The following is a 55,709-nucleotide window of genomic DNA, read 5'->3' on the forward strand; positions in this document are numbered from 1 at the left end:
GTGTAGAGCACCTCGAGCGGCAGGTTGTACCGGACCTGCCTGGGAGCCTCGTCGTTGCGCTTGTACCGCGCCGCCGGCCCGGATCGGCACGCCCGCACCGAGTCAACGGATCCGGTTCGTCCCGACCCAGGTCGTGCTGCCGGGTGGTGCGCAGGCTCCGGTGCTGCCCGCCAGCACGGTTTCCGGGCAGTTGATGGTGCCCGAAGGGGCACGAAACGTCGGCTGGTGGGACGGCGGTGCCGAGGCCGGAGACCCGTTCGGCTCGGTGGTCGTGGCCGGCCACGTCGACACCAAGACCGAGGGACTTGGCTTCTTCTCCCGGCTGCGGCACATCCAGCCGGGTGAGACCGTCGTACTCCGCGGTGCCGGCCACACGGCGTCGTACCGGGTCAGCTCGATCGTGTCGGTGCCGAAGAACGCGCTCGCGACCAAGAGCGGCGCGTTCGACCAGAAGGTCGACCACCGTCTGGTCCTGATCACCTGCACCGGTCCGTACAACGCCTCTCGCGGTGGGTACGCCGACAACCTGGTCGTCACGGCCACCGCGATCGGCCTGGCCAGGTAGCGCTAGGGGCAGAGTTTGAGCACGGACGGCATCTCACTCACCCACCGTCTGCCGGTCGGGCGCCGAGAACGAGATGACGAAGATCGCCTCGTCGGTGCCGATGTTGCGGGCGTTGTGCAGCGCCCCCGACGGGATGCTGATCGTGTCGCCCGGACCCATCGTGACCCGCTCGTCGTCGACACTGTGCTCGATAGTGCCCTGCAGGATGTGCAGCACCTCGTCGCAGTTCGGGTGGTAGTGCCGTGGGTTCTGCTCACCGGGCCGGATGTAGCACCGGCCGACGGTCATCGTGCTGGAGTTGCCCAGGGCACCGGAGACCATCCACTCCAGTCGCCCCCACGGCTGGTCCTCGACCAGCACCTCGTCGGCCGGCGTCATCTGTCCCATCCGTCAGCTCCTTGGTTCGATCGTGGCCGGCTCCCCGGCCGGCAGTCGGCGGTACAGCTCGTACAGCTTGAGGATCTCCCGGACGTCGGCGAGTGTGCCCTTCTCCGGTGGCCTCCCGGCGAGCACGCTCTCGCAGAAGTGCACCACCTCGGGCACGTAGCCGAGGTAGAACAGGTTCTTGTTGTAGAGCTGGCCGAGGGAGAACTCGGGCTCCCAGTGCAGCGGCGCCACGTCGTCCCCGGTGATGAACGAGGCCGATCGGCCGTAGGGCAGCTCGGCCCCGGCTCGGTAGTACGTCATCCGTACGCCGTTGTCGACGACCACGTTGGCCCCGCTGCCGATCACTTCGACGCGTTCGAGTGGTGCACCGGTCGCGGAGCCGGCCGCGAGGTGCAGCGTCCCGACGGCTCCCGACTCGAACTGCAGGCTCGAAACGCTTGACCCTGTCCGCGGCTCCCATTCGTAGCTGAGGCGGCGTACCGGTCCCATCAGATACGTGAGGATCGCGCCCGGATGGAAGATGTGGTCCGGGAACCCGATCATCGTGACGTCGTCGGACCGGGCGTCCGGTGCGGGCAGCGACTGCGGGTACCGCACCGAGATCGAGCTCGCCGTCCCGAACTCCGGCGTACTCAGGATCGCCTTCACCTTCTCCATCGCCGGCGTGAAGATCTTCTTCAGCCCGGTCATCACCGTCAGCCCGGTCTCATCGGCCACCGCCTGCAGGCGATCGAGTTGCGCGATCCCGGCAGCCGTCGGCTTCTCCATCCAGACATGGGCTCCGGCCCGCAGGCAGTCCTCCGCGAGAGCAGTCGCCTGTACGTCGCCCTCCGCGGTGTAGGAGGTGACGATGAAGACGGCGTCAGGCCGCTCACGAGCGAGCATCTCCCGGTGATCGTCGTACGCCGCCGGTGCGCCGAAGCCTCGGGCGTACGTCTGGGCCCGTTCGAGCTGGACGTCGCAGACGGCGACCAGTTCGACCGGCGCGTACTGGAAGGTGGGATAGACGTTGCGGTACGAGTGCCCGCCCGCACCGATGAAGGCGCAGCGCAGCCGCTCGGGGTACTCGAACTGATAGGTCACGGTCATCGGAAGGCTCCAGCCACGAGGCCACGGGTCGGCGGTCACCTGATCGCGTGGAAGCTTCGCATGTGATCGACCATGGCGACCTCGGTCGGAAGGCGTTCCATGCTGGATGCGCCGAGGAAGCCGACCACGCCGTCGACCTTCGACAGGATGTGCTTGGCGTCCTCGGGGGTGGCGATCGGTCCGCCGTGGCAGATCACCAGCGCGTCGGGGTCGACGGCGAAGATCGCGTCGCGGAGCCGGGACACCAGGTCGACCGAGTCGTCCAGGCTCAGGCTCGTCTGCGCGCCGATCATCCCGGACGTGGTCAGCCCCATGTGCGGGACCAGCACATCCGCGCCGGCCTCGGTCATCGCGGCCGCCTCGTCCTCACTGTGGACATAGGCCAGCGTCACCAGGTCGCGCTCCCGGGCGGCCCGGACCAGGTCGACCTCGCGGTAGAAGCCGAGCCCCGTCTCCTCCAGGTTGGCCCGGATGATCCCGTCGAACAGGCACACGGTCGGGTAGTTCTGGATCCCCGCGAACCCGGCCGCCTTTACCTGGTCGAGGAACCGTGGGATGTCGCGGAACGGGTCGGTCCCGCACACTCCGGCCATCACCGGCAGCTTGTCGGTCACCGGCAGTACCTCGGTGCCCATCTCCATCACGATCGCGTTCGCGTCGCCGTACGGCATCAGGCCCGCCATCGAGGAACGGCCGGCCATCCGGTACCGCCCGGAGTTGTAGATCACCACGAAGTCGAGGCCGGCGGCCTCGGCGCACTTGGCCGAGAGCCCGGTGCCGGCGCCACCGCCGATGATCGGGCGGCCCTCGGCGACCTTGCGGCGGAAGCCGGCCAGCAGTTCGGCGCGGGTCAAAGTGTTCACGGTGTCTCCTTCTCCAGCCAGGTGGCCAGCAGATCCACGGCGGTGGCAGACACCACCGGGTCATTGATGTCGGTGTCGAAGTCGTGCAGGTCGATGCCGGGCCGCAGCCCGTCCCGCAGGGCCTGGTACAGCGCGTCGTCCGCGGCCGGGTCGTGGAAGACCCCTCCCGGCGTGGACAGCTGGGACAACCCGCGGTGCGGGAACAGGACAGCCACGGGTGCGATGGAGGGATTGAGCCGGGCCGCGATCCGACGACCTAGTTCGGCACACTCGGCGGCCGTGGTCCGCATCAGCGTCACGGCCCGGTTGTGCGGGTGGAGCAGCCGTCCGGAGAACTCCGGCGGCACGGTGTCGTAGAAGTTGACCATGTCGAGCGCGCCGACACCGACGACCTGAGGTACGCCGGCCTCCGCCGCGGCCGTGAGGCGGTCGGGACCAGCTGAGCAGACCCCGCCGACCAGGTCGTCGGAGAGCTCAGTAGTGGTCAGGTCGGCGACACCTTGGATCGTGCCGCCCCGGATCAGCGCCTCCAACGTGCGGCCGCCGACTCCGGTGCAGTGGAAGGTCAGTGCCTCGAAACCACGGTCCTCGATGCCGCGGACAACGGACGCCCCGCAGGCCGTCGTCACCCCGAACATGCTCACTCCGACCAGCGGTGCGCCGCCGGCGGGTTCGGCGTACCGGCTCGTTGCCATCCCGACGCAGGCCTGCGCGGCGTTGGCGAGGACGGGCCGGCTGAGCCGGTTCAGGCCGTTGATGTCGACGACCGGATACATCAGCGTCAGGTCGGTCTCGCGGACGTACGACCGGGTGTCGCCGGCCGCGATGGTCGAGACCAGCACCTTCGGGAAACCGAACGGCAATCGCTCGCAGATCTCCGCCATCACGTACGCCGCATTGGACCCGCCGACCGCCAGTACGCCGTCCACATCGCCGGACGCCACGAGATCGGCCAAGAACGACGCGGCACCACGTGCCATCACCGTCATCGCCGCATTCCGGTCCCCGCGATCGCGCAGCTCGGTCAGCGCACCACCGCCGAGCTCCGCGATCAGGTCACGACCGATCCGCGCCGTCAGCGCCGGTACGCCGAGCACCCCGACATCGATCAGGAGCGGCGTGGCACCGAGTGCTGCGACCCGATCGGCCAGGAAGGCGTACTCCGCTCCTTTCGTATCGAGGGCACCGACGAGCGCGATCACAGCCATCAGCGAGCCTCGTAGTCCGGCACCTGGATCTCGGCGCCGCCCTGCAGTGCCGACTGGTGCGCGCAGATCCCGGGTGCGGTCCAGGTCGCCGCGGTCCGGGCGTCGACCCTGGGCTTGCGGTTCTCGATGATGCTGGACACGAACTCGTGGACAAGATGCGGGTGCGATCCGCCGTGCCCGCCGTCGGCGAACCGCTTCAGTGCCGCGGGCAACAGTTCGGGTGCGCCGGGCGGCCGGACGTCGGCCTCGGTCACCGGCCGCCCCCGGCGCCCGTCGGGGAGCTGCTCGAGCGTGAACTCCTTCATCGGACCGCCTTCGAGCTGCGGCCACTCGAGCGCACCCTCGTCGCCGTACACCGAGAAGCCTTCGAGGTAGCTGCGGCCCAGCTGGAAGAACGACATCGTCACGTTCGCGACCAGGTCGTCGCCGGCCAGCTTGAAGAGTGCTGCCTCGGTACCGAACCCCTCGCCTGCGACGCCGATGTGGTCCGGCGTGAGTTGGCTGGAGCCGAGGCAGCGGACGGACTCGACCCTGGTGTTCGCCAGCGCGAGCGCGGGTGAGAGGGCGTGCGTGACGTAGTGCATCGGCGGGTAGCCACGCCAGTAGTCCGGATACCCGTCGAGGTTCTGCAGGTGGTCGCCCTTGAAGTAGGCGAGGCGTCCGAGCTTCCCGGTGTCCAGCAGGTGTTTCGCGTGGAAGAACTCGCGGGAGTAGACCGCGGTCTCCATCATCATGTAGTTGCGCCGGGCATCGTCCTGGGCCGCGATCAGTGCGTCCAGGTCCTCCAGGGTCGTTGCCATCGGCACCGCGGAGGCACAGTGCCGGCCGGACTTCAGCACCTGCTGAACCTGCTCGGCGTGGAAGCGCACCGGCGTCAGCAGATGGACCGCATCCCAGCCGGGCGCGGCCAGGGCCTCGTCGAGGCTCGGGAACCTGTCGCTGATCCCGAGCCGGTCCGCGACCGCCGTCGCACGGGCGGGATCCGCGTCGACGACCGCGACACGGCCGACGTCGGGATGGGCCTGATAGATGGGGGCGAAATCGGCACCGAACCCAAGGCCGACCACGATCACGTCGATGCTCATCGGACCGGCACCTCCCGCTCCTCACCGAACAGGAACACCGCACCACCGGTGGCGAAGTTCGCTACGTCCTCGTTGGCCGCCTTGCCCGCCTGGGAGTCCAGCACGAGCTCGAGGTCCGCGCGATTGTCGGTGTAGAGCTCGGCCTGGTAGTGGAACTGCGGTGGTGTCCCGTCCGGCGCGGGCTCGAAGCGGCACACGGTCCACCGCTTGAGCCCGGTCATTTGCTGGGCGATCGGGATGTGCGTCTCGTCGTAGTACCGGTCGAAGTCCTCGATCGAGTCCGGCGGCCCGTAGAGCACGGTCACCTTGTACATATCAGCCTTTCAGTCCGGTCAGCGCGATGCCCTCGACGAAGTACTTCTGTGCGAAGGCGAACAACAGCACGATCGGCAGCAGCACCACTGCGGCCGCGGCCATCAGGTACCCCCACTGTGCTGTGTAGGTGCCCTGGAACGACGCCAGCCCCATTGCCAGCGTGTACTTGTCCGAGTCGTTCAAGTAGATCAGGGGGCCGAGATAGTCGTTCCAGACCCCGAGGAACGTGAACACACTCACCACGGCCAGGGCCGGCTTCGACAGCGGCAGGATGATCCGCCAGTACACCTGCAGCGGCGTCGCCCCGTCGATGTACGCCGACTCGTCCAGCTCGTACGGGATCGACAGGAAGAACTGGCGGAGCAGGAAGATGTTGAACACCCCGGTGCCGAACCAGTGCGGCAGGATCAGCGGTACGTAGGTGTTCACTAGGCCGAGCTTCTGCCAGAACAGGAACGTCGGGATCAGCGTCACGGCGTACGGCAGCATCACCCCGGACATCAGGACGCCGAAGACGAGGTTCTTGTGTTTCCAGCGCAGCCGGGCGAACGAGAACGCCGCCAGCGAGCAGGACAGCACGGTCCCGATCAGTACGCCGGCCTCGATGATCAGAGTGTTCAGGAAGTACCGCGCGAACGGCACCTGCGTGAGCGCGCCGGAGAAGTTGTCCCAGGCAAAGGGTTTCGGGATCCACTGCGGTGGCGAGACGAAGATCTGGCCCGAGTCCATCAACGCGCTGCGGACCAGCCAGATCAACGGCAGCAGTGTCGGGATGGCGCCGGCGATCAGTAGCAGGTAGACGAGGAGCTTCTTCCCTACCCCCCGCGGCGCCAGCGGCCGCGACGCCGGTGGTGCGGCCGCCACCACCTCGGGTTTCTCCAGTACGGCGGTCATCGGGTGCTCCCGGCCTCGTAGTAGACCCAGCGGCTGGAGTTGCGGAACAGCACCACGGTGACCGCCATGATCACCAGGAACAGCACCCAGGCCAGCGCGCTGGCGTATCCCATCTCGTTGTTCGTGAACGCGGTCCGGTACAGGTAGTAGATGTAGAACAGGGTCGAGTCGTTCGGCCCGCCCTCGGTCATCACCGCGGCCTGCACGAAGACCTGCAACGCCCCGATGACACTCGTCACCAGGCTGTAGAAGATCGTCGGCGTCATCATCGGCAGGGTGATGTGCCGGAACTTCCGCCACGCACCGCCGCCGTCCACCGCGATCGCCTCGTAGAGCTGTCGTGGCACGCCCTGCAGTCCCGCCAGGAAGATGACAGCGACGTTGCCGAAGCCCCACACCGACATCAGGATCAGCGACGGGATCGCCGTACTCTCGTCGAAGATCCACTGCGACCGGGGCAGCCCGGCCTTCTCCGTCAGCGTGTTCAGCAGACCGAAGTCGGGGTTGAACAGCCAGATCCACAGCATCGAGTTGGCCACGATCGGCACGATCGCGGGCAGGTAGTAGATCACCCGGAACACGGCCTGCCCGCGGACCGGCTGGTTCAGCAGCAGTGCGACAGCGAACGCGACGATCAGCAGCAGCGGTACGGCGCCCAGCGTGTAGTAGAGCGTGGCCCACAGCGACTTGAAGAAGCTGTCGTCGGCCGTGAACATCCTTCTGTAGTTGGCGAAACCGACGAACTTCGGTGCCGCGCCGATGGTCCAGTCGGTCAGGCTGATCACCGCCGAGGCGATCATCGGCAGGAAGGTGAACGCGACGAAGCCGATGATCGCGGGCAGCGCCAGCAGCACGCCCCAGCGGGCCTCCTGCTTCATCGGAGAAGAAGCCATCACAGCTCCTGGAGGGGCCACTTGCCCTGCAGCAGCGCCTGCATCTTCGGCTTCAGCGCCTTGACGATGTCGACCGGCGCGCCCTTGTTCAGGCTGATCTGCTCGATCGCCGGGTCGAGCACCTGGTGGATCCGGTCCGCGTTCTTGATCTGCTGGCCCCAGTCGGTGACGCCGTTCTTCAACGTCGTGTCGACCACCGCGGTCTGGAAGTTGGCCGGATACTTGTCCTTCAGCACCCATCTGTCGATCTCGGGCTGGTCCGTGTAGTACTTCTTCTGCAGCGGTGCCCAGAGCCCGTCCTTGAACAGATCGACGTGTTCGGGGTCGTTGTAGTAGAGGTAGAGCTCGATCGCCTCCTCCGGGTGCTTGGTCTTGGCGAAGATCGCGCCGGCCGCACCGCCGGTCATCGTCAACGGCTCCTTGAACTTCGGCAGTACGGCGACGCCGAACGGCACCTTGCTCTCCATCAGGTCGAGCAGCGTCCAGTTGCCGTCGATGATCATCCCGACCCGCTTGGTCTGCAGCTGCACCGTTGTGGTGGGCGCGTTCTTGCCCAGCTGGGCGGGACTCGGCGCCACCCGGTGCACGTAGATGAGGTCCTGGATCTTCTTCAGTACGTCGATCGCCGCGGCCGAGTCGAGGGCGAACTTCGTACCGTCCTCGTTCACCATGTCGCCGCCGTTGGAGCGCAGCAGGCTGTAGAGCGGAGCACCGCCGATCGGCGCGATCGTGCCGAACTGCTTCACCTTGCCGGAGTCGAAACCGTCCTCTGACGGGTGCTTGCCGTTCTGGTCGACGGTCAACTTGTCCGCCGCCTGGACGAAGTCGTCCCAGCTCCAGGCGGTGTCGGCCGTGAACGGCGCCGGGTCGAGACCGGCCGCCTTGAACGCGTCGGTGTTGTAGTAGAGGATCTGCACGCCCATCGCCAACTGGTTCGCGGCGAGCTTGTCCTTGCCGTACCAGAAGTAGCTGCTCGGCAGCCGGTCCTTGAGCTCGGGGTACTTGTCCAGGTACGGGAACAGGTTGAGGATCAGGTCCTTCTGGGCCAGGTCGTACATCTGCCCGGTGCCCAGGTAGGCCAGGTCGGGCGGGGTGTTCGCGGCGACCAGGCTGGACACCTTGGTCGGATAGTTCGACACCGGCACGTACATCGGGTCGACCTTCGCGCCGTCGTGCTCCTTGCCGTACTTCTTCAGCATCTCGTCGATCGCCTTCTTCTCGAAGGCCGATCCCCAGTACATGAAGCTGAGCGGGCCGCCGGACCCGCCGGCGTCGTCCGAGCCGCCGCACCCGGCCAGCGTGGCCGGCCCCAGTCCGGCGGCGGCGACGGCCACCCCGCCGGTCCGGAGCAGCTGTCTCCGGGTCAGTCCTGAACTGGTCATGCGAACTCCTTGGTCCCGGGAGGCTTTTCGGCGAGCGTATGGTCTTTAATGTCGACCGTCAACAGAAAGATGTCGAACGAAGTTCTAATTGATACTGTGTGAGCAGCGTCGGACCACGAGGGGGACCAGGATGACCACCGCGCCACTACGCTCCCGCCGCCGTACGGCGTCCCAGTCCCGGATCGCCCGGTCCGGCGAGATCCTCGAGCTGGTCCGGCACGGCCGGGCGAACACAACCGGCCAGCTGGCCGACGAGCTCGGCATCGCCCGGTCCACCGTGAACGACCGGGTCGACGTACTGCTGGCTGCTGGGCTGCTGTCCCTGGACGGACCGTCCGCCGACGGATCCCGCGGGCGGCCGGCGGCGACGCTCAGCTTCAGCCCGCGGGCCGGACTGACCCTGGCCGCGCAGCTGGGCATCTCGGGCATCCGGCTGGCCGCGACCGACCTGGCCGGCGAGATCCTCACCAGCACGATGATCGACATCGACCTGGCCGACGGCCCGGAGGCGGTGCTGTCAGAGGTCACCCGCACGTACGACGGGATGCTCGAGCAACTGGACGCGGACCCGGCCCGGGTGCACGGCATCGGCTTCGGGATGCCGGCCCGGGTGGAGCTGGCATCGCAGGGTGGCGGCGCGGACTGGACGGCCGAGTCGGTGTGCGAGGTACTCAATCGCTGGATGGACGTGCCGATCTTCGTCGACCATGACGTCAACCTGCTCGCGTTCGGCGAGCACTGCGCCCGCACCGACGAGCCCGAGGTGCTGGTCTGCGTGAAGGTCGGCACGGTCATCGGCTGCGGGGTCGTTGTCAACGGCAAGGTGATCCAAGGTGTCTCGGGCCTCGCCGGGGAGATCGGTCACACCCGCGTCGGTGCGTCCGAAGTGCCCTGCAGTTGCGGCAATCTCGGCTGCCTCAACGCCGTCGCAAGTGGTGGCGCCCTCGCCCGTCGCCTGCGGGCCGAGGGTGTGGATGCGCCGAACGCTCGTGCGGTCGCGACTCTGGCCCGGTCCGCGCACGTCGAGGCGGGACACGCGGTGCGGATCGCCGGTCGCGACATCGGCGAAGTTCTGGCCGGCGTGGTCAATCTGCTCAACCCCGGCGTCATCAGCCTGTGGGGATACCTCGCCGAGGCCGAGGAGCAGCTGATCGCCGGCATTCGCGAGAGCATCGCCAAGTCGGCACAGTCCGGCCCGGCGGGCGACGTACGGATCGAGCCCGCGACCATGGGACCGGACGCAGGTCTGTACGGCGCGGCCATGATGGTCGTCGAGCACGCCCTCCAACCGGCTGCGGTCGACAGCTACCTGCTTGCTCTTCAGCGCTAGGCTCGGCGGTCATGGCCAGGTATTTCGACGTACATCCGGAGAATCCTCAGCGGCGGGCGGTCGGTCAGGTGGTGGACCTCGTCCGTGAGGGCGGGCTGATCGCGTACCCGACGGACTCCTGCTTCGCGCTCGGTTGCCAGCTGGGGAACCGGGACGGGATCGACCGGATCCGGGCCATCAGGCACCTCGACGACAAGCACCACTTCACCCTGGTCTGCCAGGACTTCGCCCAGCTCGGGCAGTTCGTGCACATCAGCAACGCGGTCTTCCGGTCGATCAAGGCGGCGACCCCGGGCAGCTACACGTTCATCCTGCCGGCCACCAAGGAGGTGCCGCGCCGGCTGCTGCACCCGAAGAAGAAGACGGTCGGTGTACGCATCCCGGACCACGTCGTGGCGCAGGCCCTGGTCACCGAGCTCGGTGAACCACTGGTCTCCAGCACCCTGCTTCTCCCCGACCACGAGGAGCCGATGACGCAGGGCTGGGAGATCAAGGAAGAGCTGGATCACCAGGTGGACGCCGTCGTCGACGGCGAAGCCGGCACCGAACCCACCACAGTCATCGACTTCTCCGAAGACTTTCCCGAAATTGTCCGCGTCGGCGCCGGAGACCCCAAGCTCTTCGAGTAGGAGCTACCACTTGTTCCAGTGCAGGACCTGGTCGCGGGGGACGCGCTTGGCCGGCCGGAAGTCGGTGCCGAGCGTGAAGGCGAGCGGGATGAACGCCGCCAGCATCACCTTGTCGTACGGAACGCCGAGAATCTCGGCGAGCTCACGTTCGAGCGGTGCCTGCGCGGTTGTCCAGACCGTCCCGAGACCGCGCTCGCGGGCGGCGAGCATGAAGCTCCAGACGGCAGGCAGGATCGATCCCCAGACACCGGACTGCACGTCGACCGACGCTCGGTCGGTGCGTCCCTCGACGGCCGGGATGACGAAGGCCGGCACCCGATGGATGTTGTCCACCAGGTAGCGCAGGCTGTCGAAGACCCGCTCGGTCGAGGCTGCGTGGTAGTTCATCCGTGACACGTCGCGGTCGGTCAGCGGGTGGCCGGTCGCCAGTGGCAGTGCACGCCGGAACACGTCGGCCACGGCCTGCCGCTGGGCCGCCTCGGTGACGACCAGGAAGTGCCAGCGCTGCCGGTTGCGGCCGGTCGGGGCCTGGGTGGCCAGATCGACGCACTCCTCGATCAGCTCGCGCGGCACCGGGCGGGTGAGATCGAGGCGTCTGCGCACCGTACGCGTCGTGGACAGCACCTCGTCGGCCGACAGGTTCAGTGACATCAGGGCATGATCCTTCCGGTAGAAGATCATCCGTTTCCGGATTATCTGCAAGCATAGTACCGTCGTAGTTCTTGCGAGCGGGAACCAGGGCCAGATCCCGTACGGCGACGCCGGGTTCGAGCACGGTGGTGACATCCCCGGCCACGGCAGTCACGACGTCGGGCTGGACATCGACATCTGGCCGATCCGGACCTACAGCGCGCAGTGCACCGCGGGCCGCATCACCTGGCAGTCGGCGACGTACGACCGGGCCGCGACCCGCCAACTCATCCAGGCGCTCCACGCCGCCGCTCCGGGGCACGTCCGGATCATCTTCTTCAACGACCCGACCCTGATCAGCGAGGGTCTCACCACCGAGTGGCCGGCCCACGACAACCATCTCCACGTCCGCTTCTGCGAGAAGGTCCACCCCAACTCCCTCTACACCTGCTGACATAGTGGATGAGTGACGACACTCGACCTCTCACCCGACGAACTGCTCACCACGACCCGTACGGTCCGTAAGCGCCTGGACCTGGACAAGCCGGTCCCTCCTGAGCTGATCCGGGAGTGCATCGAGGTCGCGTTGCAGGCGCCGTCGGGGAGTAATCGGCAGACCTGGCACTGGCTGGTGATCACGGACGCCGAGAAGCGGGCGGCGATCGGGGAGTACTACCGGCTCGCGGTCGAGAAGTACCTGGCCGGGTCCGGGGCCGCCGGGAAGTTGTACGCCGACGACCCGGTCCGCGGGCCGATCCAGCGCAGGATCGGGGATGGCGTGGCCTATCTGGGTGAGCGGATGGGGCAGGTTCCTGTCCTCGTCATCCCGTGTCTGGAGGCGAAGAACCTGCCGGCGGGCAACCAGGCCGGGCTGTGGGGTTCGATCCTGCCCTCTGCGTGGAGCTACTGCCTGGCCGCACGCGCCCGCGGACTCGGTACGGCGTGGACCACCCTGCACCTGAACTACGAGCAAGGGGTCGGCGAACTGCTCGGTCTGCCGGAGGACATCCGCCAGACCGCACTGATCCCGACCGCGTACACGATCGGCACCAACTTCAAGCCCGCGCCCCGGCAGCCGCTCGACGGCATCCTGCATGTCGACACCTGGTAACACATTGCTCAGGGCAACGGTCAGGAGGCGGCCATCTCCTCGATGGTCAGACCACTGAGAACCGACCGTGGCTCGGTGACCGTCAGATCGAGGGCGGGATCGGCCGCGGCGTCGCGGACCTTCACCAGCAACCAGTCCCCACCGGTGCGGGTGAAGGCCCAAGCGCCGTTGAGTTTCACGCCGTGCAGTTGAACCTTGAAATGACCGCGTTCGATCGCCTGGGCCGGGTCCACCACCTGGTGCCGGTCGTCGCGGGTCAGGTTGGTGTAGATCCCTGCGTCCCAGACGATCACGGCGCCACTGCCGTACTGCGCGTCGGCATGCACGCCTTCGTAGGAGGCGTACTCGAGGTCGTGGTCGGTGGTGAAGACGGCGAGCCGCTTCACCACCGGATCCAGTGACGGCCCACGCGGGACCGCCCACGACTTGAGTACGCCGTCCACCTCGAGCCGGATGTCGTAGTGCAGCCGCCGGGCGTCGTGCAGCTGCACCACGAAGATCGGCTTGTTGGTCAAGCGGCGGCTGCCGCAGGCGGCTCGATCCGGTCGCGCAGCCGGTCGAGGATGCCGCGGAGCAACCGGGACACCTGCATCTGGCTCACTCCGATCTCGGCACCGATGTCCGCCTGGGTGTGACCCTCGACGAACCGTAGTTCCAGAATCTTACGCTCGCGCGGCGCGAGCGCGCTCAGCACCGGCTCGAGGACGGCGACCGCCTCGGTCCGCTCGAACGCGGTGTCGTCGGAGTCGGCGATCGTGTCGGCCAGGTTCGCGGCCGAGTCGTCGTCGACCGGGCGGTCCAGGGACAGCACCGAGAAGCAGCCGTCGGCGGCGATGGCGTCCTCGATCTCGTTGATCTGGGCCCCTATTTCGTCGGCCAGCTCCTGCTGGGTCGGCTCGCGGTGCAGCTCCTGCACCAGGCGCGGCCGGACCGCGGCGATGGAACCTTGCAGTTCCTGCAGGCGGCGGGGGATCCGGACCGTCCAGGAGCAGTCCCGGAAGTACCGTTTCACCTCGCCCCGGATGGTCGGTACGGCGTACGCCAGGAACGGGGTGTCCGCGCCGGGGTTGTAGCTGCGGGCGGCCTTGACCAGGCCCAGGTACGCGACCTGGTCGAGATCGTCGGCCTCCACGCCGCGCCCGCGGAACCGCGACGCGATGCTGTGCGCGATCCCGAGGTGGAGTTCGATCGCTTGATCGAGGAGGGCCTGCCGGAGACTCTCGTCCGTGCTGGCGGCTCGCCGGCTCAGCAGGGACCTGGTTTCGCTGTCTCTGCGCTGCTTCGGTTCGGTGCGGCGCGGCTCGGCGGTGGTGCTGGCAACGGTGTTCATGATGTCTGACCTCGCGACTCTGAGTCACGGCGCGGCACATGGTCTGGACCGCGGTCAGGAACTTCTGACCACATTCCTACCCCACCGACCCTGGGTTATGCATCCTGGCAGGCAGTAGGTTGCCGCCATGGACTGGAAGCTCGAGCTGGTGTCGGTCCCGGTGTCGGACGTCGACCGGGCCAAGGCGTTCTACACGGACAAGGTCGGCTTCGTCGCCGATCACGACCATCAGGTCAGCGAGGAACTGAGGTTTGTTCAGCTCACGCCGCCCGGGTCGGCCTGCTCGATCGCGATCGGTAGCGGCATGGGCCAGGCCGAGCCCGGCTCCGTGCGCGGGCTGCAGATCGTGGTGTCCGACGCCGACGCGGCCCGCGCCGAGCTGGCGGGTCGCGGGGTGGACGTGTCCGACGTCCAGGAGATGCCGTGGGGCCGGTTCGTCTTCTTCAGCGACCCGGACGGAAACACGTGGGCGCTGCAGCAGATCGTCGGTCGCGCCGACTAGTTCCGCCTGGTTCCGCGGGCTCGCGCCGACTGGTGGTTCGGGGTTCCGGATCAATCCGAATTACCGCTAACGGTGGGTCATCTGTCGGTTGTAGGGTGGCCTTTGGCTGAGCGATCAGCCCCCCAGATGATGGTTGTGTCTCCTTGCGAGGGCGACGATGACCGGTCTTCAGCATCACCCCACAGCAGTACGACGCCACCCCACCGCTTCCGCCCCTGTCCAGAAGTCAGGTGCCATGCCAGTAGCCACTTCCCCGGCCCGGCCCGTGGCTGTCCAGGTCCGCATCGGCGGTCGCTGGATCGCCGGCCAGGAGCTGGGCCGCCGGACCGGAGCGGCCGGGGCTGACGAGGTTCTCGTCAGCCACCACGGCCACTTGGTCTGGGTCGACCAGCAGTCGGTCCGCGGGTCCTGAAAGCCCTTACCCAGCAGGGGTTTCAGGAGAGAGATTTCGCAACCAGGTTGCCGATCTCGATCGCCGGCGCCGACTGCGCCGGGTCGAACAAGGTCCTGGTCAACGCGAACGCCACGCCTGAGCGCGTATCGGCCCAGGCGACGCTGCCACCCATGCCCGGCATCCCGAACGACGTCGGGCTCTCCTCTGCTGTCGAACCGAGCCGGCCGATCGGGTAGCCCAGCGCCCACGTGGCCGGATTCCCGAGCAGTTCGTCCTTCGCGACCAGAGCCGGACCGGTGATCTCCGCGACCGCCTCCGGCCGGACCAGCCGGACCCCGTCGACCTCACCGATCAGAGCGGCGTACAGCTTGGCGATGCCGCGGGCGGTCAGGATGCCGCGAGCCGGCAGCTCGGCGGCCAGATACTCAGGGGTGTTGACGTGTGCCGCGCGAGGCATCACAGCCGGCGGCTCGACCTGGGCGAACATGTCGGCCAGCCGGGCAAAGGTGTCCTCTGCGCCGTCCGGCTCGACCAGTGTGGCGACCCGGTGCTGCTGGTCCCGCGGTACGGCGAAGTACACCTGGTCGGCGATCCCGAGCGGCTCGGCGATCTCCCGTAGAACGTCGGAGATCTTGCGGCCGGTGGAGCGACGGACGATCTCGCCGACCAGGTAGCCGAAGGTCTCGGAGTGGTAGGCCGTCTTCGTGCCCGGCTCCCACCACGGCTCGGCCGCGGCGAGGTACGACGTGATCTTCGTCCAGTCGGCCAGGTCCCCGGCGGTGGCGTCCGGCGGCAGTGCGGGCAGGCCGACCGAGTGCGTGAGGACGTGTCGCAGTGTCGCCTTCTCCTTGCCGTGCGCCGCGAACTCGGGCCAGACGTCCGCGATCGGAGCGTCGTACGCGAGAACGCCACGATCGACCAGCACGTTGGCGACGGTGGCGGACGCGCCCTTGCCGGTCGAGGCACTGAAGAACAGCGTGTCAGCGGTGACCGGGCGCCGAGTCGCGGGGTCGGAGACACCCGCGACGGCATCGACGACCAATTCACCGTTCTGGTACGCCGCCACCTGCAATCCGATCTCGGTCTCGGCCAACTCGTCGAGCCGCTGCTGCACCTGCTCCTGAAGATTCGCCACGTTGCCCATCCTGTCTCCTTCGGTGTTCCGTCACTGCCAGGTCGGAGCGGGCCCCGCGTTCTTGACGTGCGGTGCGGCAGACTTCGGCTGTGGAGTTGCGGCAGCTGGAGTACTTCGTGGCGGTGGCGCACGAGCGCAGTTTCACGCTGGCCGCTCGGCGGCTGCATGTGGTGCAGAGCGCGGTGAGCGCCGCGATCGCCGCACTGGAACGCGATCTCAGGGTCACGCTGTTCGAGCGGAGCGCCCAGCGGGTGGTCCTGACGGAGGCGGGTACGGCGTTCCTGCCGGAAGCGCTGGCGGTGATGGACGCGGTCCAGGGCGCACGTGACGTGGTCGACGAACTCGGTGCGGGCATGCGCGGGTCTGTTCGGGTCGGTTTGCTGCCGGGTCTCGGGCTGATCGACCTGCCCGCCGCGGCCGGTGAGTTCCGCCGGAGGTACCCGAACGTCGAGCTCCAGTTGCGGGTCGACGCCGAAGGATCGGCCGGCGTGATCGTCGCGCTGCGGAACGGCGACATCGACGTGGGGTTCCTCGGGATCGCGGCCGGCAGCGTGCCGCGCGAGCTGACTGCCTGGGAGTTGCTCCGGGTCCCGCAGGTGCTCGCGGTCCCGGTCGGGCACCGGCTCGCGCGCCGGCGTTCGGTGACACTGGCCGACCTTGCCGACGAGGCGTTCGTCGACTTCCCGCCCGGGTTCGGGACCCGGACGATGATCGACCAAACCTTCGAGGCGGCCGGGATCGGGCGGCACGTGGTGGTCGAGGCGCTAGGCATCGAGAACGGCGTCGAGTTCGTCCGGCACGGCGTCGGCCTCGGCATCCTGCCCGGGTACGCCGTGGCGGATCAGAAGGCGATCCGGGTCGTGGCGATCACCGGCGAGTCGTTCCAGTGGTCGCTCTACATGGCCACGCTGAAGAAGCGGAAACCGACCGCCGCACTGCGGGCCCTCCTCGGTCTGGTCAGCACCCATCTCCGGCATCCGTCGGGCACCGAACCAGGCGCCGACGTACATCAACAGAATTGATTCACCCATCGACTTGATTCGTTGGACGTGATCCATCCTGCGGAGCACGATCTAGGTGTCAGCAAGACCAGGCACCGAGATCGAGGAGCAGGACGATGACCGAGAACACCACCACCGAGCGGGTCGCCATCGTGACCGGCGGATCCAGTGGCATCGGCCGCGAGGCGGCGGCCCGGCTGGGCCGCGACGGCTACGCGGTGGTGATCGTGTACAGCGGCAACCAGGCGGCGGGCGAAGAGGCCGTCAAGGAGGTCGAGCAGGCCGGCGGCCGGGGGATCGCGGTCCAGGCCGATGTCGCCGACGAGACCGCGGTGGCCGCGCTGTTCGACCGGACCGAGCAGGAGTTCGGCGGGGTCGACGTGGTCGTACACGCGGCCGGGATCATGCCGCTGTCGCCGCTGGCCGACCTCGACCTGGACGTGTTCGACCGGGTCGTGCGGACCAACCTTCGCGGCACCATCGTGGTCGACCAGCAAGCCGTCCGGCGGGTACGCAACGGCGGCGCGATCGTGAACATCTCCAGCTCGCTGACCAAGCTGGCCCGGCCCGGCTACTCCGCCTACTCCGCCACCAAGGGCGGCGTCGAGGCCATCACCCTGATCCTGGCCCGCGAACTGCGCGGCCGTGACATCACCGTCAACACCGTCGCCCCCGGTCCGACCGCGACCCCGCTGTTCTTCGAGGGCAAGCCGCAGGAACTGATCGACCGGATCGCCGCCGAGCCGCCGCTGGAGCGCCTGGGTGAGCCGACCGACATCGCCGAGATCATCGCCTTCCTGGCCGGACCGGCCCGCTGGATCAACGGCCAGGTCATCTACGCCAACGGCGGCTCGGCCGCGTAACCCCCTGATTTCGAAAGGAAAACCGTCATGAGCAAGACAGTCCTGATCAGTGGCGCGTCGAGCGGCTTCGGTGCACTCACCGCCCGTGCCCTCGCCGACGCCGGCCACATCGTGTACGCCGGAATGCGCGACCTCAACGGCCGGAACGCGGCGGCCGCCTCCGACGCCAAGCAGTACTCGACCGAGCACAACGTCGACCTCCGGCCCGTCGAGCTGGACATCAGCTCGGACGAGTCGAGCCGCCAGGCCGTGAACACCGTGGTGAGCGAGACGGGTCGACTCGACGTACTCGTGCACAATGCCGGCCACATGGTCACCGGCCCGGCCGAAGCGTTCACGCCGGAGCAGTTGGCCGACCTGTACGACACCAACGTGGTCGGCACGCAGCGACTCAACCGCGCGGCACTCCCGCAGATGCGCGGGCAGCAGGACGGGCTGATGGTGTGGGTTGGCAGTTCGAGCACGCGCGGCGGGACCCCGCCGTACCTGGCTCCGTACTTCGCGGCGAAGGCGGCGATGGACGCGCTGGCGCAGAGCTACGCGCTGGAGGTCGCGCGCTTCGGGATCGAGACCACGATCGTCGTACCGGGCGCCTTCACCCACGGGACCAACCACTTCGCCCACAGCGGCAAGCCGGCCGACACGGACATCGTGTCTGCGTACGAGACGAAGTACGCCGGTCTGATGGACCAGGTCAGCCAGAAGCTGGCCGAGCTCGAGCCGGCCTGGGCCGATGTCGCCGAGGTGGCCAAGGAGATCGTCACCGTGGTGGGCACCGAGAAGGGCCGGCGGCCGTTCCGGGTGCACATCGACCCGTCTGACGACGGTGCCGCAGTGGTGAACGGGGTGGCCGACCGGGTCCGCGCCGAACTGCTCCGGCGGATCGGCCTGGATGACCTCCTCCACCCGGTGGCATGAGGGGCCTGATCGACGTCCACTCGCACTTCCTGCTGCCGGAGTACGTGGCAGCAGCGGAACGCGCCGGGCATCTCCGTCCAGACGGGATGCCCGGCTGGCCGGAGTGGAGCGTCCGCAAGCAGCTCGGCCTGATGGACCGCAACGAGATCGCGACCGCTCTGCTGTCCGTGTCGTCGCCTGGGGTGCACTTCGGCGACGACTTCCGGGCGCAGGTGCTGGCCCGGCGGATGAACGAGGCCGCCGCCGAGCTGGGCCGCGACCACCCGGGACGGTTCGGCTCCTTCGCCAGCCTGCCGCTGCCGGATGTCGATTGTGCCCTGGTCGAACTGGATTACGCGTACGACGTCCTGCACGCGGATGGCGTCGTACTGATGAGCAACGCCGGCGGTCAGTATCCGGGTGAGCCGTCGTGGGATCCGTTGTGGCATGCGTTGAACGACAGGTCGGCGCTGGTGTTGCTGCACCCGACCTCGCCGCCGCAGTGGCGCCAGGTCGCCCTGGACCGCCCGCGGCCGATGATCGAGTTCGTCTTCGACAGCGCCCGGGCGGTCACCGACCTCGCGCTCACCGGGGTGTTCGCCCGCTACCCCGACATCCGCTTCATCGTCTCGCCCGCCGGTGCACTCCCGATGATCGCCGAACGCCTCGATCTCTTCCAAACAACGTTCACAACCCCGTCCGGCGGTCTGCCCAGCGTTGCCTCCCAGCTGCAAACCCTCTGGTATGACTCCACCGGCGCGTCTGCACCCGACAGCCCCGACCGTCTCGTCTTCGGTAGTGGCTACTGCTTCACTCCAACGGACGCGGTCCCCCGCCACCTCGCCAGCCTCGACGTCGCCGTACCCGGCTGGCGGGAACACGCGAAGACCAACGCGTCCGAACTCATTTCAGCCCACGCGCATAGTCGTGTGCGAACTTGATCGTCCGGTCCCGCTCCTCATCGGTGCCGACCGGGCAGAGCAGGAACTCGGTCGCTCCGGCCTCCGCGAACCGCTCGATCTCCTTCGCGACGGCCGACTCGTCGCCCAGTACGGCGGTGTCCTCCGGTCCCGCCTTGCCGCCGCGATCCAGAACTGCTCTGTAGGCGGGCATGTCGCCGGCCGGGCCGAAGCGGGCCCGGATCCAGTCGCGGGTCGCGTCCGGATCGTCGGTCAACGCGACGCACGCGCCGGCGATGATCTGCGGCCGCGGGCGACCCGCAGCCGTCGCGGTCTGGTCGATCGTCGGCCGGATGAAGCTCTCGATCACCTCCGGTCCGACCCAGCTGGTCGTCGTACCGGCGGTCAGCTCGCCCGCGATCTTCAGCATCCGCGGGCCCAGCGCGGCCAGGATCAGTTCAGGTGCCTCAGTCCCGGGGATCTCGATGTGCCCGCGCGCGGTGAGCTTCTCGCCCTCGTACGCGACCGGCTCGCCGGACAGCAGTGGCCCGAGGGCTTCGACGTACTCGCGCATGTAGCGGGCCGGCTGCTCCATCGACAGCCCGAACATGCCCTCGATGATCTGCGGATGACTCGACCCGATCCCGAGCGTCAGCCGGTTGCCGATCACCGCCTGCACGCTGAGCGCCTGCGCTGCCAGCGCGAGCGGGTGCCGGGGATAGACCGGCACGATGCCGACCGCGAACTGGATGGTCGAGGTGAACGGCGCCGCCCCGGCGATCAGCGTGAGTGCGTCCCACCCGAGCCGCTGGCTGAACCAGATCCGGTCGATGCCGTGCTCCTCAGCGGCCTTCGCGGCCGCGCCCACCTCGTCGATGCGCAGGTTCTCTTCGTCGATCCACAGTCCGAGTCTCATGTCCATCAGTCAACGAGTCCGGGGAGCGGCGACCAAGCCCCGATTACGCTGGGCAGCGATAACGACTCGTGATCGCTGGAGGTCTCCGATGGAGCTACGGCAGCTGCGGTACTTCGTCACCGTCGCCGAGGAACTCCACTTCGGCAAGGCCGCCGAGCGGCTCAACATCGTCCAGCCCGCGGTCAGCCAGCAGGTGGCCCGGCTGGAACGCGAACTCGGCCTGAAGCTGCTCGACCGGTCCTCCCGCCACGTCCGGCTGACCGGTGACGGCGAGCGGATGCTGCGCGAGGCACGGACGATCCTCGCGGCCGCCGACCGCGCCACCGAGGTCGCGGCGGAGCTGGTTTCCGGACAGAGCGGCGTACTGCGCATCGGGACCGCGCAGGGACTGCGAGATCGGCTCGAGCGTGGGTTGGCCGTGCTGCGGTCGGACACTCCGGGAATCGAGATCAAGCTCAGCTCGGGCTCGGCCGCGGATCACCTCGAGGCGCTGCGCGCGGGTGAGCTCGACGTCGCGTTCGTCCGCGGTGAGGTGGCCGCTGCCGATCTCCAGGTGGTCGAGCTCTGGCAGGATCCGCTGTCCGTCCTGGTGCCATCGGCGTACCGGGCGGATGACGGCGTGAAGCTCGTCGACCTGGCGGGTCTGCCCTTGCGGCTGCCGGCCGATCCTTGGCTGCTCGAGCGGATGGTCGGCGCCTGCCGGGAGGCCGGGTTCGAACCGCTCGTGGGTCGTCCGGTGGACAACCTGGAGGACACGGTCGTCGAGATGTCGGCCGGTGCGCCGGCCTGGACCGTGGTCTACGGCACGTCGTGTGAACCGGCCGAGGGTGCGTTGTGGATGGGGCCGTTCGCACCGACGCTGTCCGCGCCGGGCAACCTCGTGATCGCGACGGGGGATGCGCCGGTCTGCCTGGACGTGCTGGTGATGGCCTTCGGCTGACAACCCCGGCGGGCCCTGACAGCACCGCCGGGGTGACTGTTGATCTCTCAACAGCTCGGATCGTATGCGGAGACCCCTCTCCTGAGGAGTGGTCGTCTCAGGAAAAGACCCGTGCGGATGGTGGCGCCCGGTGACCGGTCGCTGACGGAGCGGGCTTATCGTTGGTTCTTGCAACCATAACCAGGCCTGGGTGAGGACCCGGTGTCCCGACGTGCGCAGGTACGCCGGGACACGTGCCGGCCGTTTCCGCCCCGGAGCAGCGCTGAGCCGCTGCCCCGGCCCCGAAGCGACCCCGCGTACGAACGGAACCCGATGTCTGCCACCCGGACCGAGGCCATCGACTCGGCGACGGCCCATCCCGCCGCCCCCGAGCAACCCCCAGCCCGCTACCGCTCGATGTACGCCGAGGACCGCCCGGCGCCGTCCAGCCCACCACCGGCCGCCGCCACCATGGATCCGGGGCTGACACACCGCGAGATCCTCGAGATCCTGGCCGGTCTGCTCGCGGCGCTGTTCACCGCGGTGCTCAGCTCGACCATCGTCAGCAACGCACTGCCGACGATCATCGCGGACCTGCACGGCACGCAGACGCAGTACACCTGGGTCGTCACCGCCAGCCTGCTCGCGATGACTGTGTCGACGCCGGTCTGGGGCAAGCTGTCCGACCTGATGAGCAAGAAGCTGCTCATCCAGCTCGCGATCATCATGTTCGTGGCCGGCTCCGCGCTGGCCGGCGCCGCGCACAACGTCCCGTTCCTGATCGGTGCACGGGTCCTGCAGGGGCTGGCGATGGGCGGCCTGATGGCGCTCGCGCAGGCGATCGTCGGTGCCGCGATCCCGCCGCGCAGCCGCGGCCGGTACTCCGGCTACATGGGTGCCGTGATGGCGGTCGCCACCGTGTCCGGGCCGTTGGTCGGTGGTGTCATCGTCGACACCTCGTGGCTCGGCTGGCGCTGGTGCTTCTACGTCTGCGTGCCGCTCGCCGTAGTTTCGTTGATCGTCCTGCAGCGGTACCTGCACCTGCCACTGGTCAAGCGCAAGGTGAAGCTGGACTACTTCGGCGCGATCCTGATCGCGGGCGCGGCCAGCCTGCCGCTGATCTGGGTGTCGTTCGCGGGCGAGCACTTCCCGTGGTGGTCCTGGCAGACCGGCGCCTACCTGGGCGGTACGGCGCTGCTCGCCATTCTGGCCGTGATCGTCGAGACCCACGCGCGCGAGCCGCTCGTCCCGGTGCAGGTGGTCCGCGAACGCACCACCGCGCTGGCGATCCTGGCCAGCCTCGCGGTCGGCATCGCGATGTTCGGCAGCGCGGTGTTCCTCGGGCAGTACTTCCAGATCGCCCGCGGCTACAGCCCGACCGAGGCCGGGTTGCTGACGATCCCGATGATGTTCGGCTCGTTCCTCGGATCGGTCGGGTCCGGGCAGCTGATCACCCGGTTCGGCAGGTGGAAGCGGTACCTCGTGATGGGTGGGTTGTTCCTCACCGCGGGGCTCGCGGTGCTCGGGACGATCGACCACACGTCGCCGTACTGGTACGTCGGGTGCGGCATGCTGTCGATGGGCATCGGCATGGGCATGATGATGCAGAACCTGGTGCTCGCCGTACAGAACACCGTCGACGTCAGCCAGGTCGGTGCGTCGAGTGCCACCGTCACGTTCTTCCGCAGCCTCGGTGGTGCTGTCGGTGTCTCGGTGCTCGGTGCGGTGCTGGCGACCCGGGTCACCGATCTGATCGCCGAGAACCTGCGCGCCCTCGGGCCTGAGGCGGCCGCGGCAGCGCAGAGTGGGGGCGGCGGGAGTGTGCTCGACGTCAACTCCCTGCCGGCGCCCGTCGCCGAGATCGTGCGGCACGCCTACGGCGATGCGACCGGGAAGATCTTCGTGATCGCGGCGTGCTCGGCGGTCGTCAGTCTGCTCGCCGTGCTGTTCATCCGCGAGGTGCCGCTGCGGCGGACGGTCGGGATGACCGACGAGGGCGGCGAGCCTGCCGGCATGACTGCTGAGGTGCCGGAGGATCCGGCGGAGCGGGCGGCTGTGGTGGCGCTCGACGTGATCACCTCGGCCGAGCGGACCGCTCGCGAACGTGAGCGCGAGGCCAACGAACGCGTCCAGGCCGCTTCCACGGTGATCCGTCAGATGCGGACCGACGTCGCCGATCTCTTCACCCGGGTCGACCAGCAGATCGCTGCCCTGGAGGACGCCCTCCCCGACGCGGTTCCCCAACCGGCTGCTGCCATTCTCGACTCCCAGCGACCGGCGGGAGAGTTGGTCGACGAACTGCGGCGCTACGAACTGAGCGTCCTCAGCGCGAGCCAGCGCACCGCCGATCACCTCCGCGAAACCGCCAAGACCGAAGCCGACCAGCTCCTGGCCGAGGCCCGAGCGGAGGAGCACGAGGTCCGGGCCCGGATCGCCGAGCTGGAAGCCGTCGAACAACGCCTCCTCGGCACCGTCCGTGACGGCCTCTCCTACACCCCACCACCCCCGCCAACCCCTGGGTCGACCGGCAACGGCTACCCCAGTGAGGATGTCCGGGAGCGCCAGGCGTTTGGGTGAACGTAACGACAGGAGGTAGTGGCTTCCAGCCGGCGATGTGGGTGCAGCTCAGGCGGCGCCGCGGCTTGCTGGGCCGACTACCTCCTGTCCTTAGTGCACACCACCCCCGGTTGATGTCGGGTGCGGATGGCATGCTTCCGGGAGAAGCCTGGGAGCGAGGAGTGCCGTGGGGCCGTGGGACGTGGAGCAGGTGCTGGGACTGGCGCCTGATTCTGCGTCCGCGAAGGCTGGGCAGTCGCAGGCTCGGCCGGAGAAGTGGTCCGGGACCGGGGCGTCCGACCGTGCTGTGTGGGGACTGTGCCAGGGGAGCGGCAAGGCGCCGTACCAGACCACGGTTGATCCGAGTGGCCCGGCGTACAAGTGCTCGTGCCCTAGCCGGAAGTTTCCGTGCAAGCATGCGCTCGGGTTGCTGTTGCTGTGGGCGACCGGGGCGGTCCAGGGCGGTGACGAGCCGGAGTGGGTGAGCTCGTGGGTGGATCAGCGAGCGGCCAGGGCCGAGCGGCCGGAGCGAAAGCCGGGTGAGGTGGCCGACCCCCTGGCTGCGCAACAACGTGCATCGAGGCGGGCCGACCGGGTGTCGGCCGGCATGGCCGAGCTGTCGAGTTGGCTGGATGACCAGGTCCGGCAGGGGCTGGGCGGATTCGACCAGCGTGCGTACACCGAGCTGAGCAGACTCGCCGCGCGGATGGTGGACGCGCAGGCGCCAGGAGTCGCAGGAGCGGTACGGCGAGCCGCCGGGGTCGTCGGCCGTGGTCACGGCTGGCCGGGTGAGCTGCTCGAGGAGCTGTCTCTCATCCACCTGGTCGTCTCGGCCCACGGCCGCCTCGCCGACCTCCCGCCGTCACTGGCCGACACCGTGCAGTCGCGGATCGGCTGGACCGTCGAGACCGCCCGCGTGCTGGCCGAAGGAGAGAAGGTCGTGGACGACTGGCTCGTGCTCGGCCGCGTGGTCGAGCCCGACGACCGGCTCACGGTCCGCCGCGTCTGGTTGCGTGGGGCAACGACTGGACGACTCGGTCTGATCCTGACGTTCGCCGCCGCTGGTCGCCCGCTCGACCCGCTGCCGGCGCGACCGGGTGAATATGTCCCCGGCACCCTGTCCTTCTACCCCGGTGCCCTCCCGATGCGCGCCCTGCTCACCCAGACCGCGCCACGCCTGCCCGCACCGAAGCCGACGGGATTCACGGCCCGCCAGGCCCTGGCGTCGTACGTCGAGTCCGTCGCTGCCGACCCGTGGAACGAACGCTGGCCGCTGGTCCTGCAGGACGTGCGTCCAGCCCAGTACGGCGAGGGATGGGCGCTGGTGGACGACGCGGGGGACGGACTGGAGATCTTGCCCGGCGTGGATCCGTGGAAGCTGCTGGCGGTGTCGGCCGGCGATCCGGTCACCGTCGCCGGCGAATGGAACCGCGCGGGCTTCCGGCCGATGACCTGCTGGCACGGCGATCGGCCGGTGATCCTGTGAAGGGTTGGGACGGGCTGGTCAGCTCGGCGTTGCTCGGTACGGACCGGCGGCCGGTGCACTTCGAGGAGTTGCCGGAGCACATCCAGGAACGGCTGGGCGACGGTGGACTGCTCGACGCGGCCGCGCTCGCGACCGTCTACAAGCGCGCCGGTCGCAAGCCTCTGCAGGAGCTCGAACCGTTGCCTGTGGCCTCCGGTGAGGATCGGCCGTTGCCCCGGCCGGTCGCGATCCGGCGGCTGGCCGCGATGCTTGGTGGATTCCAGACGACCGCGCTCGGCGAGTGGCTGCGTGCCGCCGACGCTCGTGGTTGGGGCGTGCCGCCGGAGCACCTTCCGGCGTTGGCCGACTATGCCCGCAACAGAGCGGAGTACCGGCCGCTCGTGATCGCCGCCGCAGGTCGGCGGGCCGCGTGGCTGGCGGATCTGAATCCGGAGTGGCGCTTCCTGCACGCAGCGGTTGTCGAGAGCAACGATCCGGAGCTGTGGACGCATGGCAACGCGATTCAGCGCCGTAGCTGGCTGCGCGGCCAGCGGCAGCACGATCCGCACGCGGCACGGGAGGCGCTGAGCGAGGTCTGGCCGACCGAGTCCGCCTCGACTCGCGCTGACTTCCTCGGTCTGCTCGCGGATGGATTGTCCGAGCAGGACGAGGACTTCCTCGAGGCCGCGCTCGACGACCGGTCCAGGGAGGTACGTCGGGTGGCGGCCCGTCTCCTCGCGCGAGTTCCGGGCTCGAAGTACGGCGAACGCATGGCCGAGCGGATGTGGTCACACCTGACCGTCAGCCAGGGTGTGATCGCGGTCGACCTGCCACGGCGGCTGAGCGCCTCGATGGAGCGCGACGGGATCACCTCGGAGAACCCCGAGGGGGTCGGCAAGCGCGCGTGGTGGTTCCTGCAGATCGTTGCCAACACCCCCTTGTCCGTCATGGATCTCAGCTGGCTGCAGACGCCGGTGGAGGGCTGTTCACCTGAGGTGCTGCAGGCTGCCTGGACGGAAGCCGCGATCCGGGAGGGTTCGGCCGAATGGGCCCGGAGCTTGTTGCGGTCCGAGGCATCGACCGGCAGCCGGAGTCCGGCGGAGCTGCTGCGGCTGCTGCCGCCGGATGAGTGGGCGCGGGCCGTGGAGGCGCTCCGCACCACCGTGGATGTCGCCGAACTGGTGGGCGGGCTGCCGGTGCCGTGGCCGTCGTCGCTCGCGACCATGATCCTGGACCAACTGGCCAAGGTGGGCACCGCGCGGGCGTGGGCCCGGTTGGCGAGCATCACGGCCCGCGCCGCGCCGCCCGACGTACTGAATCATCCGATCACCCGGGAGCCGACCGGCGAGGAAGACACCTGGCGCCGACGGCTGGTCGAGACCCTGATCTTCCGACGTGAGATGTACGAGGAGCTGGCATGACCACTGAAGTACTGCGGCCGCACGCGGAAGAGGAGTACGCCGACGAGCTCGTCGCACTGGCAGCCGCGGACGATCGCGCCCGCCCGCCGGCCTGGCGGCTGTCGCCGGCGGCGGTGGTCACCTACCTGCTCGGCGGACGCGCGGGTGACACGGAGATCTCACCGAAGTACGTCGGTCCGCGCCGGCTGATCGAGGTCGCGGTGGCCACGCTCGCCACGGACCGTGCGCTGCTGCTGCTCGGCGTACCGGGGACGGCGAAGACGTGGGTCAGCGAGCACCTCGCCGCGGCCATCAGCGGAGACTCGACCCTGCTCGTGCAGGGGACGGCGGGTACGGCGGAGGAGTCGATCCGCTACGGCTGGAACTACGCGCAGTTGATTGCCCAGGGCCCCAGTGAGGCGGCGCTGGTGCCCAGTCCGGTGCAGCGGGCGATGACCGAGGCGAAGATCGCCCGGATCGAGGAGCTGACCCGGATGCCGTCCGACGTCCAGGACGCGCTGATCACGATCCTGTCCGAGAAGACGCTGCCGGTGTCCGAGCTGGGCACGGAAGTCCAGGCCCGCAAGGGTTTCAACGTGATCGCCACCGCCAACGATCGGGACAAGGGCGTCAACGAACTGTCCAGCGCGTTGCGGCGCCGCTTCAACACCGTCGTACTCCCGCTGCCGGACTCCGCCGAGGACGAGGTGGACATCGTCTCCCGCCGGGTCGCCCAACTCGGTTCGGCGCTGGAGTTGCCGCAGCCGGACGACGCGCTGGAGGAGATCCGCCGGGTGGTGACGATCTTCCGCGAGCTGCGGTCGGGCCGGACCGAGGACGGCCGGACCGCGGTCAAGTCCCCGTCGGCCACGCTGTCCACTGCGGAGGCGATCAGCGTCGTCACCGGTGGTCTTGCGCTGGCGGCACACTTCGGGGACGGCGTACTGCGTCCGACCGACGTGGCCGGCGGCATCCTCGGGGCCGTCATCAAGGACCCGTCGGCCGACCGCGTGGTCTGGTCGGAGTACCTCGAGACCGTCGTGCGAGAGCGGGATGACTGGGCCCCGTTCTACCGAGCCTGCCGAGAGATCAACGGATGACCGTTCACCTGCTCGGGATTCGGCATCACGGGCCGGGATCGGCGCGGGCGGCGGCCACCGCTCTCGGCGAGATCCAGCCGGATGTGGTGCTGATCGAGGGACCGCCGGAGGCCGACAAGGTGGTGGAGCTGGCCGCATCGGAGGAGATGGAGCCGCCGGTCGCACTGCTGGCGTATGCGGTCGACGACTCGACCCGGGCGGCGTTCTGGCCGTTCGCGGTGTTCAGTCCCGAGTGGCAGGCGATCAAGTACGCGCTGGGGGCCGGTGTGCCGGTGCGGTTCTGCGACCTGCCCGCCGCGCAGCAGTTCGCGTCGTCCGGTGGTGAGGGGCGGCGGGCGATGTCGATCGATCCGCTGGCCACGTTGGCGAACGCGGGTGGGTACGACGATCCCGAGCGCTGGTGGGACGACGTGATCGAGTCTCGGCGCGAGGGGGCCGAGCCGTTCACGGTGATCGCGGACGCGATGCGCGAGTTGCGGCACGGCGAGGAGGCGACCGGCCGCGAGGCACAGCGCGAGGCGTACATGCGGACCGTGCTGCGCAAGGCCCTGCGCGAGGGGCATGAACGGATCGCCGTCGTCTGCGGCGCCTGGCATGTGCCCGCGCTCGAGATTCCATTGCCTCCGGCAACGCACGACCAGCGGATCCTGAAGGGTCTACCGAAGCGGAAGGTCGCGTGCACCTGGGTGCCATGGACGCATGGCCGGTTGGCGGCGGCGAGCGGATACGGCGCGGGCATCACCTCACCCGGTTGGTACCACCATCTGTTCACCGCGCCTGACCAGATCACCACCCGCTGGCTGTCGAAGGTCGCTCGCGTACTGCGGGACGAGGACCTCCCTGTCTCCAGCGCCCACGTGATCGAGGCTGTCCGGCTCGCTGACACCTTGGCGGCCTTGCGCGGACGTCCGCTGGCCGGGTTGAGCGAGGTCACCGAGGCGACGCGGGCAGTCCTGTGTGGTGGGAACGACGTACTGCTCGATCTGGTCACCCGGGAAGCGGTGGTCGGTGAGCTGTTGGGTTCGGTGCCGGGGGAGACGCCGCAGGCGCCGGTGGCGGCGGACCTTGCCGCGCAGGCGCGGCGGTTGCGGATGAAGCGGGACGCGACCGAACGGGTGATCGAGCTCGACCTGCGGAAGCCGAACGATCTGGACAAGTCGCGACTGCTGCACCGCTTGCGGATTCTCGGCGTGCATTGGGGCGTTCCGGCGACCGATGAGCGGCGCGCGCAGGGCACGTTCCGCGAGATGTGGCGGCTGACCTGGGATCCCGGTCTCGAGGTCGAGTTGGTCGCAGCGGGTGCGCACGGTACGACGGTGATCGGTGCCGCGACCACCGTGATGCTGCGCGTGGCCGGCGATGCGTCGACGCTGGCCGATGTCACCGCGGCCTTGGAGAAGTCTCTGCTGGCCGACCTCGAGGACGCGCTTCCCGAGTTGCTGCGCGGAGTCGACACTCGCGCGGCGGCCGACGCCGATGTCGGTCACCTGATGGCCGCGCTGCCCGCGCTGGCACGTTCTTCGCGGTACGGCGACGTCCGCGGGACCGACACGGCCGGGTTGGCCTCTGTCGCGGGGCGGATGGTGTCCCGGATCTGTGCCGGGCTCGGGCGGACCGTCCATGGTCTTGATCCCGATGCGGCTGCTGCCGTGCAGGAGTTGATCGACGGTGTTCAGGACGCAACCGCCTTGCTGGCCGAGGATGTGCGGTCGGAGTGGCTGAACACTCTGGAGGGGTTGAGCGACCGGACCTCGGTGCCGCCGCTGATCCGTGGGCGGCTGACTCGGCTGATGCTGGACACGTCGCGGCTGGCGGATCAAGAGGTCGCGTTGCGGCTGGGGCGGGCGCTGTCCCCGGGTACGCCGACCGCCGGTGCGGCCGGGTACGTCGAGGGATTCCTGGCGGGTGGCGGTCTACTGCTGGTGCACGACGAACGGTTGCTGGCGTTGGTGGATGCGTGGCTGGGCGCGATCCCGGACGACGCGTTCGTCGAGGTGCTGCCACTGCTTCGCCGTACCTTCGGGACCTTCGCGTCGCCGGAGCGGCGGTCGATCGGGACGCGGGCGCGTGCCCTGGCCGACCCGGCCGCGCTGATTGTTGCTGACGACAATGATCTGGACACCGAGCTGGCCACGTCCGTGCTGCCCGTCGTCGCGCAGTTGCTGGGGGTCTCATGAGCGACGAGAGAATGCGTCGCTGGCGGCTCGTGCTGGGCAGTGACGCCGAGCCCGAGACGGGTACGACGCTGTCCACGCAGGACCGGTCCGTCGATGCGGCGCTCGCCGCGCTGTACGACGCGGAGCCCGGAGAGCAGGGGCCCGGGCGGTCGGCCGGGCTCGGTTCGTCGGCGCCGCGGGTCGCGCGGTGGCTGGGGGACATCCGGCAGTACTTCCCGAGCACCGTCGTACAGGTCATGCAGCGGGACGCGGTCGAGCGGCTCGGCATCACCCGGATGTTGATGGAGCCCGAACTGCTCGGCGCGGTCGAGCCGGACGTGCACCTGGTCAGCACGTTACTGGCGCTCAACGAGGTGATGCCGGAGGAGACCAAGCAGACCGCGCGTGAGGTCGTCGGCCGGGTGGTCGCCGAGTTGGAGGCGCGCCTGGCCGAGCGCACCCGGGCCGCGGTCACCGGTGCCCTGGATCGGGCCGGACGGACCGGCCGGCCGCGGCATTCGGACATCGACTGGGACCGGACCATCCGCGCGAACCTCAAGCACTTCTCGCCCGCGCTCGGCACGATCGTGCCGGACCGGTTGGTCGGGTACGCGAGACGCAACCACAGCGTCCAACGCGACATCGTGCTTGCGATCGACCAGTCGGGCTCGATGGCGGAGTCGGTGGTGTACGCGTCGCTGTTCGGCGCGGTGCTCGGGTCGATCCGCACGCTGCGGACCAGCCTGGTCGTCTTCGACACAGCGGTGGTCGACCTGACCGATCAGCTCGAGGATCCGGTCGACGTACTGTTCGGGACTCAGCTCGGCGGCGGGACGGACATCAACCGCGCGCTCGCCTACTGCGAGGAGCTGGTCACCAAACCGGCCGAGACCGTACTGGTGCTGATCTCGGACCTGTACGAGGGCGGCGTCCGCGAGGAGATGCTCCGTCGCGCCCGCACCCTGACCGAGTCCGGTGTCCAGGTGATCGCCCTGCTGGCGTTGGCCGACTCCGGTACGCCGTCCTACGACCCGGAGAACGCGGCCGCGCTGACGGCCCTCGGCATCCCGACCTTCGCCTGCACCCCGGACCGCTTCCCCGACCTGATGGCCGCAGCCATCCGCCACGAAGACATCACCACGTGGGCCGCCACCAACCTGTCCTGAAAGGAACGCTTTATGACGACAGTCGAGCTGACCCGCTTCCGGGTGCTGCCCGAGAAGACCGCGGAACTGCTCGCGGCCCGCGCCGACATGCTGACGGACTTCACGTCCGATCGCGCGGGGTTCCTCGGCGCTCGCCTCGTGCAACTCCCGGACAACGAGTGGCTCGACATCGTCGAGTGGGCGAGCCCGGAGGACTTCGCCGCGTCGCGGGACAAGGGCGGGAACCTTCCCGGCATCGCCCGGTTCTTCGCCGCGATCGACTCGCTGGTCACGGCCGAGGAGGGCACGCTCGCCGTCGACGAGCCGTAATCCGCCTGACAGTGGGCGGAGCGGGTGCGACCGTGGGCGGCATGGAGATCACGGAGATCCCGCCGCACGAGTACACACGGGCGGCGGAGTTGTGGGAGGCGTCGGTGCGGGCGACGCATGACTTCGTCACCGAGGCGGATCTGGACGTGTTCCGGCCGTTGGTACGGGCGTCGTTCGGGGAGATGCCCCAGCTGGCGGGTCTCCGCGCCGACGAGGGGTTGCTGATCGGCTTCATCGGCGTCGCCGAAGGGAACGTCGAGATGCTGTTCCTGGACCCGGCGTACCGAGGGCAGGGCGGTGGGAGTCTGCTGCTCGCGCATGCCTTCCGCGAGTTCGCCGCTACCGCGGTCGACGTGAACGAGCAGAACCCGCAGGCCGTCGGGTTCTACGAGCATCACGGCTTCCGAACGGTGTCCCGGAGCGAGCACGACACGACGAACAAGCCGTACCCGATCCTGCACATGAAGCTAGCCGGCTAGTTCGAGGATGTCGATCGGGGTGTTCGGGTCGGCCTCGGCGAAGCGGAGAGCCCACTGGACGGCCTCCTGCTTGGAGTCGACGCGGATGATCGAGACCCCGGCGACGAGCTCCTTGGTCTCGGTGAACGGTCCGTCCATGACGCGCGGCTCGCCGGGGCGGGGGAACGTCACCCGGGCGCCGCGGGCGCTCGGCATCAGCCCCTCGGCGACGAGCAGTACGCCGGCCTGGCGCATCTCCTCGAGAACCGCGTCCGCCCGGGCCAGCATCTCCGGGTCCGGCGGGTTCCCGGCCTCGAGGTTGTCGTTGGTCTTGTGAAGCAGCATGTACCTCATACGGCAGACCTTAGTGCCGTCCAGAACGCCGGCGGGATCTCATGGTCCATCCACCCGGCGACCTCGGTGATCTCCCGCGGGCTCCGCGCCCCGACCACGACCGCCGGTACGGCGGGATGCGTGAGTGGGAACTGGACCGCAGCGGCCAGCAACGGTACGTCGTACTCCCGGCACAGCTCACGGAGTCGGGCGATCCGCTCCAGCAACGCAGGTGGCACTCGGGCGTACCCGTGTGGTGCGCCGTCCGCGGTGTCAGCCAGTACGCCGCCCTGGAACACGCCGGCCGCGAGCACACTCACGCCGTACTTCTCGCAGAGCGGTAGTAGCTCGTCGGCCCCGGACTGGTCGAGCAGCGTGTACCGGCCCGCGAGCAGGATGCAATCGGGTCCGTCCGCGCCCGTCTCGCTGAGGAACCGGGCCGCGACGTCCGCGTGGTTCACACCGAGCGAGATCGCGCGGATCGTGCCGCGCCCGCGCAGCTCGGCCAACGCCCGCAGCGCCTCGGTCGACGCGGTCAGGTAGTCGAGGTCGGGGTCGTGGATGTGCAGGACGTCGATCCGGTCGATGCCCATCCGCTTCAGACTCGCCTCGAACGACCGCATCACCGCGCCGTACGAATAGTCCAGCCGGGGACCGAGGCCCGGCGGCGGGTCCGCCCAGATCGGCTGGATGTCCGGCCCGCCGGGCTCGATCAGCCGGCCCACCTTGCTGCAGAGCACGAAGTCGTCCCGCGGCCGCCCGCGCAGCGCGAGCCCGGCCCGCTGCTCCGAGACGCCGTAGCCGTACACAGGTGCGGTGTCGAAGAGCCGGACACCGAGCTTCCAGGCACAGTCGATGGTCGCGATCGCCTGCGACTCCGGAACCGCGGCGAACATCCCGCCGATGGAGGCCAGTCCCAGTCCCAGCCTGCTCACCGTCAACCCTGTCCGCCCCAGCTCCACACTCCGCATGCCGACGACCCTAGGAGTTGCCGCCGACAGAAACCGGGTCTTCCCCCCGGCCGGTCCGCACGGCACCATGCGGAGATGGGTGAGATCGCGGAGCGGTACCGGCGGCGCGCCGAGGCGTTCGAGCGGAAGGTCGCGGCGGTACGGCCGGAACAGTGGGACAACCCGTCGCCGTGCGAGCTCTGGACGGCCAAGGACGTGGTCGACCACATCGTCACGATGCACGGGGTGATGCTGCTACCGGTCGCCCGCAAGCTCGAGGCGTCCGACGACCCGTTGACGGCGTTCCAGGAGGCGCGGGCGGCGGTCGAGGACGTCCTGGAGGACCCGGTGCTCGCGCTGACCGAGACCGACACCCCGAGCGGACGGATGACCGCGGAGCGGCACGTCGACGAGGTGGTCTCCGACGACCTGGTCCTGCACGGCTGGGACCTGGCCCGGGCCACCGGTCAGGACGAGACGATGGATCCCGTCGATGTGGAGCGGATCTGGGCCAGTACGGCGGCCATCCCGGCCGAGGTGATGCAGCAGTTCCGTACGCCCGGCGCCTTCGGGGAGGGGATCGAGGTGTTCGGTCCGGAGGTCGAGGTCTCTGTTGACGCGCCGCTCCAGGACCGTCTACTGGGTCTGATCGGCCGTCAGCCGTAGCAGGTCGCTCGGGGCGTAGTAGACCTCTGGTGTGGCGCACAGCGGCGCGCTGAGGAGCTGTCTGGGGTGCGACATGAGCAGTGCGTGTCCTTGCGCGACAGCCGGCTCGAGATACTCGTGCCCCGGCAGGTCCGCCACGGCAGTCCGGCAGCCGAGCGCCATACCCTCGAACAGCGCCGTCGTCGACACGCCGACCTGGTACGTCGCGGAGGCCAGCAGGTCCAAGGTGCTCCCGCCGGTCGACAACTGCACGCCGGCCGGAACGGTGTAGTCCGACGCGTGCTCACTGGGGTGCGGCCGGAACAGCACCTCCAGCTCCGGATGCTCCTTCGCGACGGACTCGGCCACATGCAGCAGCTCGGCACCGACCGTGCCCTGCGACAGGAACACGACCCGGTGCGGATTCTTCTCCGTCGCACGCGGCAGGTACGACGTCCCGACGATCTCCGTCGTCATGCCGGCCGGGAGGTCGGCGACGGTGGTCCAGTACGACCCGAAGCACCAGAGCTCGTCCGGCTGATCGGCGACCACCGGCCGGCCGGGGTAGCTGTAGCCGAGGTGGAACGGGCTGATCGCCCCGTGCTGCAGCTCGACCACCCGGATTCCGAGATCCCGCGCGGCGCCGACGATGTGCTGGTGGAAGTAGGCGACCACGACGTACACGGTCTTGATCCGGTGCCGCCGCAGCAGGGCGCGGTAGAGGGCCCGCAGTCGCAGATGTTTGGGCACCTCCCGGGCCACGAGAGCGCCGATCGGAACTGAGATCCCGGTCAGGTCGCGGAGCGCTTCGCTGACTCCGCGGTCGTCGGCGGATCGCTCGTGCAGCGCTCCCGCCGCGGAGGTGAAGAAGTCGAGGTTCCGGCTGCCGGGCAGGGGTGTCCCGTTGATGCCGGAGTCGAGGATCAGCGCCGACGGGCCGAGCGCGGCTCGGAGCTCGTCGGTGTAGATCTCGACACCGTTCGGTTTCCGCGGGTGCGGGACGACGAGCGAGTCGTAATGCCCGACGAACGGGCTGCGCGTGACCAGTCCGGTGACGTGCCTGCCGACCAGGCTTGCCTTGTCGTACGACGAGCGCCGTACCGGATGCGGTGCTCCGTGAATGCCGCTGCGGCGGGTCAGCTCATGGAAGACACGCATCCGGATGATCGGCCACGGGTGCGCGCTCTTGATCCGCCACTCGAGCAGACTCAGATCCCGCTCCACCTGCCAGATCGCCCGGCACAGGCCCGCCACCGTCGGGCCCACGCCCGGCGCCGTGCCGTTCCCGGTACTCGTCATGGTTGATCCCCACTATGCCCGCGAGACTGCCGACCCCTGAGAAGAACCGGCGGACCGCCTTCAGCAGGTGCGTCCTCCGGCCGAGCAGGAGCCCGGTAAGGGCGAACCCGATCGCCGAGATCACCCGGGCCGAAGCATAGGCCAGAACGAGCAGATAGCTGATCGCACCCGGGCGGATCAGCAACCGGCTGATCGTGTCGCCGCTGCCGGACCGGAACGCACGGCGTACCAGCCAGCTCAGAGTGGTCCGGCCGACGGGCACCTCCTCGGAGATCACCGCCTCCTCGCACCAGACGATGCGGAAGCCTGCCCGGTGCACCCGGAGGAAGAAGTGCAGGTCGCTGGAGCCGGTGTAGCGGAACGCGGGATGGAAGCCGGGCGTCACCCTGTGGTAGACCCGCCGGCTGACCAGCGTGTTGTTCGTGTACGCCTTGCGCAGTTCCACACCGGTCGCGTGCCGGCCCGTCGAGTCGTGGACGTCGCTGTAGTTGTTCCACACCGGTGCGCCGTCCGGAAGGTTGCCCTTGACCGGACCGGTGACCACGTCGGCGCCAGTGGCCTCCCAGGCGCGCAGGAGCGACGCCAGCCACCCGGGCGGCGCGACCTCGTCGTCGTCCACGAAGATCAGCGCGTCGTCGTTCCAGCACAGCTCCACCGACCGCTCCCGCGCGAACGGGATCCCCGGCTCTGGCTCCACCACCGACTCGATCGGGTACGGCGTCCCCTCGCCGAACTCCTCGAGCACCCGAGCCGCCGACCCGTCGGCGTCGTTGTCGACCACCACGATCCGGATCCTGTAGTCGGATTCCTCCGGAAGTTCCTGGGCCTGCAGGCTGGTCAGCAGGGCGTGCAACAGAGCAGGTCGCCTGAAGGTGATTACCGCAATGGCGACGCTGGTGGTCATGGCGCCTGAGACTATCGGTCCCCACCAACCCACCACCATCCAGTCGGCGTGTGAAGTACCCCCCAGCCTCACTCAGCTCAGCGGGTGAAGGAGCCACAAAGGGCACCGCTGCGCGGCGGCAGTGCCATCGGCCGCCTCCGGCGGCACCCGCGGCGGGTGTCACGGAGAGTGTCATCGGCGCGACCACCGCGGCCCTGTTCTACTCGTCGCGCGCTCCACCACCCACAGAATCCGTCAAACGAATGACCGTGTCGCCACTACGGTGTGTACGCATGGCCTAGCCCTGGCTGCGTCGACCAGCTGTACCTGGAGGTACAGTTTTGGGGTGGAGACGGTGGAGCGGTTGATTCGCAGTACTCAGGAGCTGTTGTGGGAGCGGGGGTATGTGGGGACCAGTCCCAAGGCGATTCAGCGGGCGGCCGATGCGGGGCAGGGGAGTATGTATCACCACTTCACCGGGAAGGCTCAGCTGGCGCGCGCGGCGATCGAGCGGTCGGGGGCTGAGCTGCGGGAAGCCGCCGAGGACCAGTTCAGCGGCAGCGGTACGGCGACCGAACGGATCAGCGGGTACCTGGAGCGGGACCGGGAGGTACTGCGGGGGTGCCGGATCGGGCGGTTGACCTCGGACCCGGACGTGATGGCCGACCCTGAGCTGCGCGCACCGATCGACGAGACCTTCACCTGGCTGCGCGCCCGGCTCGCCGAGATTGTTGCTGAGGGCATGCGCAACGGCGAGTACCCTGGCTCACTGGACCCCGAGCAGACGGCGGCTACCATCGCCGCCGTCCTGCAGGGTGGTTATGTGCTGGCCCGGGCGGCGGGTTCCGTGGAGCCGTTCGAGCTGGCGGTGAAGGGTTTGATCAACCTGTTGCCGGAGGGTACGAAGTGAAGTTCGGTGCGGTGTTCCCTCAGCTCGAGATCGGTGCGGACCCGACGGTGGTGCGCGACTGGGCGACGACGGTGGAGCGGGCCGGGTACAGCCACGTGCTCGCCTACGACCATGTGCTCGGCGCGGATCCGGCGAACAGGCCGGGCTGGACCGGCTACACCGACAAGTCCTTGTTCCATGAGGTTTTCGTGCTGTTCGGGTACTTCGCGGCGATCACCACCGAGCTCGAACTCGTCGTCGGCGTCCTGGTGCTCCCGCAGCGCCAGACCGCGCTGGCCGCGAAGCAGGCGGCCGAGGTGGACGTCCTGAGCGGCGGCCGGTTGCGGCTCGGCGTCGGCATCGGCTGGAACCAGGTCGAGTACCAAGCCCTCGGTGTGCCGTTCAAGCAGCGCGGCGCTCTGCTCGAGGAGCAGGTCGACGTACTGCGCAAGCTGTGGTCGGAGCCGGTCATCTCCTACGACGGGAAGTTCCACCAGATCGTGGAAGCGGGGCTCAACCCGCTGCCGCGCCGGCAGATCCCGGTCTGGTTCGGCGGCGGTGCGGACGCCGTACTGCGTCGTACCGGGCGGATCGGTGACGGGTGGATGCCGCAAGGCCCGCCTGACGACACAGCGCGGGCGCAGTTGGAGACGATCCGGGCAGCGGCTGTCCAGGCAGGTCGCGATCCCGCGCAGATCGGCTTCGAGGCCAGGCTCACGCTCGGCAACGTGCCCGAGCAGGACTGGCGGGCGTACGTCGACAGTTGGCGCGAGCTCGGTGCGACCCACCTGACCGTCAACACGATGAACATGGGCCTGTCGAAGCCCGAGGACCACGCCGAGGTCCTGCGCGACGTCCTGCCGAGACTCAGCTAGCCCAGGGAGTGTTCGCGGTCGAGCCGCGGATCACCAGTGGGCACGGCAGGCTGACGATCTCGGTCGGCCGGTCCGGGTCGGCGATCCGGCCGCGGAGCAGGTCGATGCCGGTCTGGACGATCGCATGCACCGGCTGCTCGACCGAGGTCAGATCGAACGACTCCCAGGCGGCGAGTTCGGTGTTGTCGAAGCCGATCAGCCAGACGTCGTCGGGCACCTTGGCGCCGATCGCTCGCGCACCGTCCAGGATGCCGAACGCGAGCAGGTCGGTGACGGTGTAGATCGCGGTCGGCGGTCTCCGCTTCGACAGCAGTTGTCGCGCGGCCGCGTGACCGTCCGCATGCGGAACCCCGACCGAGACGACGTTGCTGGGCTTGATCTTGACTCCCCCGTCGGTGAGCGCGGCGCGGAAGCCGAGGTCGCGATCCCGCGAAGTGTTCCCGGTGTGGGTCAGGGTGACCAGACCGATGTCGGTGTGGCCGGCCTCGACCAGGTACCGGCCGGCGTCGTACGCGCCCTGCCAGTTGTCGCCGACCACTTGATCACAGTCGAGGCCGTCGATGCCGCGATGCAGCAGCACGGTCGGTGTCCCCGAGGCGAGTGCCATCGTGTGCAGCTTCGAGTCGTACGTCGCCGACGTGAGCAGGAAGCCGTCGACCAGGCGCTGGTGCAGGACGTCGGCGATCGTCTCCTCGGGGTCGTGCTCGATGTTCCACAAGATCATGTGCAGCCCGACCGAGCTGAGCACCCGGCCGATCTCGTCCAGCAGCTCGGCATGGAACGGGCTGGTCACCCGGGTCATGAAGACGCCGATCGTGTCGGTCCGCCCGGTCTTCATCGCGCGGGCCAACGCGTTCGGCGTGTAGTTCGCGTCCTTCAGCACCTGCAGCACCCGGGCCCTGGTCTCCGGGTTGACCTTCGGATTGTTGGTCAGCACCCGTGAAACCGTCGCCTGGGACACCCCCGCCAGCCGGGCCAGATCCCTGCTCGTCGGTGGTCGCGCCATGACTCCGCCTCCCCTCGTAGTCCAAATGCTGAACCCTACTCAAGAGTGTCGCCACTCGCCGTTGACCTCTGGTTCAGCACTGTGTATACGTATTCAATTGTATACGTATTCATCCCTCGTGGATGGGAGATTCCGGTGCAGACACAACTCTCCAACCTGAGCCGCCGCAGGTTTCTCGCCGGACTGACGGGACTCGCTGCCGGTGGGGTACTCGCCGGCTGCGGTGGCAACGGCAACGCAGGTGGTGGTGGAGGCAAGAACGGCCTGACCTTCCTGAACTGGGAGCAGGTCAAGGGCAATCCGCTCGAGCAGGCCATTCAGGCCTTCGAGAAGGAGTCGGGGACGAAGGTCACCATCCAGCCCGCGGTGACCACGGAGTACGACACCAAGATGCGCACGCTGATCGCGGGTGGCAGCCCGCCGGACGTGATGCGGATCAACGACGACTTCGTCCGCGGCTTCTCCACCCAGGGAGCGCTGCTGGACCTCAACCCGTACATCGAGAAGGACAAACTCGACACGTCGGCGTTCGCCAAGGAGACGTATGAGTTCCCGAAGCAGCCGGACGGTTCGCACACCGCCTGGGTGCTCGGCTACGAACCCCGGCTGATCTTCTACAACGCCGATCTCTTCAAGCAGGCCGGCGTACCGCTGCCGCCGACGACCTGGTCGCCGGACGGCTGGACCTGGGCCGATTTCGCCGACCGGGCGAAGAAACTCACCGACCCGGCCAAGAAGCAGTACGGCGCTCTGGTCTATCTGGACACCGGCTACGAGCAGACGTTCACGGTCAACCATGGCAGCCAGACCGGCATCTTCTCCCCCGACGGGACGAAGTTCACCCTGCCGGACGCCAAGGAGGTCGAAGCGTTGCAGTGGGCAACGGATCTGACCTGCAAGGACAAGGTCCAGCCGCCGTGGTCCGCACTGCAGCAGGACAACGCGGAGACGCAGATGTTCGCGCAGGGCAAGCTCGCGATGATGTTCGCGACCTTCGGCACCGTGCCGTACCTGCGGACCACGGTCAAGGACTTCACCTGGGATGTCGCGGCTCCGCCGGCCGATGTCGAGCAGAAGACCGAGTCCAGTGTGATCGTGTTCTGCATTCCGAAGAAGGCGAAGAACCCGGACCAGGCGTGGGAGCTGCTCAAGTACCTGGCCAGTGAGGAAGGCGGGAAGACCTTGCTGCAGGGCGGCGCCTTCACGCCGATCAACAACAAGGCCGCGGCCCAGTTGGCGCCGAACGGGAAGATGCCCGCGCACATCGGGCTGTTCGCCGAGGCGGCCAAGCACCTGACCGCGACCAACCAGACCAAGAACACGCTCGGCGCCCGCGAACTGTACCGGCCCGCGCTGGATCAGGCCTACAACTGTGAGAAGCCGGTCGGCGACGTGCTGAGTCAGATCAAACCACAGGTGGAGAACGCCTTGAAGGGTTGATGTCGATGGCAACGACAACACCAACAAGGACCCCGGTGGCCGCGGCCCCGATACCGAATCATCAGCCCGAGATCCGCCGGGCCCGCCGGAAGGCGAACCTGGTCGGGTGGTTGTTCATCAGTCCGATCGTGGTCGGAGTGGTGGCCTTCCAGTTCTTCCCGATCCTGGTCTCGATCGGGGCCTCGCTGACCGACTGGAACGGCATCTCGGCGCCGAAGTTCGTCGGGTTCCGCAACTTCACCGAGCTGTTCGGCAACGACCCGCTGTTCATCCAGACGTTCAAGAACACGATCTACTTCACGCTGGCGAGCATTCCGCTCACGATCGGGATCGGCCTGGTGCTGGCACTGCTGTGTGCCCGGCCGATCCGCGGCGTCGCGTTCTTCCGGACGGCGTACTTCGCGCCGTACGTGACGAACGTAGTGGCGATCGGGTTCGTCTGGTTCTGGTTCTTCCAGCCGGACAACGGCGTGGTGAACGGGCTGCTCGACCAGATCGGCATCCCCGGGCCGCAGTGGTTGTCGAGCTCCACCTGGGCGATGCCGGCCGTGATCATGGTCAGTGTCTGGCAAGGCATCGGGTACCCGATGATCATCCTGCTCGCGGGGCTGCAGGGTCTGCCGGCGGAGTACTTCGAATCCGCGAAGATCGACGGCGCCGGAGCGTTCCAGCGGTTGCGGTTCATCACGCTGCCGCTGCTGACGCCGCACTTCCTGTTCCTGCTGATCACGCAGTTCATCACGTCGTTCCAGGTGTTCGGCCTGATCTACGTGATGACCAAGGGCGGGCCCGGCCACGCCACCAGCGTCTACATCTTCAACATCTACCAGAACGCGTTCGGCTTCGGGAAGGTCGGCTACGCCTCGGCGATGGCGTGGATCCTCTTCGCGGTGATCGCGGCCGTCACGTTCCTGCAGTGGAAGTTCCAGAAGAGGTGGGTGTTCTACTCATGAGACTGGTGAGCAAGACCTCGCAGTACGTCGTGATGTCGCTGTTCGCGGTGGTCTTCCTGGCGCCGCTGGTCTGGATGATCAGCGCGTCGCTGCGGCCGGAGGCGAAGGTGCTGTCGGTGCCGCCGCAGTTCCTGCCCACCGACGCGCAGTGGGACAACTACCGGCAGGTCTTCGAGCTGATCCCGGTGTTCCTCTGGAACAGCGTCAAACTGGCCGGGCTGAACGTGGTCGGCATCCTGATCGTCGCGTCGATGGCGGGCTACGCGTTCGCGCGGTTGCGGTTCGCCGGCCGGGACGCGGCGTTCATGGTGCTGCTGGCCACCTCGATCATCCCGGGCATCGCCTACCTGATCCCGCAGTACATCGTGTTCCGCCAGATCGGCTGGGTGGACACGCAGTACCCGCTGTGGGTGCCGAAGGTGCTCACACCGGTGTTCGCGACGTTCCTGATGCGGCAGTCCTTCCTGACCATCCCGCAGGAACTCGAGGACGCGGGCAAGATCGACGGGGCGTCCACGTTCGGCATCTACTGGCGGATCATGCTGCCGCAGACCAAGCCGGCGCTGGCCGCGATCGGGGTGTTCACCTTCCTCGAGTCGTGGAACGACCTGTTCGGTCCGCTGATCTACATCAATTCCGAGAACCTGCAGACGCTGCCGGTGGCGCTGGCCCAGTTCCAGGGCGAGTACTTCACCCAGATCAGTCTGCTGATGTGCGGGGCGACCGTCTCGGTGGTCCCCGTCATCGTCGTCTTCCTCTTTGCGCAGCGCTATTTCATCCAGGGCATCACGATGACAGGAATGAAGGGGTGAGCACCGTGCCGGAGCGGCTCGTTGCCATGCAGATCGGAGCGGTTTCGTTCGTCGACGAAGGCGTCGACCAGACACTGGACATCCTGGCCGACCGGGGCGCGGTCAACGCGCTGTTCCTGGCCACACCGACCTGGACCCGGGGCACCGGCGGGCGCCAGATCCCCGGGCACCCGATTCCCGACCACGGCGTCTCCGAGTACGACCTCGGCTGGGTCGGCGGCAACTACGCGACGCCGCATCCGCAGTACTACGCCAACACCGCGCTCGGCTCGGTCGGCCGGGCGCCCGAGCATCCCGAGCTCGACCTGCTCGGCGAGGTCATCCCGAAGGCCCGTGAGCGCGGGATCAAGTCGTTCGCCTGGATGGAGGAGAGCGGTGGCGCCCGCGAGCTGCGGACCTACCCGAACTTCGCCAAGGTGCTCGAGGTGGACGCGTGGGGCCGTCCGGGCCGCCGGCCGTGCTTCAACAACCCGGACTACCGCAACTGGCACCTCGGGTTCGTCGAGGACTACGTGCAGAGCTACGAGCTCGACGGTCTGGCCTGGTGCTCGGAGCGGCCCGGCCCGCTGAACATGCTGATGCAGGGGACCGTCGAGGTGGCCGAGATCGGCTGCTTCTGCCGGCACTGCCAGCAGATCGCCCGCGACCGCGGGATCGATGTCGACCGCGCGATGCGCGGCTACCGCGAGCTGGTCGAGTGGAACCAGCGCGTCGGTGCCGGCGAGCGTCCGGTCGACGGCGCGTTCGTCACGTTCTGGCGGATCCTGCTGAACTTCCCCGAAGTGCTGTCCTGGCAGAACCTGTGGACCGAGAGCCAGCGGCAGTTGTACCGCGACATCTACGGCGTCGCCAAGGCGATCTCGCCAGAGGTGCAGGTCGGCTGGCACGTCTACCACAACATCTCGTTCAGCCCGTTCTACCGGGCCGACCAGGACTACACCGAGATGGCGAAGTTCTCCGACTTCATCAAGGTCGTCATCTACAACAACTGCGCGGGCCCGCGGTTCTTCACCTGGGTGAAGAGCATCTGTGGCTCGCTGTTCGCCGACGCCGAGCCCGAGGACGTCTATCCGTTGATGATGAAGCTGCTGCAGCTCGACGAGGGTGCGTACGAGAAGCTGCCGCAGACGGGCTTCACCGCGGACTACGTACGGCGCGAGACCGAGCGGGCCGTCGCCGGAGTCGGTGGCCAGAGCAAGATCTACCCGGGCATCGACATCGACATCCCGGTCGGCGTCGCCAAGCAGCGCGGGCTGGAGAAGCCGCGTGACGTCGGCACCAAGATCAACTGGGACGACAACGAGGGTGAGCTGACCGCGTGCACCCGCGAGTCCGTGCGGGACGCGACCCTGGCCGCGTTCGAGGGAGGCGCGGAGGGCGTCGTACTGAGTCGCAAGTACTCCGAGATGCTGCTGGAGAACGTGTCGGGCGCCGGCGACGCGATCCGGAGTCTCAAGTGACGGTGCCCTGGTACCAGCGCACGTTGCGCTGGGCGCAGACCAACCTGACCGAGAAGGACCCGGCCCGGTACGACGCCGACTGGTGGCGCGAGCACTGGCGTCGTACCCGGGTGCAGGGCGTGATCGTCAACGCGGGCGGGATCGTCGCGTACTACCCGAGCAAGTTCGAGCTGCAGCACCGGGCCGAGTTCCTCGGCGATCGCGACCTGTACGGCGAGATCGTCGAGCTGGCCAAGCAGGACGGGCTGACCGTGCTGGCCCGGATGGACTCCAACCGGGCCCACCAGCCCTTGTACGACGCCCATCCGGACTGGTTCGCGGTCGATGCCGACGGCAACCCCCACCGGGCCGGGAAGCTGTACGTCGCCTGCGTCACCGGCCCGTACTACCGGGAGTTCCTCACCGGGATCCTCGAGGAGATCATCGAACGGACCGCGCCGGACGGGATCACCGACAACAGCTGGAGCGGTCTCGGCCGGGACACGATCTGCTACTGCCCGAACTGCCGGGACAGCTTCGGCCAGGACCTCCCCACCGGCGTGGACTGGGCCGACCCTGTGTACCGGCAGTGGATCCGGTGGAGTTACGACCGGCGGCTGGCGGTGTGGGACCTGAACAACGAGGTGACCCGCCGGGCCGGCGGTCCGGACTGCCTGTGGATCGGCATGAACGGTGGCGAGGTCGTTGCCCAGAGCAAGCGGCTGCGGGACGACGTGGAGATCTGCAAGCGCGCCTCGATCTTCATGCTCGACTCGCAATGGCGGCACGACGAGTCCGGCTTCCAGGCCAACTCCGACAGCGGCAAGCGGCTGCACGGCCTGCTCGGCTGGGACACGCTGATCCCGGAGAGCACCGCCATGTACGACGCGGGCACGCCGACGTTCCGGCTCGGGAGCAAGCCCGCGCCGGAGGCGCGGATGTGGGCGGTCGAGGGATTCGCCGGTGGCATCCAGCCGTGGTGGCACCACATCGGTTCGGTGCACGAGGACCGGCGGCAGTACGCGACCGCCGAGCCGCTGTTCGGCTGGCACGAGGAGAACGATCGATACCTGGTGAACCGCAAGCCGGTCGCCACGGTCGGGCTGCTGTGGAGTCAGCGGAGCGTGGACTTCCACGGCAAGGCCGATCCGGAGACCACCAGCTGGTTGCCGTACCGCGGCTGGGTCGACGCACTGGTCCGGGCGCGCATCCCGTACCTGCCGGTGCACGAGGTCGACCAGCGGTTCGCGGTGATCGTCGTACCGAATGTCGGGGTGCTGACCGACGAGCAGTGCGTGGCGCTGCGCGAGTACGTCGATGGTGGCGGGCGGCTCGTGGTCACCGGTGAGTCGAGCCTGTACGACGAGTGGGGCGATCGGCGCGACGACTTCGCGCTGGCCGACCTGCTCGGCGTCCATCACCAGGGCAAGACGCTCGAGGCCGGCAAGGTCGACTGGGAGACGTACGCCGCGCACACGTACCTGCGGATCGAGGACCGAGTGATCGCGGACGGCTTCGACGACACCGACGTACTGCCGTTCGGCGGGCAGTTGGAGGTGGTCGCGGCGTCCGGAGCGGCGGTGACGTACGTGCCGCCGTTCCCGATCTATCCGCCGGAGAAGTCGTGGATGTCGGAGTCGCGGACCGACGTACCCGTGGTGGTGCTCGGCGAGCAGACGGCGTACCTGGCGGCGGATCTCGACCGGATGTACGCGCAGTACCACCACCCGGATCACGGTCGGTTGCTGGCGAACCTGGTCCGGTGGGCCGCCCGGGACGACATCCCGCTGCAGGTGGAGGGAGCCGGCGTACTCGACTGCCAGGTCTACCGGCAGGACGATGCGCTCGTGCTGCACCTGGTCAATCTGGATCAGGGCGGCGCGTGGCGTGGGCGGCTGGAGGAGCTGACACCGGCCGGGCCGTTCACCGTCCGGATCCGGGGGACCGGCGACCACGCCCGCTTCCTGGTCGCGGGCGGGGAGGCGGAGGTGAAGACCGAGGACGGCTGGATTACGGTCGAGGTGGCGAGGATCGCCGATCACGAGGTCGTGGTTGTGACTGAGAGGAAGTGAGTTCGTGGCAGTCGAGGTCATCGGTGCACGGCGCGCGCGGTACGACGAGATCCTGACCGAGCGCGCGCTCGGCCTGATCGAGCGGTTGCACCGCGAGTACGACGGGCGGCGGCGCGAGCTGCTCGACCGTCGCCGGGAGCGGGTCGCCGAGATCGCCGCCGGCGGATCGCTGGGATTCCTGGCGGAGACCAAGGACGTCCGGGACGACCCGGACTGGCGGGTCGCCGCGGCCGCGCCGGGGCTGGTCGACCGGCGGGTGGAGATCACCGGGCCGACCGACCGGAAGATGACGATCAACGCCCTGAACTCGGGCGCCAAGGTCTGGCTGGCCGACCAGGAGGACGCGAACACGCCGACCTGGGACAACGTGGTCGGCGGCCAGCTGAACCTGCTCGACGCGATCACCCGCACGATCGACTTCAGCACCGATGCCAAGAGCTACGCCCTGAAGCCGGACGACGAACTGGCCACCATCGTCGTCCGGCCGCGGGGCTGGCACCTGCCGGAGAAGCACCTCCTGGTCGACGGCGAGCGGACGTCGGGGGCGCTGGTGGACTTCGCGCTCTACCTCGCCGCCTCCGGGCAGCTGCAGATCGATCGCGGCCAGGGACCGTACTTCTACCTGCCGAAGATGGAGTCGCACCTGGAGGCGCGGCTCTGGAACGACGTGTTCGTGACGGCTCAGGAGGAGCTCGGCATCCCGCGCGGGACGATCCGGGCCACCGTGCTGATCGAGACGTACCCGGCCGCGTTCGAGATGGAGGAGATCCTCTACGAGCTGCGCGAGCACTCGGCCGGTCTGAACGCGGGGCGCTGGGACTACATGTTCAGCGTGATCAAGACGCACCGGACCCGGGGCGCCGACTTCCAGTTGCCGGACCGCAACAGCGTCACGATGACGGTCCCGTTCATGCGGGCCTACACCGAGCTGCTGGTGCGGACCTGTCACAAGCGCGGCGCGCACGCGATCGGCGGGATGGCGGCGTTCATCCCGAGCAAGGACCCGGCGGTGAACGAGCAGGCGTTCGCGAAGGTCGAGGCGGACAAGACGCGCGAGGCCGGCGACGGGTTCGACGGCTCGTGGGTCGCGCACCCCGGGATGGTCGAGACCTGCCGGACCGTCTTCGACTCGGTGCTCGGCTCGTCGCCGAACCAGGTGGGTAAGCTCCGCGAGGATGTCCAGGTGACGGCCGAACAGTTGCTCGACGTCGCGTCGACACCCGGTGAGGTGACCGAGGCCGGGCTGCGGAACAACATCAGCGTTGCGATCCAGTACCTGGCCGCGTGGCTGGAAGGGACCGGCGCGGTCGGGATCTTCAACCTGATGGAGGACGCGGCGACGGCCGAGATCTCCCGGTCCCAGATCTGGCAGTGGCGCCTCAACGGCGTCGTACTGGACACCGGGGAGACCGTCACGACCGAGTTGGTCGAGCGGATCGCCGACGAGGAGATCCTGAAACTCGACCAGTACCTGCGCTACCAGTCCGCGCGAGCGTTGTTCCTGGAGGTCGCGAACTCCGAGGACTACGTCGACTTCCTGACCATCCCCGCCTACGAGCGCTTCGACTGAGCCCGCTGGGAAGGGCTGACTCATGAGCGTGTGGGTTGGCCTACCGCAGGCGATGGGCTAACCCGCCGTCTCGTGGGTCAACCCAGGAGACGGGCGGGTGCCGGGGCGGTGGGGGCGCGTCGGCTGGGCCCGCTGGGATGGGTTGACTCATGAGCGTGTGGGTTGGCCAACGGCAGGCGATGGGCTAACCCGCCGTCTCGTGGGTCAACCCAGGAGACGGGCGGGGGCCGGGGCGGTGGGGGTGATGGGTTTGGGGAGTGGGGCTCATCGGATCGGGTGGGCTGCACTCCCCGAACGGGCTAGTGGGATCGCTCGGGTGGGTTGACGTTGACGGTGGGGATGCCGCCGCCTGCTCGGGCGATGATCGCGAGGGACGGCTCGCTGGTCGGGTTGCTCTCGCGGTGGACGGTGAACGCCGGGACATGGATGAAGTCCCCGGCGACGGCGTCCAGGTATTCGTCGCTGCCCTCGAACTCCATGCGCAGGACGCCGGAGACGATGTAGAGGCTGCTCTCGTTCTTGTCGTGGTGATGCCAGCCGGAGATCGCTCCGGGGTCGGTGATGACCTTCCCGGCCCAGAGGATCGGCAGCTCGAACGCCCGCATCCGCAGCATTCCCGACGTCGGATCGGCGGCCACCAACTCCCCGGCCCGAATGACCCGAATCGGCTGACCCATGGCACCAGTCTGCCTCTGCTGGAGCTGATCCCGCCACCTGGTCAGCGCGTAGGGTGCGAGGATGGCGAGCGTTGTGTTGCGGGTCCGGCTGACGAGCGGTGACCACCTCGATGTCACCTACGAGGAGTCTGCTGCGGCCGATGAAGACGAAGTTGCCGAGCACGCCGTCGTGGCCCTCACGGCCGACAGCGGCATGCTTCGGTGCAGACATGGCGACCGGCTTCTCGTGCTGTACGCGCGGGGAGTCGCCGCGATCGAGATCGCGCCGCGGGGTGCGGTCCTGTAACCGCTGAGTGCGCCCGGATGCCCTGGCGCCGACTCGCCAGGGTATCCGGGTCCGTTCAGCGCTTGGCGGGGTAGGCGGCGTCGACTTCGACCTCGACGAGCCAGCCCGTCACCGGGAGGTTCTCGATCTCCAGGGCGAAGCGGGAGGGGCGGGACTTGTTGACCACGAACGGCTTGGCGGGTGGCGCCGTACCGAGTGGGACCGGGACGTACTGACCGGTGGTGAGGTCGGTGTTGGCGAAGTACTGGCGGTAGGCGCGGTTCCAGCCGGCGAAGTCGGCGGTGGTGGCGCCGGCGGGGTTCTGCAGGAAGACGCGCATCGTGTAGACGTCGGCGTACGAGAGACCCACCGCTTGGAGGTTCTCGCCGATGCGGCGGAGCACGTTGATGCCTTGGGCCTCGGTGATGGTGACCCCGGCGGGCAGGGCGCCGCCGGGGAAGACGATGGTGTCGACGTACGACGCTTCGGACCCGGCGGGAGCGTCCGTATTCAGGGCCGTCGGGCCGATGCCGCTGGTCTTGTAGACGGGAGTGTTGGCCCCGATGCCGACACCGGTGGCGATCATCGGGTTGGACTGGCCGGCTGGGAGCGCGGGCACGACGGTGCCGGGCTTCGGCGGCTTCGGTCTGTCCCACCAGCCCGCGGCGGTGGACGCTCCGGCGGTGAAGGTCACGACGACGGCGACCAGGCCGGCGATCAGGCGGGTCTTCATCGGCCCGCCGCGACGCGGTCGTGCAGGGCGGTCACGGTCGCGCGGGCGGAGACGATCGCACCGTGCTGCCAGGCGATGGTGTGGGACAGGTGGTCGCCGGCGAAGTAGATGTTGCCGGTGGCATCGAGGAGCCGGGCGTAGATCCCGTCGGTCTGGGACGGCCAGCTGACCCAGGACGCCTCGGAGTACTTCGTGCCCATCCAGTTCACCGAGAACGCCGCCTTGACGTCCTTGGTGTACACGTCGCCGTGGATCTTGGCGCCCTGCATCAGGGCGCGTTCGAGCCGGGCGGCCGGCGTCAGAGCGCCGTACGCGGTCGCGTTGGCGCCGGTGTTGTAGTAGCCGATGACCGTGCCGCGTTCGCCGTGGAAGCCCGTCGACGGGTACCAGGTGTTGACGGTGTCGAGGCTGCTGTTGGTGATACCGCCGTAGATCTTGTGGTCCTCCTCCCACCAGCGGCGGCCGTACTCGATGCCGATCTTGCCCGCGTTCGTCGGCCGGGCGTACTTCAGGGCCTCCAGGATCGGGGCCGGCAGGTTGGACGGGACCTTCGCTGCCAGGTGCGGCGGCAGCGTGCAGATGGCGTAGTCCGCGGTGAGCACCCGGCTCCGCGTTCCGCTCGTGTAGGTGACCTCGACGCCGGCGCCGGTGTTGCGCAGTCCGGTCACCTCGGCGCCGTACCGGATCTTGTCCTTGCCGATCGCCTTCTCGAACGAGTACGGGATCCGGTCCATCCCGCCGACCGGCTGGAACATCATCATCGCCTGGTCCCAGCCGAACTCGAACGAGAAGTAGTTGCCGACGCCACTGGCGAAGACATCGCTCAACGGGTACGGCGCGGCCGTCGTACCGCCCTCCAGGCCTGCGCCCGGCTCGACCTCGTAGCCGCGACGGCCGTCGGTGCCGCTGTAGGCGAAGCCGGCCGCCTTGTTCCCGATCGAACCGAAGCTGCTGAGGAATCCGATCAGCGCCTCCTTGTCGGTCGCCGTCAGCAGGCTGTCGAGTGCGCCCTGGTCGGTTGCCGTGGCGAGCAGTTCGGAGACGTAGCCGTACACGTCGGCCTTGGCGGTGCGGTGCCGGATCGCCTTGCCGGAAAGGGCTGTTGAGCCTTCGCGGTACAGGTACGCGTCGGCGTTCTGGTTGACGAACGGCTCGATCGCGACGCCGAGTTCACGGCAGTACTCGAGCGTCAGGTGATGCTGCGGGAGGCGGCCCGGCCCGGCGTTCATGTACTGGCCGGGGGAGAACGTCGCCCGCTGGGTGTTGCCGGCCAGATCGGTCTCCGTGGTTCCGCCGCGGACCGTCCAGTTGCGGCCGCCCGGCCGGTTGCGGGCTTCCAGCAGCGTCACCTTGTAGCCGGCCTTGAGCAGTTCGTACGCCGAGGTCAGGCCGGAGATCCCGGCACCGAGGACGACGATGTGCTTGGTGCCGCGGCCGTTCAGCTCGACGCGCGACGGAGCGGCGTACGCGGGGGTCTCGGCAACGCTCGTGAGGCCGAGCGCCGACATCGTGGAGTACAGGACACCGGCCCCACCGGTGATACCGACCTGCTGCAGGAATTGACGTCTGGTTTGCGCCATGCCTTCTCCTCACTGGGCAACGGGGGTAGCTGACCAGAAAGGTAAGGACCTGATGTTTTCGCTCTGTGTCCGGGCGGTGACGAGCTGAGATCGATACTGACAGGTATGTTTCGGGTTAACGAACCTGTTGGAGCTGGGGCCGTAGTGCCTTCACGGCCGGCGCGATCTCGGCGTACACCCCTGGGTAGTTGGGTTCGGCGCAGCCGCTGCCCCAGGAGACGAGAGCGAGCAGGCGGCCGTTGAGGACCAGCGGTCCGCCGGAGTCGCCCTGGCAGGCGTCGCCGGTGCCGTCGAGGTAGCCGGCGCAGACGTTCGGCGCGGCTGCGTAGCCTCCGGCGACGTACTCCTTGTTCGCCAGGCAGACGTCGTCACCCAGGTCGGGCACGGCCAGCTTCTGCAGGGTGTCGTCAGGCCCGGTCCCCGCGGTGTCGCCCCAGCCGTAGACGGTCGGTACGACGCCGCGCCGATCGGCCTTCGGGTTCGTCTCGAGGCGCATGACCGGAACGCCGGTGAACGGCTTGGCCAGGGTCAGTACGGCGAAGTCGTTGCGGTTGGTCTTCGTGCTGTAGTCCGGATGGATCCACACCTTGCTGATCCCGGACACCCGGCCGACCGTGTCGTCCCGCAGATCGGCGCGGCCCTGGACCGCCGTGTACGTCGTGACCGCCCTGCCCATGCAATGCGCGGCGGTGAGCACCTTGTCCGGCCGCACCAGCACCCCACTGCAATACCGTCCGGTCGGCCGCGCGGACGCCGTGTTGGTCAGCGCCACCGCCCACGGAGCCTCGCTGACGCTCGCCAGCGTGCCCCCGACGATCAGCTTCTTCCCTGTCGACGCCGACACCGCTCCCGCGGACACCACCACGAGAACCATCGCCAACACAGCAGCCCGTCTCAGCATGCCGACGAACTTACTCCAGGTAAGCAGGTGACAGCGGAAGGTGGCCACCCCGGCCACGCATGCCGGGGTGGCCACGTCAGTGAGTTCAGGCTCGGTAGGCGGTCCACATGTTGCTCATGCGGGTGCTCTGGTTCGGCGTGAACTGGTTGTAGCAGGAGTCGTAGGAGTAATCCATGTAGTTGTGGATCGGGTCCAGACCAGGCAGCGAGCAGGAGTCCCGGCCGGTCGGGCAGCCGTTGGTGGGGCTGCTCTGGGCCGGGGTGTCCGCGACCTCGTCGTTCGTCGTCGTACAGCCGCCCTGGAAGGTGTGGTAGAGCCCGAACCAGTGGCCGGCCTCGTGCGTCGCCGTCTCGCCCAGGTTGTAGTTCGTCTCCGAGCCGCCGGGCAGCGAGGTGTACTGCACCCGGATGCCGTCGATCCCGGGCTGGCGTGCGTAGTCCCACGGGAAGGTCGCGATGCCGAGGTAGGCGAAGTCGACCAGCCAGATGTTCAGCGCGTTCGCGCCGCCCTTGCGGGTCTGCTTGCGGTAACTGCTGCTCTGCTTGTCCTGGTGCCACTGGTTGTTGTTGTACCGGAACGTCCCGGCCAGCGTGAAGGTGAAGCCGGTGTTGGCCGCCTGTGACGACTCCTGACCGCCGAACGTCTTGTTCAGGACGGCGATCTGCTGCGAGATCTGGGTGTTGGTCACGTCACCATTGCCGGCCGCGTCGCGCATCACGTTCACGTAGACCGGTACGGTCGCCGCCGCCAGGGCACCCTTCGGTACGGCGGTGCCACGGGCGGCCTTGGCCTTCAGGATCTGCGCGGTCCTGGCCTCGATCGCCTTCTGTTCGGCGACGGAGATGTCGCGGGTGTCCGGGCCGTGGCCGCCCTTGGCCGCGGCATTCCCGGGCGGCACGAAACAGTCGGACGCCGGTGCATGATCCACCGCGGGCCTGGCCGACGCCTGGGCGCTGAGCGGGCTGAGCAGGAGCGCCGAGCCGGCCAGCAGGACGGCGGCGGCGCGGGGACTGGGGATGAAAGATCGCATGGCGCGTTCCTCCGGGGTCGGGCCACTGGGCGGGCGGCCGGTTGCCCGGCATCCTCCGCAACAAGGTCCCTGCTCCGGAAGCGATCGCCGTCGATTCTCCGGCGGTCTAGGGAAAACCTTCGGTGCTCGCGGGGGAGCGCAGACTTCCGTAGCGTTCCATCCTTTGCCAGCGCAGCCGGGAACCGGCCAGCGCGGTGAAGACGGACTGGATGACCACGAGGTACATCAGTTGCCGGTAGACGAACTGCTGCAGCGGAAGCGTCCACAGCGGCCCGGCTCGTTCGCCGTCCAGGTGGAACGCAAAGCAGCCCATCGCGAACTGCAGCGCGAGGAACCCCAGCCAGACGAGCCCGACGCGGAGCGGGTCGAGGAACACCAGTCCGTAGATCGCGAAGACGTCGACCACCGGCGCGAGCAGCGGCAGGAGAACCTGGAAGAGCAGCAGGTAGGTCAGACCGCGGCGGCCGAGCTTGCCGGCCTGACCGCGCTGGACCCACGCGCCCCGGTGCTTCCACATCGCCTGCAGCGTGCCGTAGCACCAGCGGTATCGCTGCCGCCACAGCGCACCGAGCGACGCAGGGGCCTCGGTCCACGCGACCGCACGCTCCTCGTACACCACTCGCCAGCCGTCGCGGCACAACGCCATCGTGAGGTCGGTGTCTTCGGCGAGTGTCACCTCGCTCAGCCCGCCGATGCGTTCCAGCGCCGTACGCCGGAATCCGCCGACCGCACCCGGGACGGTCGGCATGCACTCGGCCAGGTCGAACAACCGGCGGTCCAGGTTGAACCCCACCACGTACTCGATGTGCTGCCAGCGACCGAGCAGGCCGCGCCGGTTGCCGACCTTCGCGTTGCCCGACACAGCACCGACCGAAGGATCGGCGAACGGCTGCACGAGCATCCGCACGGCGTCGCGTTCGAACACCGTGTCGCCGTCGACCATCACGACCAGGTCGAAGTGCGCGGCCTGCAGGCCGGTGTTGAGTGCCACCGGCTTGCCCGCGTTCCGTTGCCGGATCACCCGCACTCCGCGGATGCCCATCGCCTCGACGATGTCCGCCGTACCGTCGGTCGAGCCGTCGTCCACGACGATCACCTCGATCGGGTGGTCCGAGGCGACCAGCGACCGGATCGCGGCCCCGATGCCCGCGCTCTCGTTGTACGCCGGGATGATCACGCTGACCGGTTCGGTGACCGGCTCGCCCCACGACCAGTCCCGCATCCGGGCATGCCGCCGGGCCGCCCACACCGTGGTGATCGCGCGGAGCACGCTCAGCGCGCCGGCGGCGTACAGGAACCAGGTGAGCAGGGACTGCACGCCGTCGCTCACCCGCATCGCCCAGATCGCGGCGAGCCCGCGGCCGCGCGCCAGCAGGCCGGCGCCGTGCGTCGGCTGCGGGAGGCCGACCGCATCGCTCACGGTGGCGAACTTGAAGCCGCGTGCCTTCAGCGCCGGGATCAGCTTGGCCAGCGCGGCGACGGTCTCACTGCGATCACCACCGGCGTCGTGCATCAGCAGCACCTGGCCCGCGGTGCCGCGCGGCGTCGAGTTCGCGATCACCTTGGCGGTTCCCGGCCGGCGCCAGTCCTGGCTGTCCTGGGTGGTCAGGACGGTCAGGTAGCCGGCCTGCCGGGTCTCCTGGATCGCGGTCCAGTCCGCATCGGTCAGTGCGTCCGGCTCGGACGAGTACGGCGGACGCAGCAGCGGCGTACTGAGGCCGGTAGCGCCGGCCAGGACCAGCTGGCTCTGGCGCAGTTCGAGTGACCGGCGCCAGCCGGGCGCCGTGCTCAGGTTCGCGTGGGTGAACGTGTGCATCCCGATCTGGTGGCCCTCGGCAACTATCCGGCGGGCCAGCGCCGGGTGGGCCGCGACCTCGGTGCCGACGACGAAGAAGGTCGCCTTCACGCGCTGCGCCTTCAGCACGTCGAGGACCTTAGGGGTCCAGACCGGATCCGGCCCGTCGTCGAAGGTCAGTGCGATGGTCCGGTTGGCCGGCCGGACCGAGCGGACTTCTCCTGGCTGGGCGTCGATCACCGGACCCCCACCGGCGATCGCCCGTGGTACGGCGCCGGCCGGGCCGCCCGAGGTGACGGCGCCGTCAGGTTCCGCCCCGAACAGGTGGCGGGTGTATCCGTTCAGGAGCAGCATGCTGGACAGGCAGACGAGCAGCATGGTCAGCACGATCCAGTGGGTCCGGAGCGGGACCTGCTTGGCGCGCCGCGCGACCGGGCGGCTCACGGCTTGGCGGGTGACTTCGTGCGACCAGGTGCTGCGGTCGGCTTGTTGCTGTGGGTTGTGGTCGACTTACCGGGTGGCGTGGTGGGGGAGCCGGTGAGGTGAGTCGTCGGTGCGACTGTCGGCGTGGTGGTCGGGATGACAGTCGGCGTCGCCGCTGAGCTCGTGGTGGATGACGGCGTACCGCTCGATCGCACCGGCGTGCCGGTCGGGTTGCCTGAGGTCGGCTTCGCCGATGGATCGATCGTTCGAACGGCTTCTGGGGCCGGGGTCAGCTGCGGCTTGGGTCGTGTGACGGCCTCTGGCAGCGGGATCAGTGGGGTGTCCGGACGTGGCCCGCCGAACAGGCTGCTGGCCGTCAGGACGAGGTAGGCGGCCGCAGGCACGGCCAGCACCACCCCGGTACGACGCAGGGTTCGGCGACGGCGCCCGGTCGAGTCCAGAAAGACCGGGCCTCGGGAGGAGGGCGACTTCACAAGCCGGGAAGCCTACTCGCTACCCATCGGTCAGGCGAGATGCGCAGGGGAATGTGCCGCCGGGGCCCGAGGTGGCTACTGTCGTCAGGTGCAGAAATGGCCTGGTCGTCCTTACCCTCTCGGTGCCACGTACGACGGTGCCGGAACCAACTTCGCGGTGTTCTCGGAGGTAGCGGAACGAGTAGACCTGGCCCTGGTCGCCGACGACGGGACCGAGCAACTGGTACAGCTGACCGAGGTGGACGGGTTCGTCTGGCACGCGTTCCTGCCCGCGGTGCAGCCGGGTCAGCGGTACGGATTCCGGGTGCACGGTCCGTACAATCCGGCCGACGGCGACCGGTGCAACCCGTCCAAGCTGCTGCTGGATCCGTACGCGAAGGCCATCGACGGGCAGATCGACGGTGACGAGTCCCTGTTCAGCTACCGGTTCGGCAATCCGGACGAGCTGAACACGATGGACAACCGCGAGCACACGATGCTGTCGGTGGTGACGAATCCGTTCTTCGACTGGGGCAACGACCGGCCGCCCGGGCACGCCTACCACCAGACGGTCATCTACGAGGCGCACGTGAAGGGTCTGACCAAGACCCACCCGGCGCTGCCGGAGGACATCCGTGGCACGTACGCCGGGATCGGGCACCCGGCGATCGTCGAGCATCTCAAGGAGCTCGGGGTGTCGGCGATCGAGCTGATGCCGATCCACCAGTTCGCCCAGGACGGCCACCTGCAGGAGCTCGGCCTGTCGAACTACTGGGGTTACAACACCATCGGCTTCTTCGCGCCGCACAACGACTACGC

General features: G+C 68.5%; 57 protein-coding genes (1 of these 57 running past the window's edge). 30 read left to right on the forward strand and 27 right to left on the reverse strand.

The features are described from left to right. Positions 1-160: 160 nt before the first annotated feature. Positions 161-565 (forward strand): class F sortase, encoded by a 405-nt coding sequence (locus AB0I34_RS38290; protein ID WP_360455472.1) that lies wholly within the window; start codon positions 161-163, stop codon positions 563-565. 33 nt (positions 566-598) lie between these two features. Here the strand turns inward: AB0I34_RS38290 and AB0I34_RS38295 are convergent, their stop codons facing one another. From AB0I34_RS38295 to AB0I34_RS38335, 9 genes are read right to left on the reverse strand one after another with little or no spacing between them, the layout of a single operon-like run. Further along, positions 599-952, reverse strand: coding sequence for a cupin domain-containing protein (locus AB0I34_RS38295; RefSeq protein WP_360455475.1), 354 nt, complete (start codon positions 950-952; stop codon positions 599-601). A gap of 3 nt (positions 953-955) precedes the next feature. Then, positions 956-2,041, reverse strand: coding sequence for a Gfo/Idh/MocA family oxidoreductase (locus AB0I34_RS38300; RefSeq protein ID WP_360455478.1), 1,086 nt, complete (start codon positions 2,039-2,041; stop codon positions 956-958). A gap of 35 nt (positions 2,042-2,076) precedes the next feature. Beyond that, positions 2,077-2,904: a phosphoenolpyruvate hydrolase family protein gene (locus tag AB0I34_RS38305; RefSeq protein ID WP_360455481.1), complete on the reverse strand. Its 828-nt coding sequence runs from the start codon at positions 2,902-2,904 to the stop codon at positions 2,077-2,079. After that, on the reverse strand, positions 2,901-4,112 hold the full coding sequence (locus tag AB0I34_RS38310; RefSeq protein ID WP_360455483.1) for a Tm-1-like ATP-binding domain-containing protein: 1,212 nt from the start codon (positions 4,110-4,112) through the stop codon (positions 2,901-2,903). Before AB0I34_RS38310 ends, AB0I34_RS38305 begins: the two co-directional genes overlap by 4 nt. Then, positions 4,112-5,197, reverse strand: a complete 1,086-nt coding sequence (locus tag AB0I34_RS38315) for a Gfo/Idh/MocA family oxidoreductase (protein ID WP_360455486.1) — start codon at positions 5,195-5,197, stop codon at positions 4,112-4,114. Before AB0I34_RS38315 ends, AB0I34_RS38310 begins: the two co-directional genes overlap by 1 nt. Continuing rightward, the gene (locus AB0I34_RS38320; RefSeq protein WP_360455489.1) at positions 5,194-5,511 is read right to left on the reverse strand and encodes an EthD family reductase; all 318 of its coding nucleotides are present in this window, start codon (positions 5,509-5,511) and stop codon (positions 5,194-5,196) included. The genes AB0I34_RS38315 and AB0I34_RS38320 overlap by 4 nt, the downstream gene beginning before the upstream one ends. 1 nt (position 5,512) lies before the next feature. Continuing rightward, positions 5,513-6,406, reverse strand: a complete 894-nt coding sequence (locus AB0I34_RS38325; RefSeq protein WP_360455492.1) for a carbohydrate ABC transporter permease — start codon at positions 6,404-6,406, stop codon at positions 5,513-5,515. After that, a complete protein-coding gene (locus AB0I34_RS38330) occupies positions 6,403-7,299 on the reverse strand; it encodes a sugar ABC transporter permease (RefSeq protein WP_360455495.1) in 897 nt (298 codons plus the stop codon). The genes AB0I34_RS38325 and AB0I34_RS38330 overlap by 4 nt, the downstream gene beginning before the upstream one ends. Next, a complete protein-coding gene (locus AB0I34_RS38335; protein WP_360455498.1) occupies positions 7,299-8,681 on the reverse strand; it encodes an extracellular solute-binding protein in 1,383 nt (460 codons plus the stop codon). The genes AB0I34_RS38330 and AB0I34_RS38335 overlap by 1 nt, the downstream gene beginning before the upstream one ends. A gap of 130 nt (positions 8,682-8,811) precedes the next feature. On the opposite strand from AB0I34_RS38335, the gene AB0I34_RS38340 reads away from it, so the two are divergent. Then, positions 8,812-10,011 carry an ROK family transcriptional regulator gene (locus AB0I34_RS38340; protein WP_360455501.1) on the forward strand — a complete coding sequence of 400 codons (1,200 nt, stop codon included), beginning with the start codon at positions 8,812-8,814 and terminating at the stop codon, positions 10,009-10,011. A gap of 11 nt (positions 10,012-10,022) precedes the next feature. Then, entirely contained in the window at positions 10,023-10,640 is a 618-nt protein-coding gene (locus AB0I34_RS38345; protein ID WP_131511086.1) for an L-threonylcarbamoyladenylate synthase, read from the forward strand. A 3-nt stretch (positions 10,641-10,643) separates the two neighbouring features. Here the strand turns inward: AB0I34_RS38345 and AB0I34_RS38350 are convergent, their stop codons facing one another. Both AB0I34_RS38350 and AB0I34_RS38355 read right to left on the reverse strand, forming a co-directional pair. After that, positions 10,644-11,291 (reverse strand): nitroreductase family protein, encoded by a 648-nt coding sequence (locus AB0I34_RS38350; RefSeq protein WP_360455505.1) that lies wholly within the window; start codon positions 11,289-11,291, stop codon positions 10,644-10,646. A 192-nt stretch (positions 11,292-11,483) separates the two neighbouring features. Further along, complete coding sequence (locus tag AB0I34_RS38355; protein WP_360455508.1) at positions 11,484-11,612, reverse strand: hypothetical protein; 129 nt, start codon at positions 11,610-11,612, stop codon at positions 11,484-11,486. A 124-nt stretch (positions 11,613-11,736) separates the two neighbouring features. On the opposite strand from AB0I34_RS38355, the gene AB0I34_RS38360 reads away from it, so the two are divergent. Then, a complete protein-coding gene (locus tag AB0I34_RS38360) occupies positions 11,737-12,381 on the forward strand; it encodes a nitroreductase family protein (protein ID WP_360455511.1) in 645 nt (214 codons plus the stop codon). 20 nt (positions 12,382-12,401) lie between these two features. Here AB0I34_RS38360 and AB0I34_RS38365 read toward each other — a convergent pair whose 3' ends face one another. Together AB0I34_RS38365 and AB0I34_RS38370 are read right to left on the reverse strand one after the other, a co-directional pair. Continuing rightward, complete coding sequence (locus AB0I34_RS38365; protein WP_360455514.1) at positions 12,402-12,896, reverse strand: DNA polymerase ligase N-terminal domain-containing protein; 495 nt, start codon at positions 12,894-12,896, stop codon at positions 12,402-12,404. Next, a complete protein-coding gene (locus AB0I34_RS38370; RefSeq protein WP_360455517.1) occupies positions 12,893-13,711 on the reverse strand; it encodes a sigma-70 family RNA polymerase sigma factor in 819 nt (272 codons plus the stop codon). Before AB0I34_RS38370 ends, AB0I34_RS38365 begins: the two co-directional genes overlap by 4 nt. A 127-nt stretch (positions 13,712-13,838) precedes the next feature. Here AB0I34_RS38370 and AB0I34_RS38375 point away from each other — a divergent pair, with 127 nt between their 5' ends. Both AB0I34_RS38375 and AB0I34_RS38380 read left to right on the forward strand, forming a co-directional pair. Continuing rightward, entirely contained in the window at positions 13,839-14,213 is a 375-nt protein-coding gene (locus AB0I34_RS38375; RefSeq protein WP_131511081.1) for a glyoxalase superfamily protein, read from the forward strand. Positions 14,214-14,448: 235 nt separating this feature from the next. Beyond that, positions 14,449-14,625 carry a hypothetical protein gene (locus AB0I34_RS38380; protein ID WP_360455520.1) on the forward strand — a complete coding sequence of 59 codons (177 nt, stop codon included), beginning with the start codon at positions 14,449-14,451 and terminating at the stop codon, positions 14,623-14,625. A gap of 22 nt (positions 14,626-14,647) precedes the next feature. Here the strand turns inward: AB0I34_RS38380 and AB0I34_RS38385 are convergent, their stop codons facing one another. Continuing rightward, positions 14,648-15,751 (reverse strand): serine hydrolase domain-containing protein, encoded by a 1,104-nt coding sequence (locus tag AB0I34_RS38385; protein WP_360455523.1) that lies wholly within the window; start codon positions 15,749-15,751, stop codon positions 14,648-14,650. An 80-nt stretch (positions 15,752-15,831) separates the two neighbouring features. Here AB0I34_RS38385 and AB0I34_RS38390 point away from each other — a divergent pair, with 80 nt between their 5' ends. The 4 genes from AB0I34_RS38390 (at position 15,832) to AB0I34_RS38405 (ending at position 19,444) form a co-directional block, all read left to right on the forward strand. Continuing rightward, a complete protein-coding gene (locus AB0I34_RS38390; RefSeq protein WP_360455526.1) occupies positions 15,832-16,764 on the forward strand; it encodes a LysR family transcriptional regulator in 933 nt (310 codons plus the stop codon). A gap of 95 nt (positions 16,765-16,859) precedes the next feature. Beyond that, on the forward strand, positions 16,860-17,606 hold the full coding sequence (locus AB0I34_RS38395; RefSeq protein WP_360455529.1) for an SDR family oxidoreductase: 747 nt from the start codon (positions 16,860-16,862) through the stop codon (positions 17,604-17,606). Between the two features lie 27 nt (positions 17,607-17,633). Further along, positions 17,634-18,524, forward strand: coding sequence for an SDR family oxidoreductase (locus AB0I34_RS38400; RefSeq protein WP_360455532.1), 891 nt, complete (start codon positions 17,634-17,636; stop codon positions 18,522-18,524). After that, positions 18,521-19,444 (forward strand): amidohydrolase family protein, encoded by a 924-nt coding sequence (locus AB0I34_RS38405; protein ID WP_360455535.1) that lies wholly within the window; start codon positions 18,521-18,523, stop codon positions 19,442-19,444. Before AB0I34_RS38400 ends, AB0I34_RS38405 begins: the two co-directional genes overlap by 4 nt. Here the strand turns inward: AB0I34_RS38405 and AB0I34_RS38410 are convergent. Then, on the reverse strand, positions 19,407-20,318 hold the full coding sequence (locus AB0I34_RS38410) for a TIGR03564 family F420-dependent LLM class oxidoreductase (protein WP_360455538.1): 912 nt from the start codon (positions 20,316-20,318) through the stop codon (positions 19,407-19,409). The two genes, AB0I34_RS38405 and AB0I34_RS38410, sit on opposite strands and share 38 nt — an antisense overlap. An 88-nt stretch (positions 20,319-20,406) precedes the next feature. On the opposite strand from AB0I34_RS38410, the gene AB0I34_RS38415 reads away from it, so the two are divergent. The 9 genes from AB0I34_RS38415 (at position 20,407) to AB0I34_RS38455 (ending at position 31,868) form a co-directional block, all read left to right on the forward strand. After that, positions 20,407-21,258, forward strand: coding sequence for a LysR family transcriptional regulator (locus tag AB0I34_RS38415; protein WP_360455541.1), 852 nt, complete (start codon positions 20,407-20,409; stop codon positions 21,256-21,258). Between the two features lie 312 nt (positions 21,259-21,570). Beyond that, positions 21,571-23,814 carry an MFS transporter gene (locus AB0I34_RS38420; protein WP_360455544.1) on the forward strand — a complete coding sequence of 748 codons (2,244 nt, stop codon included), beginning with the start codon at positions 21,571-21,573 and terminating at the stop codon, positions 23,812-23,814. A 166-nt stretch (positions 23,815-23,980) separates the two neighbouring features. Further along, positions 23,981-25,279, forward strand: coding sequence for an SWIM zinc finger family protein (locus AB0I34_RS38425; RefSeq protein WP_360455546.1), 1,299 nt, complete (start codon positions 23,981-23,983; stop codon positions 25,277-25,279). Next, entirely contained in the window at positions 25,276-26,679 is a 1,404-nt protein-coding gene (locus tag AB0I34_RS38430) for a DUF5691 domain-containing protein (protein ID WP_360455549.1), read from the forward strand. Before AB0I34_RS38425 ends, AB0I34_RS38430 begins: the two co-directional genes overlap by 4 nt. Continuing rightward, positions 26,676-27,758, forward strand: coding sequence for an AAA family ATPase (locus AB0I34_RS38435; protein WP_360455552.1), 1,083 nt, complete (start codon positions 26,676-26,678; stop codon positions 27,756-27,758). Before AB0I34_RS38430 ends, AB0I34_RS38435 begins: the two co-directional genes overlap by 4 nt. Then, positions 27,755-29,935, forward strand: coding sequence for a DUF5682 family protein (locus tag AB0I34_RS38440; RefSeq protein WP_360455555.1), 2,181 nt, complete (start codon positions 27,755-27,757; stop codon positions 29,933-29,935). Before AB0I34_RS38435 ends, AB0I34_RS38440 begins: the two co-directional genes overlap by 4 nt. Beyond that, positions 29,932-31,080 (forward strand): VWA domain-containing protein, encoded by a 1,149-nt coding sequence (locus AB0I34_RS38445; RefSeq protein ID WP_360455558.1) that lies wholly within the window; start codon positions 29,932-29,934, stop codon positions 31,078-31,080. The genes AB0I34_RS38440 and AB0I34_RS38445 overlap by 4 nt, the downstream gene beginning before the upstream one ends. Before the next feature lie 12 nt (positions 31,081-31,092). After that, entirely contained in the window at positions 31,093-31,389 is a 297-nt protein-coding gene (locus AB0I34_RS38450) for an antibiotic biosynthesis monooxygenase (protein WP_360455561.1), read from the forward strand. 41 nt (positions 31,390-31,430) lie between these two features. Further along, a complete protein-coding gene (locus AB0I34_RS38455; RefSeq protein WP_360455564.1) occupies positions 31,431-31,868 on the forward strand; it encodes a GNAT family N-acetyltransferase in 438 nt (145 codons plus the stop codon). Here AB0I34_RS38455 and AB0I34_RS38460 read toward each other — a convergent pair. Both AB0I34_RS38460 and AB0I34_RS38465 read right to left on the reverse strand, forming a co-directional pair. Next, entirely contained in the window at positions 31,857-32,201 is a 345-nt protein-coding gene (locus tag AB0I34_RS38460) for a YciI family protein (protein ID WP_131361628.1), read from the reverse strand. The genes AB0I34_RS38455 and AB0I34_RS38460 overlap by 12 nt on opposite strands. Next, positions 32,198-33,151, reverse strand: a complete 954-nt coding sequence (locus tag AB0I34_RS38465; RefSeq protein WP_360455567.1) for an aldo/keto reductase — start codon at positions 33,149-33,151, stop codon at positions 32,198-32,200. The genes AB0I34_RS38460 and AB0I34_RS38465 overlap by 4 nt, the downstream gene beginning before the upstream one ends. Before the next feature lie 75 nt (positions 33,152-33,226). Between AB0I34_RS38465 and AB0I34_RS38470 the strand changes: the two genes are divergently transcribed. Continuing rightward, positions 33,227-33,796 (forward strand): TIGR03086 family metal-binding protein, encoded by a 570-nt coding sequence (locus tag AB0I34_RS38470; protein WP_360455570.1) that lies wholly within the window; start codon positions 33,227-33,229, stop codon positions 33,794-33,796. Here AB0I34_RS38470 and AB0I34_RS38475 read toward each other — a convergent pair. Both AB0I34_RS38475 and AB0I34_RS38480 read right to left on the reverse strand, forming a co-directional pair. Further along, a complete protein-coding gene (locus AB0I34_RS38475) occupies positions 33,767-34,933 on the reverse strand; it encodes a hypothetical protein (protein ID WP_360455639.1) in 1,167 nt (388 codons plus the stop codon). The two genes, AB0I34_RS38470 and AB0I34_RS38475, sit on opposite strands and share 30 nt — an antisense overlap. Continuing rightward, positions 34,917-35,978 (reverse strand): glycosyltransferase, encoded by a 1,062-nt coding sequence (locus AB0I34_RS38480; protein WP_360455573.1) that lies wholly within the window; start codon positions 35,976-35,978, stop codon positions 34,917-34,919. The genes AB0I34_RS38475 and AB0I34_RS38480 overlap by 17 nt, the downstream gene beginning before the upstream one ends. Before the next feature lie 325 nt (positions 35,979-36,303). Between AB0I34_RS38480 and AB0I34_RS38485 the strand changes: the two genes are divergently transcribed. Together AB0I34_RS38485 and AB0I34_RS38490 are read left to right on the forward strand one after the other, a co-directional pair. Further along, positions 36,304-36,867, forward strand: a complete 564-nt coding sequence (locus AB0I34_RS38485; protein WP_360455576.1) for a TetR/AcrR family transcriptional regulator — start codon at positions 36,304-36,306, stop codon at positions 36,865-36,867. Beyond that, a complete protein-coding gene (locus AB0I34_RS38490; RefSeq protein ID WP_360455579.1) occupies positions 36,864-37,721 on the forward strand; it encodes an LLM class F420-dependent oxidoreductase in 858 nt (285 codons plus the stop codon). The genes AB0I34_RS38485 and AB0I34_RS38490 overlap by 4 nt, the downstream gene beginning before the upstream one ends. On the opposite strand, the gene AB0I34_RS38495 is transcribed toward AB0I34_RS38490, so the two are convergent. Continuing rightward, positions 37,714-38,727 (reverse strand): LacI family DNA-binding transcriptional regulator, encoded by a 1,014-nt coding sequence (locus AB0I34_RS38495; RefSeq protein ID WP_360455582.1) that lies wholly within the window; start codon positions 38,725-38,727, stop codon positions 37,714-37,716. The genes AB0I34_RS38490 and AB0I34_RS38495 overlap by 8 nt on opposite strands. Positions 38,728-38,862: 135 nt before the next feature. Between AB0I34_RS38495 and AB0I34_RS38500 the strand changes: the two genes are divergently transcribed. From AB0I34_RS38500 to aceB, 6 genes are read left to right on the forward strand one after another with little or no spacing between them, the layout of a single operon-like run. Next, positions 38,863-40,167 (forward strand): sugar ABC transporter substrate-binding protein, encoded by a 1,305-nt coding sequence (locus AB0I34_RS38500; RefSeq protein WP_360455585.1) that lies wholly within the window; start codon positions 38,863-38,865, stop codon positions 40,165-40,167. 5 nt (positions 40,168-40,172) lie between these two features. Continuing rightward, positions 40,173-41,120: a sugar ABC transporter permease gene (locus tag AB0I34_RS38505; protein WP_360455588.1), complete on the forward strand. Its 948-nt coding sequence runs from the start codon at positions 40,173-40,175 to the stop codon at positions 41,118-41,120. Further along, entirely contained in the window at positions 41,117-41,932 is an 816-nt protein-coding gene (locus AB0I34_RS38510; RefSeq protein WP_360455592.1) for a carbohydrate ABC transporter permease, read from the forward strand. The genes AB0I34_RS38505 and AB0I34_RS38510 overlap by 4 nt, the downstream gene beginning before the upstream one ends. Further along, positions 41,929-43,392 carry a hypothetical protein gene (locus AB0I34_RS38515; protein ID WP_360455595.1) on the forward strand — a complete coding sequence of 488 codons (1,464 nt, stop codon included), beginning with the start codon at positions 41,929-41,931 and terminating at the stop codon, positions 43,390-43,392. Before AB0I34_RS38510 ends, AB0I34_RS38515 begins: the two co-directional genes overlap by 4 nt. Then, positions 43,389-45,443: an alpha-amylase family protein gene (locus tag AB0I34_RS38520; protein WP_360455598.1), complete on the forward strand. Its 2,055-nt coding sequence runs from the start codon at positions 43,389-43,391 to the stop codon at positions 45,441-45,443. Before AB0I34_RS38515 ends, AB0I34_RS38520 begins: the two co-directional genes overlap by 4 nt. Before the next feature lie 4 nt (positions 45,444-45,447). After that, a complete protein-coding gene (aceB, locus tag AB0I34_RS38525) occupies positions 45,448-47,013 on the forward strand; it encodes a malate synthase A (protein ID WP_360455601.1) in 1,566 nt (521 codons plus the stop codon). A gap of 299 nt (positions 47,014-47,312) precedes the next feature. Here the strand turns inward: aceB and AB0I34_RS38530 are convergent, their stop codons facing one another. Continuing rightward, entirely contained in the window at positions 47,313-47,690 is a 378-nt protein-coding gene (locus AB0I34_RS38530; protein ID WP_360455605.1) for a cupin domain-containing protein, read from the reverse strand. Between the two features lie 61 nt (positions 47,691-47,751). Between AB0I34_RS38530 and AB0I34_RS38535 the strand changes: the two genes are divergently transcribed. Next, positions 47,752-47,976, forward strand: a complete 225-nt coding sequence (locus tag AB0I34_RS38535) for a hypothetical protein (protein WP_360455608.1) — start codon at positions 47,752-47,754, stop codon at positions 47,974-47,976. Between the two features lie 55 nt (positions 47,977-48,031). Here AB0I34_RS38535 and AB0I34_RS38540 read toward each other — a convergent pair whose 3' ends face one another. From AB0I34_RS38540 to AB0I34_RS38565, 6 genes are all read right to left on the reverse strand, one after another. Then, positions 48,032-48,688 carry a Rid family hydrolase gene (locus AB0I34_RS38540; RefSeq protein WP_360455611.1) on the reverse strand — a complete coding sequence of 219 codons (657 nt, stop codon included), beginning with the start codon at positions 48,686-48,688 and terminating at the stop codon, positions 48,032-48,034. Then, entirely contained in the window at positions 48,685-50,268 is a 1,584-nt protein-coding gene (locus tag AB0I34_RS38545; protein ID WP_360455614.1) for an FAD-dependent oxidoreductase, read from the reverse strand. Before AB0I34_RS38545 ends, AB0I34_RS38540 begins: the two co-directional genes overlap by 4 nt. Before the next feature lie 115 nt (positions 50,269-50,383). After that, positions 50,384-51,169 carry a serine protease gene (locus AB0I34_RS38550; RefSeq protein ID WP_360455617.1) on the reverse strand — a complete coding sequence of 262 codons (786 nt, stop codon included), beginning with the start codon at positions 51,167-51,169 and terminating at the stop codon, positions 50,384-50,386. Positions 51,170-51,254: 85 nt separating this feature from the next. Beyond that, a complete protein-coding gene (locus AB0I34_RS38555; protein ID WP_360455620.1) occupies positions 51,255-52,199 on the reverse strand; it encodes a zinc metalloprotease in 945 nt (314 codons plus the stop codon). A gap of 106 nt (positions 52,200-52,305) precedes the next feature. Beyond that, positions 52,306-54,438 (reverse strand): bifunctional polysaccharide deacetylase/glycosyltransferase family 2 protein, encoded by a 2,133-nt coding sequence (locus tag AB0I34_RS38560; RefSeq protein WP_360455623.1) that lies wholly within the window; start codon positions 54,436-54,438, stop codon positions 52,306-52,308. Beyond that, complete coding sequence (locus AB0I34_RS38565; RefSeq protein ID WP_360455627.1) at positions 54,435-54,911, reverse strand: hypothetical protein; 477 nt, start codon at positions 54,909-54,911, stop codon at positions 54,435-54,437. The genes AB0I34_RS38560 and AB0I34_RS38565 overlap by 4 nt, the downstream gene beginning before the upstream one ends. A gap of 88 nt (positions 54,912-54,999) precedes the next feature. On the opposite strand from AB0I34_RS38565, the gene glgX reads away from it, so the two are divergent. Further along, positions 55,000-55,709, forward strand: the beginning of a protein-coding gene (glgX, locus tag AB0I34_RS38570; protein WP_360455630.1) for a glycogen debranching protein GlgX. Its footprint extends 1,408 nt past the window's final position; 710 of the gene's 2,118 nt are visible here — the first part of the coding sequence; it begins with the start codon at positions 55,000-55,002; its stop codon lies beyond the right edge, outside the window.

Origin of the sequence: Kribbella sp. NPDC050281 (assembly GCF_040655855.1) — a bacterium.
GTDB lineage: Bacteria > Actinomycetota > Actinomycetes > Propionibacteriales > Kribbellaceae > Kribbella.

Bases quoted from the DNA above. Each gene is read 5' to 3' on its own strand.
- AB0I34_RS38295 (WP_360455475.1), bottom strand. From the start codon at position 952: ATGGGACAGATGACGCCGGCCGACGAGGTGCTGGTCGAGGACCAGCCG.
- AB0I34_RS38300 (WP_360455478.1), bottom strand. From the start codon at position 2,041: ATGACCGTGACCTATCAGTTCGAGTACCCCGAGCGGCTGCGCTGCGCC.
- AB0I34_RS38310 (WP_360455483.1), bottom strand. From the start codon at position 4,112: ATGGCTGTGATCGCGCTCGTCGGTGCCCTCGATACGAAAGGAGCGGAG.
- AB0I34_RS38315 (WP_360455486.1), bottom strand. From the start codon at position 5,197: ATGAGCATCGACGTGATCGTGGTCGGCCTTGGGTTCGGTGCCGATTTC.
- AB0I34_RS38320 (WP_360455489.1), bottom strand. From the start codon at position 5,511: ATGTACAAGGTGACCGTGCTCTACGGGCCGCCGGACTCGATCGAGGAC.
- AB0I34_RS38325 (WP_360455492.1), bottom strand. From the start codon at position 6,406: ATGACCGCCGTACTGGAGAAACCCGAGGTGGTGGCGGCCGCACCACCG.
- AB0I34_RS38330 (WP_360455495.1), bottom strand. From the start codon at position 7,299: ATGGCTTCTTCTCCGATGAAGCAGGAGGCCCGCTGGGGCGTGCTGCTG.
- AB0I34_RS38335 (WP_360455498.1), bottom strand. From the start codon at position 8,681: ATGACCAGTTCAGGACTGACCCGGAGACAGCTGCTCCGGACCGGCGGG.
- AB0I34_RS38340 (WP_360455501.1), top strand. From the start codon at position 8,812: ATGACCACCGCGCCACTACGCTCCCGCCGCCGTACGGCGTCCCAGTCC.
- AB0I34_RS38345 (WP_131511086.1), top strand. From the start codon at position 10,023: ATGGCCAGGTATTTCGACGTACATCCGGAGAATCCTCAGCGGCGGGCG.
- AB0I34_RS38350 (WP_360455505.1), bottom strand. From the start codon at position 11,291: ATGTCACTGAACCTGTCGGCCGACGAGGTGCTGTCCACGACGCGTACG.
- AB0I34_RS38370 (WP_360455517.1), bottom strand. From the start codon at position 13,711: ATGAACACCGTTGCCAGCACCACCGCCGAGCCGCGCCGCACCGAACCG.
- AB0I34_RS38375 (WP_131511081.1), top strand. From the start codon at position 13,839: ATGGACTGGAAGCTCGAGCTGGTGTCGGTCCCGGTGTCGGACGTCGAC.
- AB0I34_RS38380 (WP_360455520.1), top strand. From the start codon at position 14,449: ATGCCAGTAGCCACTTCCCCGGCCCGGCCCGTGGCTGTCCAGGTCCGC.
- AB0I34_RS38385 (WP_360455523.1), bottom strand. From the start codon at position 15,751: ATGGGCAACGTGGCGAATCTTCAGGAGCAGGTGCAGCAGCGGCTCGAC.
- AB0I34_RS38395 (WP_360455529.1), top strand. From the start codon at position 16,860: ATGACCGAGAACACCACCACCGAGCGGGTCGCCATCGTGACCGGCGGA.
- AB0I34_RS38400 (WP_360455532.1), top strand. From the start codon at position 17,634: ATGAGCAAGACAGTCCTGATCAGTGGCGCGTCGAGCGGCTTCGGTGCA.
- AB0I34_RS38405 (WP_360455535.1), top strand. From the start codon at position 18,521: ATGAGGGGCCTGATCGACGTCCACTCGCACTTCCTGCTGCCGGAGTAC.
- AB0I34_RS38410 (WP_360455538.1), bottom strand. From the start codon at position 20,318: ATGAGACTCGGACTGTGGATCGACGAAGAGAACCTGCGCATCGACGAG.
- AB0I34_RS38415 (WP_360455541.1), top strand. From the start codon at position 20,407: ATGGAGCTACGGCAGCTGCGGTACTTCGTCACCGTCGCCGAGGAACTC.
- AB0I34_RS38420 (WP_360455544.1), top strand. From the start codon at position 21,571: ATGTCTGCCACCCGGACCGAGGCCATCGACTCGGCGACGGCCCATCCC.
- AB0I34_RS38435 (WP_360455552.1), top strand. From the start codon at position 26,676: ATGACCACTGAAGTACTGCGGCCGCACGCGGAAGAGGAGTACGCCGAC.
- AB0I34_RS38440 (WP_360455555.1), top strand. From the start codon at position 27,755: ATGACCGTTCACCTGCTCGGGATTCGGCATCACGGGCCGGGATCGGCG.
- AB0I34_RS38445 (WP_360455558.1), top strand. From the start codon at position 29,932: ATGAGCGACGAGAGAATGCGTCGCTGGCGGCTCGTGCTGGGCAGTGAC.
- AB0I34_RS38450 (WP_360455561.1), top strand. From the start codon at position 31,093: ATGACGACAGTCGAGCTGACCCGCTTCCGGGTGCTGCCCGAGAAGACC.
- AB0I34_RS38455 (WP_360455564.1), top strand. From the start codon at position 31,431: ATGGAGATCACGGAGATCCCGCCGCACGAGTACACACGGGCGGCGGAG.
- AB0I34_RS38460 (WP_131361628.1), bottom strand. From the start codon at position 32,201: ATGAGGTACATGCTGCTTCACAAGACCAACGACAACCTCGAGGCCGGG.
- AB0I34_RS38465 (WP_360455567.1), bottom strand. From the start codon at position 33,151: ATGCGGAGTGTGGAGCTGGGGCGGACAGGGTTGACGGTGAGCAGGCTG.
- AB0I34_RS38470 (WP_360455570.1), top strand. From the start codon at position 33,227: ATGGGTGAGATCGCGGAGCGGTACCGGCGGCGCGCCGAGGCGTTCGAG.
- AB0I34_RS38475 (WP_360455639.1), bottom strand. From the start codon at position 34,933: ATGCGTGTCTTCCATGAGCTGACCCGCCGCAGCGGCATTCACGGAGCA.
- AB0I34_RS38480 (WP_360455573.1), bottom strand. From the start codon at position 35,978: ATGACCACCAGCGTCGCCATTGCGGTAATCACCTTCAGGCGACCTGCT.
- AB0I34_RS38495 (WP_360455582.1), bottom strand. From the start codon at position 38,727: ATGGCGCGACCACCGACGAGCAGGGATCTGGCCCGGCTGGCGGGGGTG.
- AB0I34_RS38505 (WP_360455588.1), top strand. From the start codon at position 40,173: ATGGCAACGACAACACCAACAAGGACCCCGGTGGCCGCGGCCCCGATA.
- AB0I34_RS38510 (WP_360455592.1), top strand. From the start codon at position 41,117: ATGAGACTGGTGAGCAAGACCTCGCAGTACGTCGTGATGTCGCTGTTC.
- AB0I34_RS38530 (WP_360455605.1), bottom strand. From the start codon at position 47,690: ATGGGTCAGCCGATTCGGGTCATTCGGGCCGGGGAGTTGGTGGCCGCC.
- AB0I34_RS38535 (WP_360455608.1), top strand. From the start codon at position 47,752: ATGGCGAGCGTTGTGTTGCGGGTCCGGCTGACGAGCGGTGACCACCTC.
- AB0I34_RS38540 (WP_360455611.1), bottom strand. From the start codon at position 48,688: ATGAAGACCCGCCTGATCGCCGGCCTGGTCGCCGTCGTCGTGACCTTC.
- AB0I34_RS38545 (WP_360455614.1), bottom strand. From the start codon at position 50,268: ATGGCGCAAACCAGACGTCAATTCCTGCAGCAGGTCGGTATCACCGGT.
- AB0I34_RS38550 (WP_360455617.1), bottom strand. From the start codon at position 51,169: ATGCTGAGACGGGCTGCTGTGTTGGCGATGGTTCTCGTGGTGGTGTCC.
- AB0I34_RS38555 (WP_360455620.1), bottom strand. From the start codon at position 52,199: ATGCGATCTTTCATCCCCAGTCCCCGCGCCGCCGCCGTCCTGCTGGCC.